This is a genomic window from Acidiphilium iwatense (assembly GCF_021556475.1).
Taxonomy (GTDB): Bacteria; Pseudomonadota; Alphaproteobacteria; order Acetobacterales; family Acetobacteraceae; genus Acidiphilium; species Acidiphilium iwatense.
The window spans coordinates 1-56,609 of record NZ_JAKGBZ010000019.1; the positions used below are offsets into that span (position 1 = coordinate 1).

A 56,609-nucleotide genomic window follows, 5' to 3' on the forward strand; every position below is an offset into this window, starting at 1 on the left:
CGTCTCGGGGCATCACCAAACCCCCCGCCACGTCCTGACATTATGTTGCGTGGAAGCCGTCGATCGCCTGCGGCACAAAGCCCAACCGCAGATCCGCAACATAACTTTCGCCGCAACATGTTCGGTCTTATGTTGAATGCAACATAAGACCGACGCGGCCACCGGCGAACATGGCGACCTGCTCGACGTCATCCGCGAAAGCTGCGGCCTGATCGACTTCAAGGACGTCGCCGATGAGGCGCGTTCGTTTCTCAGCCTGCCGCATCCCGAACCGGAGCCGGATCGTCCGCGCGCGCACAAGCCCAGTTCTCCGAACGGATCGCCGGAAGCGGCGCGGCGACTGTTCGCAATGTCGCTGCCGATGTCTCGTACCCTCGTGGAAACGTATCTCCGCAATCGCGGCATTACGGCTTTGCACGGAACCGGAAGCCTGCGCTTCCACCCGCGCTGCTACTATCGGCCTGACGACCATAGTCCGACCGAGACCTGGCCGGCGATGATCGCCTCCGTCACCGACCTCGCGGGCCATCTGACCGGCGCGCACCGCACCTGGCTCGATCCCGACGGCTTCTCCGAGGTGACGCTCGGCAAGGCGCCGATTGATACGCCGAGGCGAGCGATGGGTGACCTCCTCGGTCACGCCGTTCGCTTTGGCGTGGCGGGCGAAGTCATGGCGGCCGGCGAGGGCATCGAGACGATGCTGTCGCTCAGGTGCGTGCTGCCCGCCATGCCGATGGTCGCAGCCCTCTCGGCAGCTCATCTCTCCGCTATCCTGTTCCCGGACACATTGCGCCGGCTCTACATCGCCCCCGACGACGATCCCGCCGGTGACGGCGCGTTGGCGACGTTGATCGAACGCGCGCAGGAGGCCGGGATCGAGGCGATCGTGATTTCGCCACGGCTCGGCGACTTCAACGAGGATCTTCGGCTGCTCGGGATCGACGCGCTTCGGGCCGCAAGCCGGGTGCAGATCGCGGCGCAGGATGTCGCCCGCTTCATGGATCTGGCGGCATAGCCGGAACGGGGATGCGTGCGGCTGCGTCGTCGCCACAGGGTCGGCGGTCATGCTTTCCCTCAGCGTCAGAGAGGACCACGCCCACGGCCTTCTGAGAGGGCGATCGGGCAGCAAGCGGCCCGGACCGGCAACCTCGTGGGCCGACTATTTTCCGTCGGCGGCAGAGCCGCCTTTACATCGCGAGACAAAATAGTCGGCCCCCTTCGGTCCTCCGCCGAGGCTCCGGCCCGCAGCTCACGCTGCGGGTGCAGGTCCGGTCCGCCCGCCGCCTTCGTCGCCATGAAGGCCGCGATGGGCGCGGCCGATCCGACGAGGAAATCCGCGATGACCACCGACAACGGCGACGATTTCGAGCCACACCACAGCGCATCCCCGACCGACCAGGTCCTCCACGAACTCCAGCTCTATGGCTACCGTCCCTTTCACGACGAGCCCGATCCCAGACCGCTTCCCGAAGCGAACATTCTCGCGGGCAGCATCTCCGACATCTTCGACGCCCTCGTGGTGGCGCTGGCCGACACGCGCCTCGAATCCGACCTCGAGGACCTGCTCTGGTCGACGGTGAACGTCTTCCACCGCGCCATCGACCGGATCGAGCGCGAACTCGACGACAACGAGCTGGCGCAGCAGCGCTCGCAACGGGAACAGGATGGCAGTGAGGTCAAGTCCGTCGAGCTGGAGCGCCTGACTGCGGAAGGGCAGACGCTGATCGAACGCCGCAACGCCTTCGAGCTGATGCGCGACCAAGCCGCCGACCAATTCGAGCACCACACCCATTCGGCCTGGCGGCCCCGCAACGGGTCGAAGGTCAACCATCGCAACCTCACCGCGGCGATGATCGACAGCCGCGACTTCCTGGCCGCGAAGAGGCGCGCCGACAACCAGGTGCTTCTGCCCGCGGGGCCGAAGGTGGCTCTGACCGGCGGGCTCGATTTCAACGATTACCGGCTGGTCTGGGCCAAGCTCGATCAGGTCCACGCAAAGCACCCGGACATGGTGCTGCTGCACGGCGGCTCGCCCAAGGGCGCCGAGCTGATCGCCGCCAAATGGGCCGACAACCGCAAAGTCCCGCAGATCGCCTTCAAACCTGACTGGACGAAACACGCCAAGGCCGCGCCGTTCAAGCGCAACGACGCCTTGCTGGAGGTCCTGCCGATCGGTGTGATGCACTTCCCCGGCACCGGCATCCAGGACAACCTCGCCGACAAGGCGAAGAAGCTCGGCATCCCGGTCTGGAAATTCGGCGGCGCGTGAGCGCCGCCTTGCCCTTTCTGCACAGTGACGTGAATCCGCTGAGGCGGATTATCGGCTTTCCGTAAAACCGCCTTTCAATCCGGTTCACCCGTGACGGCGATCCGGGCCGCACGAGCATAGTGCGCCAACTCCGTATCGTTCTCGATCAGGCCATCGAGGAGCGCCTTCATGTCGCTCTGATCGGACGCCGATTGAAAAGGCCCTGGCTGCCGCTCGATCGCCAACACCGCAATGGCGAGCGCCTTCTTCACCAGGTGCAGTTCGCGTCCCGTGAACTCCGCCATGCCGCGCACCTCGACCGCCACTTCGTCTCGAGAGCACACCTTAGCTGATCGGCCTGCCCACCGTGAGTGACGAGGTTCCAGCCGCTGGCGGCGGGCTTTTAGACGCGGCTCCCGCCGGCGGTCGCCATCCCTGCGTCTATCAGCGCTGATCCTTGGTCCGTCCGCGGGCCTGACGCCATCAACCCGCAAGGGGTCGGCTTACGCTGGAGCGTGCCGCCGCTCTGTCTTCGCCTTCGCGGTGATTGCGGCCCTCGGCCGGACACATCGGGCGCCTGTCGCGCGGGGATGGCCCCCGCCTCAGCACAGGAGCCGGATCAATGTCTCAAGCCCTCGCATTCGCCAACGGCTGGAACCTCGCCACCACCCTTATGGTCTGCGTCGTCGTCTTTCATGCTGACACTGGCAACTACGGCGTCATGCTGGCCGCCGAATATGACGGCGATCCCGCTGCCGTCATCCACGAATTCGACCCCTTCCAACCATGAAGGGGCGAACCACCACGAAAGCTGAACCTCAGAGCGCCAGCGGGATTTCTGCTCCCGCTGGCGCCTGTTTGCGGCTATATTCGTGGTCGCGCCGTGGTGGTGGTGGAAGGCGCGACCGTCAGACCTTTATCTCACGGAGCGCACCGCCATGATCATCTTCGGACCACTGCTCGTCATTGTCGGCATCGGCTTCTTCTGCTGGCTGCTGTTCAACCTCGCCGTCTTCGCACTGCCCTTCTTCGCTGGCCTGACGATCGGCATCTGGGCCTTCCACACCGGAGCCGGCGTGCTCGGCGGCATAGCGGTAGGTGTCGTGGCCGGCGGCATAACCTTTGGCCTTGGCCAGATCGCGCTCGCCTTTGTGCCCTGGACGTGGCTTCGGCTCCTGATCATCCTCCTTTACGTCGCGCCCGCCGCCGTCGCCGGTTACAGCGCCACGCATGGAATCGCCCAGATGGCGATGCCTTCGCCTACGTGGCAGACGATCTTCGCCGTCATCGGCGCGATCGCCGTCAGCGTCACGGCGTTCGTTCGCTTCACCGGAACGGCCACGCCCGGACCGGCCGGACAGGGCTTGGCGCGGGGCTGACACCGTCGCGTCGGTGGGGCGGGGTCAGATCAGGCATCTGGGACGCCCGCAGTCCCCGTCATCGAAGCTGACCAGAGAGCGGCTTCGGCGGTGAAGTTCCGCCCGCCATCGCAGAGTGGCCGGAGTCATGGCGGTCGTCTGAGCGCTTGGACCAGATGGTGACGGCGGCGAGACCCGGCCCACGAGTCGTGTGAAATGGAGCGTGCAGCTGGAGCTTGGGCTTCGAAACGGGAAATCCGTCGGTGGCCAGGACAGGGCCCGGATCGCCGTCGCTTTCACCGCCCGGACTTGCGGCGACTCGAAAATCGCCATGTTCCCCTTGATGTCGGCTCTGTCAGGCCGAGCGCACCCAACGGCCTCTTCGATGGACTGATCTGGCCGAAGGCCGGCTAAAGCCTCGACCGCCTATGGCGCAACAGCGGCGTCACAACTTTCTTCCCCTGCCGGCTACGCCGCCATTCCTCGCGAAACAAGAAAGTTCCTCCTTTGCTGTCGAGCCCCTTCGGGGTGCGCCGTCGATCGCCTCCGGCCCGTCGATCACCATCGAGGCCGCAATGGTGCGGGCTCGGAAACAGAGATCAAGGAGAACTACCATGGCGACCATCGGCACCTTCAAGAAGACCGGCTCGAACGAATTCACCGGCGAAATCGTCACCCTCTCGGTCCAGGCCAAGAACGTCCGGATCGTTCCCGAAGCCACCCGCTCCGGCGACAACAGCCCCAGCCACCGCGTCTATGTCGGCCGGGTCGAGATCGGCGCCGCCTGGGCCAAGCGCTCCAACGAAGGCCGCGACTATCTGGGCCTCAAGCTCGACGATCCGAGCTTCACCGCCCCGATCTTCGCCAACCTGTTCGACGACGAGGACGGCGAGGGCTACAGCCTGATCTGGTCCCGCCCCAACGGCCGCCGGAGCGACTGACCCCGCCTACAATGCCCCGTCCGGCCGGTCCGGGCGGGGCATCGACTTTTTCGAGAGTTCCTGGGCCGCCATCGGCCCCGGTCGAGCCCAGCGGCGCACGGGGCGAAGGCGCTATTCTTGAGGCTCGGCCGAAGTCGCCGAGTCGCCATTGCGATGAGGAGCTCGCACCAGCTCGGTAGCCTCCACATCAAGCGCTTCGGCCACCTGACCCAGGACGGTGACGCTCGCCGACACGTCGGCGCGCTCGATCGCCCCGATATACCGGGCGCTCAACCCGGCCCGCTCGGCCAACTCCTCTTGCGTCATCCCTTTCGCATGACGCAACCGACGCAGATTGATCGCCATGACCTCCTTGAGATCCATGGCGATGATGGAGCCGACGCCGGAACCATCGTTCCAGGAACGATCATTCCGATTCGTCCGCGGGTTATGCTATCCATCCCTGGTCTCGACTGCCTCTGCACCGTCAATTTGAGCAACGTGATGCGCCATAAGCATCACGACACCGGCTTAATCAGGCGCGAAGTCTGTCAAAATTTGCGGTAAATGAATCCCTACTCCATTGCTTTGATCTCGACGGGGGAAAGATCGCAATGACCGAGGCGCCCTTCTGTGACCGGCCGCCGCTTACCGACCGCGTGAACACCTATGATGAGGAACATCTGGCGATATACCTACGGTTGCTGATGGCCGAGGAAGAAGGAGCCGACTGGCGAGAGGTCGTGCTGGTGCTCTTCGGCCTCGATCCGGCGCAAGAGCCCTGCCGTGCCAAAATCGTCCATGAAAGCCACTTGGCCCGCGCCCGCTGGATGACTGAAACCGGCTATCGGCACCTGCTTCAGCCACGAGCGCAGTAAGCCGCCGCACATCCGTTGTACGGGTTGTCGTCGCGCGCGATGCAATCATAGGGTCTAGCGCAAAGCCTGCGTTTCCGGATGGTTTGAAGCTCCCCGAATAGGGGAGCAAGACGAGAGGAAACGCCATGCCCACACAGTATTGGCGCTCGCCGGAGACGATCGATCACTTGAATCGCCTCGAACGCCCCGGCTTCGCCGTCGAATTCCTGCGCCGCAACGCCGAATACCGGCGTGACTACGCCCAAATTCAGCGCCAGATCACGCGCGATCACGTCGATGCGGAGTCCGCTCGCGCGGATTTTGCCCGACGATGGGGGTTGCGGTTTCGCCCACGACCCGAGCATTCCGGTCGGCGACGAACCCGCTACCTGGCTGCCGGAACTGTCGCCCGGCACGCTGCTGCTCGATGCAGCGCCGAGCGGATTCGCGCCTGTTGCCCTCGACCCATCCCAACTCGGCTCGATTGTCGCTGACCGGACCGATGATGAGGGTCGCGAGGTCGTAATCGTCGATGGGTCCGGCGAGCTTCACATCCGGCTCAACAGCGATCTGGCTGTTCGGCGCCCCATGATTCTCCTGCCGCTCGGCGCTGCATCGGTCGATCTCCGACTCGATGTCGCGTCGCGTTTCATCCGCAAGGTAGGCGGCCAAACCATCGGCCTTCTCCCACGGGCGTTGCGACTGACCACGCAGCGCAAGCGCCGTCTCGTTCAGCTTCTTCACGCCTTCGACGTTCACGACATGGGCGGCGGTCCTCGCGACGTCGCGGAGATCATCCTGCGTTCGGACCAGGCCCAACTTCCATCTGTCGAGTGGAAAGACTCCCACGCGCGACGCGCGGCCAATCGTCTGATCCACGACTCGATCGCGCTCGTCGAACGCGGCTATCTCAAATTTCTGCGCGGCGGCTAATCAGCCACATAGCCTGATTTCAGAGCGTACCGCTCTTCCATCCATCTCCGTCTCGGCAGTGACGAATTGGACCAACGTCCGCTCATTGTCGCGCGAAGGGGGACGCGCCCTTCCGAAAATCTTCGTCCACCCCCAACGCCTGAGCTCTCCGCCACCGTGACCCCGACATGCCGCGACTTGGCCGCGGCGCTTCGAGGCAAGACGGAGGCTTCCCATGCTCGACAGGTCCGCGCAGCTCGCCACCCGCTACGTCCGAACCCATGAGGCGGCGCGCATCCTCGGCATCTCGCCGCGCACCCTGGAAAAGTATCGCTGTCACGGCAGCGGCCCGACCTTTCGCAAGCTCGGCGGTCGCGTCGTGTACGCGGTGGGCGATCTCGAAGCTTGGGCTGACCAGGCCGCCTGCCGCTCGACCTCGGACCCCCGCTACGTCGAGGCCCGCGCCGCTGGCCACGCGCATCGCTGAGGCGCTCGCCGATGTCGTCGCGCCGCCTCATCTCCACCAGCGAACGGAGCAAGCTCGAACCGTTCATCGTCGCCACCGGCGACGCCAGTCCGCGCGACCAGCGCGACCTGATGGAGCGGCCGTTCTTTTCGCTGGCCAAAGCCAGGCGCACGACCCCCATTCTCTATGAAGCCGGCGACATCCGCGTCGAGGTCTACGCGGCGCCCGAGTTCGGCATGGCCACCATCTGGGACGCCGACGTCCTGATCTGGGCGGCGAGCCAGATCGTCGAGGCCGAAAACCTTGGCTTCAAGACCTCGCGCTTTCTGCGCTTCACGCCCTATCAGCTCCTCACCGCGATCGGCCGCCAAACCGGCTCCCGCGACTACAAGCTCTTGAAGGGCGCGCTCGCGCGCCTGCAGTCGACCGTCATCCGCACGACGATCCGCAACGGCGAGCACTGGCGGCGACACCAGTTCTCCTGGATCAACGAGTGGGAGGAATGCACGACGCGCGACGGTCGCGTCGAGGGCATGGAGTTCGTCCTTCCCGACTGGTTCTATCGCAGCGTCGTCGACCGCTCGCTCGTTCTCACGATCGACCCGGCCTATTTCCGCCTCACCGGCGGTATCGAGCGGTGGCTCTATCGCGTCGCCCGCAAACACGCCGGCCGCCAGCCCCGAGGCTGGCTGTTCGAGTTCGCGCACCTACATGAAAAATCCGGCAGCCTCGCCAAGCTCGCCGACTTCGCCTTCGATCTCCGCCGGATCTCCGCCCGCCAGCCGCTCCCCGGCTACCGGCTGCGCGTCGAGCGCGATGGCCGGCGCGAGATGCTGCGCATCCTGCCGGCCGGCTTATCCACAGGACCTGTGGATATCGCTGTGAATGCGGTCGGGACTTCGGGCGTTCCCGCTATCGGGACTTCAGGCGTGCGCCTATCGGGACTTCGGGAGTGCAAACCGCAGCTAACTCTCTGGCCTGAAACCACGATTCCGGGCCTTAACTTAGAGTCTAACTCAGAATCTAACTCTTGTTGTTGGCCCGCGCGATCGGCGGACAAACGCGTCTGCGGACCAAATTCCGAGCGCTCACAACGACAGCCATCGCTGCCCTTCAGCCGCAAGCCGGGAGGGAGGCCATGATCGTTGCGCTGCTCAACCAGAAGGGCGGCGTCGGCAAAACGACGCTCGCGCTGCACCTCGCCGGCGAATGGGCGCTGCATGGCAAGCGCGTCACGCTGATCGACGCTGACCCCCAAGGCTCGGCGCTTGATTGGTCGCAGCAGCGGGCGAGGGAGAACGTCTCACGGCTATTCGGCGTCGTCGGCCTCGCGCGCGACACGCTCCACCGCGAGGCGCCCGAGATCGCCCGTACCGTCGACCACATCGTCATCGACGGTCCGCCGCGCGTCGCCGGGTTGATGCGTTCGGCGCTGCTCGCCGCTGATCTGGTGCTGATCCCTGTCCAGCCGTCGCCGCTGGATGGCTGGGCCTCCGCCGAGATGCTCGGCCTGCTGCGCGAGGCGCGCATCTACCGCCCGCAGCTCGCCGCTCGCTTCGTGTTGAATCGTTGCGGCGCCCGCACCGTCATCGCCCGCGAGACGGCCGAGACCTTGGCCGATCACGATCCGCCGGTGCTCGTCAGCACGATCGGCCAGCGCGTCGTCTTCGCCGACGCCGCGCAGTCGGGACGCCTGGTCTTCGAGCTGGCCGATCAGGGCGCTGCAGCGCGCGAGATCGCCGCGATGGCCGCCGAGGTCGCGAGGATCGCGCCATGAGCGAACGGTCCACCAAACGCAGCTTCGCATCCCGCCCCGGCGACACCGAGAGTTGGATCAAGGCTCCCGCAGCGAACGGCAGACGGTCGGAAGACAGCTCGGCCTTCAGCGCACGACTGACGATCGACGTCACGCCGGCGCTGCGCGGCCGCATCAAGGTCGCCGCCTTCCGGCGCGGGATCACCGTCGCCGACATGCTCCGCGAACTCCTCTCACGCGAATTTCCCGCCGATCCCGGAGAGTCCTCATGAACGACAACGAGCAGTCGATGCCGCGCGTCGTGCCGCCGTCGCATCGGCGCACCGTCCCACTGACCCATGTCGAGCTGACCTGGATCGAGAAGACGATCGAGCACTGGCTGCGCTTCGGCCGGCGCGCCGAGGAGAAAATCCTCGATCGCCGCCGCAGCGTCTCCAGCTTCAAGCCGGGCAGCATCTTCGCCTTCGTGCGTTGGGCGTCGAACGACTTCGGCACGATCGTCTCGCGCATGGACATCGTGCGCGCGGTTGAGCACGGCGCTCGCTACCAGACGCTGCCCTTTGTCCGCCCCGGCGGCGAAATCCTGCTGCGCGTCGATGGCTGGCCGAAGGTCGAGCGCGTGCTGCAGGCGATCGATGCGATCGAAGCGCTCGACATCAATCCTGCCGATGCCGCGCCGGAATATTGGCGTCACCTCCACAACCGCCTCGCTGCTGGGCATGAACCGCGCGCCTACACGCGCGAGCAACATTTGGCCTGGCTCAAGCGCCGGAGCGTCGCGCCATGACCCGATTCGGCTACGTCATGTCGACGTACTTCGCGATGCTCGGCATCGGCGCCCTCGCGTTCTTCCACCCGGCGCCACGGTTGATCTGGAACGCCACGGCGAGCACCCCGACCGGGCTCTATGCGCTGCATCCGCTCGGTTCGCTCCACACGCTCGAACTCGTCGTCGTGCGTCCACCCGAGCCGATTGCGAGCTATCTCGCCGAGGGCGGCTTCCTGCCCAAGGGCGTACCGCTGCTCAAGCACGTCATGGCGCTACCCGGACAGATCGTGTGTCGGGCCGGTGACATCGTCACCGTCGATCAGGTCGAGGTCGGCATCGCTCATGACCGCGATCACCTCCGCCGTCCACTGCCGCGCTGGAGCGGCTGCCGCGTGCTGCGGCCGGGCGAGGTCTTCCTCATGAACCCCACCGTCCCGGACAGCCTGGATGGCCGCTATTTCGGCCCGCTCCCCGCCGCTTCGATCGTCGCGCGCGCGGTCCCGTTGTGGACCGACGAGGCCGGCGACGGCCACTTCGTATGGCGCGCCGCCACCGATTGACCCGCTTCCCAACCCGCCAACCCAGGAGGTTCCCATGGCGCAGATCGGTCACTTCACCCGCGATAAATCCGGCTTCACCGGACGCATTCAGACGCTCTTCTTCACCCACGACCTCTCCCTCGTTCCGGCCGAATCTTCCGATGCCGAGAATGCGCCCAACTTTCGGGTCCACCTTGCCGATGCCGACGGCCCGGAAATCGGCGCGGGCTGGAAACGCACCGGCGAGAAAGCAGGCGAATACGTCTCGCTCGTCATCGATGACCCGGCGCTGCATCAGCCGATCCGCGCCAATCTCTTTCAGTCCGGCGACGACAAGTCTGCGTGGGTGCTGAACTGGAACCGCCCGCCCAAGCGCGGCCAGCGGGATTGAGCGCATGCGGGCCGCTCTCATCATGCTCGTCGGGGCGACGGCGGTCGGCACGCCCGCTGTCGTCGCTCACGCCCAGACCGCTCGGATCGAGCTGCACGCGCCGAGCGATACCTATGCCGGGCTCATCGCGGAGGCAGCCCAGCGCTTCGGCATTCCGGCGGCGTGGATACGGGCGATCATGCGAGTCGAGAGCCGCGGCGATCGGCGCGCAATCTCGCCCAAGGGGGCGATCGGGTTGATGCAGCTCATGCCCGACACCTGGGCGGCGCTGCGCGCTCGGTACGGCCTTGGTCGCGATCCGTTCAATGCCCACGACAACATCCTGGCGGGCGCTGCCTTCCTGCGCGAAATGCACGACCGCTACGGATCGCCGGGCTTCCTCGCGGCATACAATGCGGGGCCTCGTCGATACGAAGACTATCGTGATCGGCATCGGCCCCTACCGCCCGAGACCGTCGCTTACGTCGCCGCGCTCATCCCTTTTGTCGGGGACGGCGCGATCGATGGGCCTGTCCTCGTGGCGGCCTCCGATCCGTCGTCCTGGACGCAAGCGCCGCTGTTCATAACGCGGCCGGCAAGCGCTGAACCCGCTGATCGCACGTCGGCCAAGCAGCCGCCGAGCGACACGCCGGCCGTCCTCGCGGTGCGCGATCTCTCCGCCATCGCGCCGCAATCCACGGGTCTGTTCGTCTCAGTTGCAGCAGCGGGACCGAAGCCATGACGGTGCTGCTCCCCTGCAATCACGCCGCGCTCTTGCTTCGGCCCGCATGCGCCTTCCTTGGCGGCGCGACGGTGTTCGGGGTCTCGATAAGCTTCTTCGAGGCTCTCGGATGCGATTTCGCAGGCTGGCGCGGCGCAGCGTCCTTCCGGGAAGGAGGAAGGGCGGACAGGGGTGGCGTGCAGGAAGCGACCGACAGAGGGCCAGATAAAAGGCCGCAAGGTGCGGCTCTGTCGGTCGGTTGTTTTTGCTTGTGTTTTTCGTCGATCGCGCAACGTGCGGCCCCGGCGCGCAAGGTGCGCGGCGCCGTCAACGCATTGCCCATCCTCTGTTTTTCGCACATTGCCGGGGCCGGCGATGGCTGAGGAGAACGACTTCCAGCCCCGGCCAGGCCGTATCCGCTCTTCGCGCAGTCAGCGGGCTAAGCCCTTCATCGCCCAGGCGCTCGCCGCCGCCCAGCGCGCCGGCGGCGGCGTAACGCGGCAAGGTCTGCTCAGAAGCTCCAGCCGCTCGACCTTCGGCCGTGGCCGTGTCGCCGCCGTCCGGGCGAACCATCTGCTCACCGGCCGCTCGCGCCTGGTGACGGTCAAGGCGCGCGTCGTCCGCCACACCGCGCGCTCCGCGCCGCTCGGCGCTCATCTCGGCTACCTCCGGCGCGAGGGCGTCACCCGGGACGTGGAGAAGGCGCGGCTGTTCGGCCCCGAAGCCGAGGACGCCGACCCCCAGGCCTTCGCCGGGCGGTGCGAGAAGGATCGCCATCACTTCCGCTTCATCGTCTCACCCGAGGACGCGCCGGAGATGGCCGACCTCAAGGGTTATGCCCGCGAGCTGGTCGGCCAGATGGAGAAGGACCTCGGCACCAAGCTCGATTGGGTCGCCGTCGATCACTGGAACACGCAGCACCCGCACGTCCACATCATCGTGCGCGGCGTCGCCGAGGACGGCCAGGACCTCGTCATCTCCCGCGACTACATCAAGGAAGGGATGCGCGCCCGTGCCCAGGACCTGGTCACGCGGGAGCTGGGGCTGCGTAGCGACCTCGATATCCACCAGGCGCTCGAGCGTCAGGTCGAGGCCGAGCGCTGGACCCAGCTCGACCGGCAGCTCATCCGTGACGGCGGCCGACATGGCGTCATCGACGTTGCGCCCTCTTTGGGCCAGGAGCCGGACCCGTTCCATTCACTGAAGGTCGGCCGCCTGCGGCATCTGGAGAGCCTCGGTCTCGCCCATCAGATCGGAGCCGGCCAGTGGACGATGGACGAGGCGGCCGAGACCACGCTCCGCGAACTCGGCGAGCGCGGCGACATCATCAAGCGGATTCATCGGGGCTTGCGAGAGCACGGTATCGAGCGCGCGGCCGGGAGCTATGTGCTCGCCGGCGAGAGCCTCGACGTGCCCGTCATCGGCCGGCTGGTCGATCGAGGCCTCGACGACGAGTTGAAAGGCACCGCCTATGCCGTCATCGACGGCGTCGACGGCCGCACCCACCACATCAAATTCCCCGACCTCGACGCCACCGGCGACAGCACGCCCGGTTCGATCGTCGAGCTGAGGAAGTTCGACGACGCGCAAGGGCGTCGCCGCGTCGCGCTCGCCGTGCGGTCGGACCTCGCCATCGAGGATCAGGTGACGGCCAGCGGCGCGACTTGGCTCGACCGCCAAGCGGTCTCGCGTGATCCGGTCGACCTTAGCCAGACGGGCTTCGGCGCCGAGGTCCGCGATGCGATGGAGCGGCGGGCCGACCAGCTCATCGAGCAGGGGCTGGCCGAGCGACAGGCGCGGGGCATCACCTTCTCCCAGGGCCTGATCGGCACGCTCCGCCGTCGGGAAGTCGAAGCCTTGGGCGAGCGGCTTGCGGCCGAGACGGGCCAGACCTTCAACCAGGCCGCCTCCGGCGAGTACGTCGCCGGATCATACCGTCAGCGCTTCGCGCTCGCCTCCGGCCGGTTCGCCATGATCGACGACGGCCTCGGCTTTCAGCTCGTGCCCTTGACCCCATCGCTTGAGAAACAGCTCGGCCGCCACGTCTCCGGCGTCGCCCGCGATGATGGCGGCGTCGACTGGGGCTTCGGCCGCAATCGGGGGCTCGGCCTGTGAGCGAACACTCTCATCACAGGTCTCAGGAAAGGACGGCCGGCATGTCGGCGACGAAGATTCTATGGGGCCAGGTCATCACCGTCTTCGGGATCGTACTCTTGACGATCTGGACCGCGACGGAATGGACCGCCTGGCGGCTCGGCTTTCAGCCCGAACTCGGCCGTCCCTGGTTCGAGATTCTGCATTTCCCGTTCTATCTGCCACCGGCCTTCTTCTGGTGGTGGTACGCCTACGACGCCTACGCTCCCTCGATCTTCATCGAGGGCGCCTATATCGCGGCGTCTGGCGGGATCATCGCCGCGGCCGTCGCCATCGGCATGTCGGTTTGGCGGGCTCGCGAAGCGAAGAATGCCGAGACCTATGGCTCCGCACGATGGGCGCAACCGAAGGAGATCGAGGAGGCCGGCCTGCTCGGTGCCGACGGCGTCGTTTTGGGCCGCTATCAGCGCAGCTATCTCCGCCACGACGGCCCCGAGCATGTGCTGTGCTTCGCGCCAACCCGGAGCGGCAAGGGCGTGGGCCTCGTCATCCCGTCGCTGCTGACCTGGCCAGGTTCGGCGATCGTCCACGACATCAAGGGCGAGAACTGGCAGCTCACCGCCGGCTTCCGCGCCCAGCACGGTCGGGTGCTGCTGTTCAATCCGACCAACGCGAAGTCTTCGGCCTACAATCCGCTGCTCGAGGTCAGGCGCGGTGAGTGGGAGGTGCGCGACGTCCAGAACATCGCCGACATCCTGGTCGACCCTGAAGGCAGCCTCGAGAAGCGGAACCACTGGGAGAAGACCAGCCACGCGCTACTGGTCGGCGCGATCCTTCACGTCCTTTATGCCGAGGAGGACAAGACACTCGCCGGCGTTGCGTCGTTTCTGTCGGATCCCAAACGACCGATCGAGTCGACGCTCGCCGCCATGATGCGCACACCGCATCTCGGCGAGGCCGGCGTCCACCCCGTCGTCGCGTCGGCCGCACGTGAGCTGCTGAACAAGTCCGGCAACGAGCGGTCCGGCGTCTTGAGCACGGCGATGTCGTTCCTCGGTCTCTACCGCGATCCCGTGGTCGCCGAGGTCACGCGCCGCTGCGACTGGCGGATCGGCGACATCGTCGCCGGCGAGCGGCCGACGACGCTTTACCTCGTCGTGCCGCCGTCCGACATCAACCGGACGAAACCATTGATCCGTTTGATCCTCAATCAGGTTGGGCGGCGGCTGACCGAGGACCTGCAGGCCAAGGCCGGGCGACGCCGGCTGCTCTTGATGCTGGACGAGTTCCCGGCGCTGGGGCGCCTCGACTTCTTCGAGTCGGCGCTCGCCTTCATGGCGGGCTACGGGATCAAGAGCTTTCTGATCGCCCAGTCACTGAACCAGATCGAGAAGGCCTACGGCCCCAACAACTCGATCCTCGACAACTGCCACGTCCGGGTGAGCTTCGCCACCAATGACGAGCGGACCGCGAAGCGCGTCAGCGATGCGCTTGGCACCGCCACCGAGATGAAGGCGATGAAGAACTACGCCGGCAGCCGGTTGTCGCCCTGGCTCGGCCATCTCATGGTATCGCGCTCGGAGACCGCCCGCCCGCTGCTGACGCCGGGCGAGGTCATGCAACTCCCGCCGACCGACGAGATCGTCATGGTGTCTGGTGTCCATCCGATCCGGGCGAAGAAGGCGCGCTACTATGAGGACGGACGGTTTCAGGAGCGCATCGGGGCGCCGCCCGTGCCGGCGCGGCCGAAAGAGGGACGCCCCGACGATTGGAGCTCGCGTCCGTTGCCGCCCCGGCCACCGGCGCCAGCGGCGGCCGATGGCGAGGACGCGGACGACGAGGATCCGAAGAATGCCGATCGCCGGAAGCAGCCGGAACTCAGTCAAGGAACCGTCGAGACGCAGGCGCCGATCGAGAATGAATTTGCGCTCGACCAAGTTGACGACATGGAGGAGGAGGCGCCTCGCATCGGCCGCATGAACGACCTCATGCAAGGCCTCGCGCGGCAAGCCTCTCTCGATCCGGGCGACGATCTCGGCATGTGAGGCGCACCTGGCCATGTCGAAGAAAAAGGCTCAGCTCTCCGTCTATCTCGATCCGGATGTCATGCAGGCCTTGTCAGCCTATGCCGCACGCCGGGAGCAATCGATGTCGTTGATCGCTGAGGCGGCGATCGCGTCGTTCCTGTCGCCCGATGCGGACGAGCGGAAGGAGGCAGCGATCGCCAAGCGGCTCGACCAGCAGGATCGCCGCCTGGCGCGGCTCGAGCGCGATGTCGGAATCGGCGTCGAAACCCTGGCGCTGTTCATCCGCTTCTGGCTCAACACGACGCCGCCGCTTCCCGAACCGGCGGCCAAGGCAGCACGCGCACAGGCCGGTGCGCGCTACGATAATTTCGTGGCCACGCTGGGCCGGCGGCTCAACGAAGGGCCGAAGTTGAGACAGGAAATCCCGGAAGATTCCGTCGAGCGGAACGTCGGCGGCTAGGCAGGTAGCTTGCTTGCCAGCTGTCAACTCACCACCTTGGCCAGGACAAGGGCCACGGCTGACCCATGCAACCGATTTGCGCAATTTGCGGGCACAGGATCGCCCCTGCCGACGACTCCGAGGAGCACATTCTCCCCGGCGCGATCGGCGGGCGCCGGACCGTGCGCGGATTCCTGCACGACGGCTGCAATCACCGCTCGGGCCATACCTGGGACGCGGCGCTCGAAAAGCAGCTACGACCGCTGGCCCTCCACCTCGGCGTGAAGCGCCAAAGCGGACGGACCCTGCGCATGGCGATCACCACCACCGCAGGCGAGAACTTTCTGCTGAACGCCGGCGGCCAGCTGGAAATGTCCCGACCGGAGATCAAGCGCACGCCGATCCCGAACGGAGAGACCATCCAGGTCAAGGCCGGGTCGATCGCCATGGCGCGCGACGTGCTGGAAGGTATGAAGCGCAAATATCCAAAGGTGGACGTGGATTCAGTCTTGGCCGGTGCCGAGGTCCAACGTACCTACGCCCAGGGCGTTGTGCGGATTGACCTCGAATTCGGGGGTCCAGTGTCCGGTCGGTCCCTCGTGAAAAGCGCCTTGGCGCTGGCGCACGATGCCGGCCTTCCCATCGACCGATGCGGCGACTCCCTGGCCTACCTGCGTGAAGCCGATGCCGAGCCCTGCTTCGGCTACCACTATGCCGATGACCTGGTCGATGGCCGGCCGCCGGCGACGCCACTGCATTGCGTCGCCATCGACGCGAACCCCAGCACCGGCTTGATCCTAGGCTACGTCGAATACTTCGGCATCCACCGCGCCGTGGTCTGCCTTGGCCGTGGCTATGCCGACGAACGCCTGAAGGCAATCTACGCCTTCGACCCCCGCACCGGCGAGACCTTGGATGTCGCGGTGCGCCTCGACTTCGGCGTCGCGGATGTCCGGGCGATCTATGACTACGAGCTCGACGACGCCGAGAAGCGACAAGAGGCGTTCGGTGCGGTGTTCGGTCCGGCCTTGAGCGATCACCAAGGCGCCGAGCGTGACCGGGTACTCCGCGACAGCCTGAACTTCGCCTGGGCCAACTGCGGCGGCGTGCCGGATCAACCGCTTACCACCGAGCACCTCGCAAGGCTGAAAGAGTTGTTCGCCGACCAGGCGACGCCGTGGTGGAAGCACGTCACCGGCCTCGACGAGCCGGCTGCGCGCCAGTTGGCCCTGGCCTACATCAGCCAGGTGCTGGCCGCGGCCCAATCGACGCCGGCTTAAGCCGGCACAGGTGCCGCGCCGATATATTCGAGATAGTGCCCGACCACCATTGCGTTCCGGGATTGGAGCAGGTCGCGACCGATGTGGTGGCTGGCGCTGGCGCGCGAGTTACGGGCAGGGCTTGGCGAGACAGCGCCTGATGATGGTCCCGAGCGAGACCGGCGACGCCCTGACACATTGGACATGGCCTTTGACAGAATGTTTGCGATCTAGTCCAGAATCGTATATGTATGTGACATGATGTCCAAAGAAGAGTTCGCCGAGCACCTGTCCTATCTTCGCCTGTCGCTGGCCGAGGCGGCGGTGTTGCTTGGCTCATCGGAGCGCAGTGTCCGACGTTGGACCGAGGAAAGTGTCCCCGGTCCGGTCGCGGCGGCGGTGCGCGCCTGGCGCGAGCTTGAGTCTCGGCGTCTGCCTTGGAAGCCCGACACCATCTCGGTGTTGGAGCGGGACCAGGACCAGCTGGACCGCATCCGCGCCCATGACGAAGCCCTGGCCCAGGTCATCAGGGAAGTGGAAGCGCGAGGAGGGCCGGCCGAGCCGTGGGCGGTCGACCTGGAGCGTGGCCGGGCCACCTTCAGCCATGCAGAGGTCGGCTTCCACCGCCTCGCCAACGGCGGCTTCAACGTGAGCACCTATAGGCGGTTCGATCGCGCGCCTTCGGACGCCGACCGCCTCGAAATCGCGGACGCCGCCTATTGCATCGCCCAGGCCTTCTCCCGCGCAGCGGCGTCCGCCGAAGCTCTTCGGGCGCTGGCTCGATACACCCGCGAACACGGCCATCTGTTCGTGCGTGAGGGGCCCGCGATGCTTTCGCCCTCCGACGCCGAACAACGGTGCCAGGCGATCAAGAAGCAGGCCGGCGCCATCGACACGCTGGCGGTGGAAGTCGAATCCGGCCGAGCGAGCTATGCGCAGTTTGAGGAGATCCTGCGAGAGCTCCATCGGCTCGGATTCTTTCCTGAGACCTCCCTGGTGTCGGCGGTGGCGCGCAACATGCTGGCCGCTCCCGCCCTGCGGAGCCCGCCGCCGTGACCGGTGCTGACCTTCTCAGCAAGCGAACGCGCAACGCGTTCCGCGAAGAGTTGGTGGGGTGGACGCTTGCGGAGATTGCGACCGAGTTCGACAACGAGGGCTTCAAGCCCGATTATACGCATGACCCGCAGGTCGGCGGGCAACGCCGAGGGCTGGTCGAGCAGCTGTATCACGGGATCGATTTCGCCGACCCTCGCCAGGCCGCTCGCGTCCTTGAGGTCTATCAGACCGTCGTTGCCCGTGCTCGGGGCGGCGAGGCCGGGCGGGCGGAGGACCTATTGGCCCACCTTCACCGCGACGGCGTCGACACTTCCGGGAACTCCTTCAAGCTTCCGCCGCGCGGCCGTTCGCCTCTCCAGCCACTTGCGGCCGTCGCCAGCAGCCTGACAGCGGATCAGCTGCACACCCAGATCGAACGTATCCACGCATCGATCGAGTCCGACCCGGCTTTGGCGATTGGAACAGCCAAGGAGTTGGTGGAGACCACCTGCAAGACCATCCTAGCTGACCTGGGCCAAGAGCACGCGACGCTCGACCTTGGCGACCTCGTGAAGGCGGCGAGCAAGGCGCTGAAGCTGCTACCGGACGGAGTCCCTAACGAGGCTAAGGGCGCCGACGCGGTGAAGAAGACACTTCGAAGCCTGGGAGTGACGGTCGCCGGCCTGGGAGAGATGCGAAACTTCTACGGCTCCGGTCACGGCCAGGACGGCCGCGCTCGAGGCCTTACCCCGCGCCACGCCCGCCTTGCGGTCGGCGCCGCGAGCACGCTGGCCGTGTTCCTGTTCGAGACCCACGACGCCAGGCGCCATTGAGCCATGCCCCACCACATCTTCTTCTCATGGCAGAGCGACACCGCGAACCGGATGGGTCGGAGTTTTATCGAGGCCTGCCTTGGGCGCGCAATTGGCGAGCTTCAGGCCGACGCCGACGTCGATCCGGCCGACCGTGAGATGGCCGTTGACCGTGACACCCTGGATGTCCCGGGCATGCCGCCGATCATGGAAACGATTTTCGGCAAGATCGACCGTGCGGCCGTGTTCCTGTCCGACCTGACCTATGTGGCAGAGCGTGCTGGCGGCACTCGGACGCCGAACCCCAACGTCTGCATCGAACACGGCTACGCCCTAAAGGCCCTCAGCTGGCGACGAGTGATCGCCGTGATGAATACGGCCATGGGCCATCCCGACCAGCATGATCTGCCTTTCGATGTCCGGCATACGCGCCGTCCGATATCGTTCGACCTACCCGAGGGCACCGACGCCGCCACGCGCAAAGCGGCGGCAGATGGCCTGGTCCGCCAACTGAAGGCTGCGCTCAAGGCCGTGTTCGGTGACGTTGAGGCGCGTTCGGCCATGGCTGGGGCCGCGCCGGCCGAGCCGCACCCCCACGATGTGGATTTGCTGGGGCGGGTTCATCGGCAGCTGCCGCAAGGCCTGCGGCAGTTCCTGCACCAACACAGCTTCGGGACGCCGTACAGGCTGGCGACGCTCGATCCGATCCACGAGATGAACCAGGATTGGGTCGGAGCCGCCTTTGAGTTCAACGACCCCGCGGTACAGGCCGCGTTTGCCGAGGTCCGTCATGTGGCTCGCCAGTTCGGTGAACTGGTGCTGGAGCGGATTTATGCTACCCGCCGCAACATCGAGATTGGATCGCCTAAGACGGACGAAGACCTGGAAAAGGGCGTCCAGCCTAGAACGCTGAAGGCCATCAAGGCCATGGATGAATTGGCGACCGAGCTCAGCGCAGCGATCGACAACTTCGACCGAACCGCCCGGGAACGCATCCGGGTCGCTTCAGGAGCGCATGCGGCTGCAGCGGAGGACCACCGCGCCGCCGAGCAGGTGCGTAAGGACGCGGCGGAGACCGCTTTGAATGAACTCGCCATGGACGCACACCGCGGCGGGTTGCCCGAGATCGTGACGAGGCCCCGTGTGGCCCTAAGGCTGGCACCGCTCGCTGCGGGCGATGGGAAACGCCTAGATCCCGGTCGCGTCGCCGAGCTGCAGCGCCGGTTTCCGCCCAACACCGAGGATCGAGTGGCGATCGATAGCGACGGGCGGCAGTGGTGGAGCTGCCGAATTCCACGCCGCGCGGAGGCGAACCGAAATCCGGAGACGGACTGGCGGATGCGTCTCGTGAGGCCGGGGTATCTGGAGTACGAGGCCAAGATCGGCGCCCGAATCGATGACGATCCTCAAATTCTGGTCGATGGGAGGCGACTGGAAGCGGTCATCATTCGGAACCTCGAACGAATGGGCGGCATCGCCGCCGACCTCGATCTTGCCGGCCCTGCGCTGATCGCCGTGTCCTTCGACGGGATGGAGGACGTGGAATTGACCCGAGCGCGCCCCGGCGGCCGACGCATCCGGCGCCCCGACATCTACCTGCCCATCGCGCAGGTCGAAGACCTCACCGCTCCGCTAGCCGACGTGCTTCGGGAACAACTCGACATCCTGTGGCAGACGGCCGGCTGGCCGGACGGCTCCCCGTCCTACGGCACAGGCGAATGGGCCGGCTATCGAGACGATCGCAACTACAGCCTCTAGCGATCCAGGCGCGACAAGCGGCGGTGTTGAAAAAGGGGGAAGGCGGCATGGCCCTGAAGGACGAAATCGAGGCGATGGCCCAGTTCTGCGTCCATCTGCGGTCCGTCTGGCGCCACTACGAAATCCTGTTCGAGGAGGGTGAGCTCAGGCGCACGCTGCTGCACCGGATCGCTCCGGTGTTCTTCGGCGATCTCAATCAGCTTCTCATTGAGCAGTTGGTGCTCCAAATCTGCCGGCTGACCGATCCCCCCGTCACGATGGGACGGACCAATCTGACGATCGACTACGTCATCGGGGAAGCTGACTTCTCAGGCGCTCCGGAGGACCAAGCTCGGATCAAGACGCTGCGCGATAGCATTCATCATTTCCGATCCAAGATCATTCCGGCACGCAATCGCCTGATCGGCCACCTCGACCGCGACGCCGTGATGGCCGGGGAGCCGCTAGGTCCGGCCAGCGAGGCGGAGTGGAAGCAGTTCTGGGACGACCTGGAGCAGTTTCTCCACTTGGTCCACACCCGCTATGTCAACCCTAGCGGCCACTTCATGCTGAACGACGTCGGAATGATCTCCGACGCGGACTCGCTGGTGAAGGCGCTGAAGGAGAGCACCTACTTCCACCGTGCGCTGGACGACCACACCCTCACCCAGCGAGTGGCGGACATCGGCTTCAATAGCGAGTTCACCAACGCCTAGCGCTCTGTCTGCAGGGCCGAAACCGGACATTGCCGGGTTCGCTTCATATTCAAAAGCTCCAGTGAGGTTGACGCTCCGCACCCAGCAAGTATTTTTTCTCTGCTCTACGCTCCGCTCCTACGCCAGCTAAATACTTGTTGAATCACCCCATTTAGTGCCTTTTCTAATCATCCCCGTCGCCAATCGCGTGTCGCGATTGGCCAGTGACGGGGACGATCGTGGCGGTTGCTCCACTCCATTCCGAGGCCTTCTCACGCGGTGCGCGTATGCTGCGCACCGCCCTAGGGCCCGCGATTGCCGCCTTCCTCGAAGACCCCTCGATCGTCGAGGTGATGCTCAACCCCGATGGCCGGCTCTGGATCGACCGGCTGTCAGGTGGACTGGAGGACACGGGCCGCACCCTGTCCGCCGCCGATGGCGAGCGGATCGTGCGCCTGGTCGCGCACCATGTCGGCGCGGAAGTCCACGCCGACAGGCCGCGCGTCTCGGCCGAGCTGCCCGAAACGGGGGAGCGGTTCGAGGGGCTGCTGCCGCCTGTCGTCACCGCGCCGGCCTTTGCGATCCGTAAGCCCGCCGTCGCGGTCTTCACACTCGACGACTACGTCGCCGCTGGCACCATGACCGCCGGCCAGGCGGTGGCGCTACGCGCCGCCGTGGCATCCCGCAAGAACATCCTGGTCGCCGGCGGCACCGGCACGGGCAAGACAACACTCACCAATGCGCTCCTGGCCGAGATCGCCGGCACGAGCGACCGCGTGGTGCTGATCGAGGACACCCGCGAGCTGCAATGCCGCGCGCCGAACCTCGTCGCGATGCGTACCAAGGACGGTGTCGCCTCGCTGTCGGATCTGGTCCGCTCCTCGTTGCGTCTTCGACCCGACCGCATCCCAATCGGCGAGGTTCGTGGCGCCGAGGCGCTCGACCTCCTGAAGGCCTGGGGCACCGGCCATCCCGGCGGGATCGGCACCATCCACGCCGGCACCGCGCTCGGCGCGATCCGGCGCCTCGAGCAACTCATCCAGGAAGCCGTCGTCACCGTCCCCAAGGCGCTGATCTCCGAGACCATAGATCTCGTCGCGGTGCTGCGCGGCCGCGGCAGCGAACGCCGCCTCTCCGAACTCGCCTTCATCGCCGGCCTCGATCCCGCCACCGGCGACTACCGCCTCCAGTCCGCCGGGGCGGGCGGCGACCCCTTGCCCCTCGGAGACCCATCATGATCCGCGTTCTCGCCGTCGCTCGCCATTCCCGCCGCCGCCTCGTCGAGCTGGTCACGCTGACCACGCTCACACTGGCTTTCGCGCCCGCCGCCTATGCCTCCGGCTCTTCGATGCCGTGGGAGACACCGCTCAACTCGATCCTGGAGTCGGTGCAGGGCCCGGTCGCCAAGATTATCTCGGTCATCATCATCACCGTGACCGGACTGACGCTCGCCTTCGGCGACACCTCGGGCGGCTTCCGCCGGCTGATCCAGATTGTGTTCGGCCTCTCGATCGCCTTCGCCGCGTCGAGCTTCTTTCTCTCGTTCTTCAGCTTCTCCGGCGGAGCGCTGATCTGATGGCCGCGATCGTCGATCCCGACGTGCCCGGCTTCTTCGCACCGGTCCATCGCGCGCTCACCGACCCGATCCTGATGGGCGGTGCGCCGCGGACCGTCGCGATCGCCAACGGCACGCTCGCGGCGGCGATCGCGCTTGGCCTCCGTCTCTGGATCCCCGGCGCGCTGATTTGGGCAGTCGGCCATGCCGCCGCCGTCTGGGCGGCGAAACGCGACCCGCAGTTCGTCGACGTGGTGCGCCGGCACCTTCGCTACCCCGCACATCTGGGGGTGTGAGGCCGCCATGCTGAACCTCGCAGAATACCGCCATCGCCCTGCAGGCCTCGCCGACTTCCTGCCCTGGGCCGCTCTCGTCAGTGAGGGTGTCGTCCTCAACAAGGACGGCTCGTTCCAGCGCACCGCCCGTTTTCGTGGACCGGACCTCGACAGCGCGACGCCGGCCGAGCTGGTAGGTGTCACCGCACGGCTGAACAACGCGCTACGGCGGCTCGGCTCCGGCTGGGCGATCTTCGTCGAGGCGCAGCGGATCGCTGCCCAGACCTATCCGCATTCGACGTTTTCTGATCCGGCGTCGGCCCTGGTCGATCTCGAACGGCAGGACGCCTTCGAGGAGGCAGGCGCCCACTTCGAGAGCCGCTATTTCCTGACCTTCGTCTGGCTCCCACCGGCCGAGGACGCTTCGCGCATCGAAGGCTGGCTCTATGAGGGCCGGTCGCAGTCGGGCATCGATCCGTGGGAGCTACTGCACGGTTTCGTCGATCGAACCAACCGCGTCCTGCAACTGGTCGAAGGGTTCATGCCCGAGGTCGCCTGGCTCGATGACGGCGACACGCTGACTTATCTGCATTCGACTATCTCGACGCGGGCGCAGCGGGTGCGTGCCTCTGAGACGCCGATGCACCTTGATGCGCTTTTGGCCGACGAACCGCTCGCTGGCGGCCTTGAGCCGCGGCTCGGCTCCCATCACTTGCGGACCCTGACCGTGGTCGGATTTCCGACCGCGACGCATCCCGGCATCCTCGACGAACTGAACCGGCTGGCCTTTCCGTATCGCTGGTCCACCCGCGCGATCCTGCTCGACAAGACCGAGGCGGTGAAGCTGCTGACCAAGATCCGGCGGCAATGGTTCGCCAAGCGCAAGTCGATCGCCGCCATCGTCAAAGAGGTGATGACCAACGAGGCCTCGACGCTGGTCGATAGCGATGCGGCCAACAAGGCGGCCGACGCGGACCTCGCGCTTCAGGAGCTGGGCTCCGACGATGTGGGCCAAGCCTATGTCACCGCCACTGTCACCGTCTGGGATGAAGACGCCGGCATCGCGGCGGAGAAGCTGCGCCTCATCGAAAAGGTGATCCAGGGCCGCGACTTCACCTGCATGCCGGAAGGGGTGAACGCGCTCGAGGCCTGGCTCGGTTCGATCCCCGGCCACGCCTACGCCAACGTCCGCCAGCCCCCGGTATCGACGCTCAACCTTGCGCACATGATCCCGCTCTCGGCGGTCTGGGCCGGGCCGGCACGCGACGAGCATTTCCAGGCGCCGCCGCTGCTGTTCGGCAAGACCGAGGGGTCCACGCCGTTCCGGCTGAGCCTCCATGTCGGCGACGTTGGCCATACGCTGATCGTCGGGCCGACCGGCGCGGGCAAGTCCGTACTCCTGGCCCTGATGGCGATGCAGTTCCGCCGCTATCGAAACAACCAGATCTTCGCCTTCGATTTCGGCGGCTCGATCCGTACCGCAGCGCTCGCGATGGGCGGCGACTGGCACGACCTCGGCGGTAGCTTGTCGGCCGGGTCGGAGCATTCCGTGTCGTTGCAGCCGCTGGCCCGGATCGACGATCCGTCTGAGCGCGCCTGGGCGGCCGAATGGGTGGCGGCGATCCTTGCGAAGGAAGGTGTGGCGATCGATCCGACCGCGAAGGAGCATGTCTGGTCGGCGCTGACATCGCTGGCCTCGTCGCCGGTGGGCGAGCGAACTATCACCGGCCTCGCGGTTCTGCTGCAATCCACCGCGCTGAAGCAGGCGTTGCAACCCTATTGCGTCGGCGGACCATCGGGGCGGCTGCTCGATGCCGAGTCCGAGCACCTTGGTTCCAGTTCGGTTCAGGCCTTCGAGACCGAGGGCCTGATCGGCGCCGGCGCGGCGCCTGCCGTGCTGACCTATCTGTTCCATCGCATCGAAGGCCGCCTCGACGGCCGGCCGACCTTACTGATCATCGACGAGGGCTGGCTGGTCCTCGACGATCCGGCCTTCGCGCAACAGCTTCGCGAATGGCTGAAGACGTTGCGTAAGAAGAACGCCTCCGTCGTCTTCGCCACGCAATCGCTCTCGGACATCGACGGCAGCAACATCGCGCCCGCCATCGTCGAGAGCTGCCCGACACGCATCTTCCTGCCGAACGAACGCGCGATCGAGCCGCAGATCACGGCGATCTACCGGCGCTTCGGCCTCAACGATCGCCAGATCGAGATTCTCGCGCGGGCGACGCCGAAGCGCGACTACTACTGCCAATCCCGCCGCGGCAACCGGCTGTTCGAGCTGGGGCTCGGGCCGGTCGCGCTCGCCTTCTGCGCCGCATCCTCCAAGCAGGACCACGCCGCGATCGAGCGCGTGCTCGCCGAGAGCGGCCGTGAGGCATTCACGCCCACCTGGCTCGCCGATCGCGAGCTTCTCTGGGCCGCCGATCTCATCCCCGAGCTGACCAACCTGGAGACGTCATCATGATCAAGCTGCGCCATCTGGCGGCGGCAAGCGCCGTCGTGCTGTCCCTGGCCGTCGCCGCCCCGCCGGCTTCGGCGCAATGGATCGTCTACGACCCGACCAACTTCAGCCAGAACGTGCTGACGGCGGCGCGTGAGCTGCAGCAGATCAACAACCAGATTCAGATGTTGACCAATCAGGCGACGAGCCTGGTCAACCAGGCGCGCAATCTCGCCAACCTGCCGATGTCAACGCTGACCCAGCTTCAGTCGTCGATCGCACAGACCCAGTCGCTGCTCGGCCAAGCGCAAAACATCGCCTTCAACGTCCAGCGGATCGAGCAGGCTTATTCGACCAGCTATGGCAGCGCAGCGGGCACGGGCTCGACCACAACGATGGTCGCCAATGCTCAGCAGCGCTGGCAAAATTCGGTCGCGGCTTTCGAGGACAGCCTGAAGGTTCAGGCGGGGGTGGTCGGCAATATCCCGACCAATTCCAGCGCCATGACCTCGCTCGTGTCGGCCAGCCAGAATGCGACCGGCGCGCTCCAAGCGGCGCAAGCCGGCAACCAGCTTTTGGCCCTGCAATCCCAGCAGCTCTCCGACGTCGTCGCAGTGCTGTCGGCGAAAAGCCGTGCCGACGCGCTGGAGCAGGCGCGCGTCGCCGCTGCCGAGGCGCAAGGCCAGCAGAACTACAAGACCTTCTCGACGCGCAGCGGCTACCAGCCCGGCAACGTCACCATGTTCAGCGGCAACTGAGGCGCGTTAATGCTGGGCCGGTCGGACATCTTCCGCGCCGCCGCGATCGTCGCTCTGATCGCGTGCTTCGCCGCGACCCTTTTCGCGATCAACCGGCGTCCCTCGGCGCCCGTTGTCGAGCCTCTTCCGACCGTCGCCGCTCCAGCCACCAATGACCTTACGGCCGAGCTGCGCCGATGCAGCGCGCTCGGTCCCAAGGATGCCGTGGATGCGCGTTGCGAGGCGGTCTGGGAGGAGAACCGCCGGCGCTTCTTCGGCAGGCCGGCGCGGCCGCTGCCGTCATCGCCCCCGGACGCCGTCGCGCCGGCCACCACCACTTCGGGAGATGCGCGATGAACAACGTCGGCGTCATCGACACCTTCCTCAACACGTTCACAACCTACATCGACTCCGGCTTCGGCCTGATCAAGGGCGAGGTCGCCTATCTTTCCTCGACGTTGATCGTCATCGACATCACATTGGCGGGCCTGTTCTGGGCATGGGGCGCCGACGAGGACATTCTCCAGCGCCTGGTGAAGAAGACCCTCTACATCGGCTTCTTCGCCTTCATCATCACCAACTTCAACAACCTGTCGGCCATCGTCTTCAACAGTTTCGCCGGGCTGGGCCTGAAGGCTGGCGGCTCGACGATCTTGACCGCCACATTTCTGCAGCCCGGCCATCTCGCGCAAGTCGGCCTCGACGCGGGCGAGCCGCTGCTCGACGCCGCGAGCCAGATGATGGGCTTCACCAGCTTCTTCGCGAACTTCGTCCAGATCGCGGTGCTGATGGTGTCGTGGCTGCTGGTGCTGATCGCCTTCTTCATCCTGGCGGTGCAGCTTTTCGTCACGCTGATCGAGTTCAAGCTGACGACGCTCGCCGGCTTCATCCTCATTCCCTTCGCCCTCTTCAACAAGACCGCCTTCCTCGCCGAGAAGGTGCTCGGCAACATCGTCGCTTCCGGCGTGAAGGTCATGGTGCTCGCCGTCATCGTCGGCATCGGCACCGGCCTCTTCTCGCAGTTCACCCAGACCTATGCCGGCGGCCAGCCGACCATCGAGCAGGCGCTGTCCGTCGTGCTCGCGGCGCTGGCCATGCTGGGCCTCGGCATCTTCGGCCCCGGCATCGCCACGGGTCTCGTCTCCGGCGCGCCGCAGCTCGGGGCCGGGGCCGCTGTGGGCACCGGCCTTGCGGTCGCCGGAACGGCCATGGCCGGCGCGGGCGCGCTGGGCCTGGCCGGAAGGGGAGCGATGGCGGCGGCCTCCGGCACGGCGGCTGCCGCCCGTGGTGGTGCGGCGATGGCCGGTGGCGCCTCTTCCGCCTACAGCCTGGCCTCCGCCGGCCGGTCCGGCGCTTCGGGCATGGCCGCTGGTCTTGGCGGTGTCGGTCGAGCCGCGGCGGCCGCGGCCTCGGCGCCAATGCGGCGCGCGGCGGCTCAGGCCGCAGGCTCGATGCGCGACAGCTTTACTGCCGGCGCGAGGTCCAGTTTCGCGGCCACGGGCGGCTCCTCGACGAGAGGAACGGTCGGCGGCGGCGAGGCGGCCGCCCCTGCGCCGAGTTCGAGCGGATCCAGTCCTCCCGCTTGGGCGCAGCGGATGCGACGCAATCAATCGATTCACCAAGGCGCGACCACTGCGGCGCACGTCCTCAGGTCCGGTGACAGCCACGGCGGCGGCCATTCGGTCGATCTTTCGGGAGAATAGACAATGGCGCTCTTTCGCCGATCCACGGTCCGCTACGGCCGTACCCCCGAACCCGAGACCCCCTACCAGCGCGCCGCCCAAGCTTGGGATGAGCGAATTGGTTCGGCTCGGGTGCAGGCGAAGAACTGGCGGCTGATGGCCTTCGGCTCACTCGCGCTTTCGATGGGTCTGGCCGGGGGCCTGGTCTGGCAGTCCACCCACGGCAGTATCGTCCCCTGGGTGGTGCAGGTCGACAAGCTCGGCCAAGCGCAGGCTGTCGCGCCGGCCACGGCCGACTACGCCCCGAGTGATCCGGAGATCGCCTGGTATCTCGCCCACTTCATCGAGATGGTCCGCTCGCTACCAGCCGATCCGATCATCGTGCGGCAGAACTGGCTGCAGGCCTACGACTTCACCACCACCTCGGGTTCGCAGGCGCTCAACGACTACGCCCGCGCCAACGATCCCTTCGCCAAGCTCGGCCACCAGCAGATCGCCATCGACGTCTCGAGCGTGATCCGCGCATCGCCGTCCAGCTTCCGAGTCGAGTGGGTCGAGCACCGCTATCAGGACGGCGCGCTCGCCGAGACCTCACGCTGGACCGCGATCCTCACCGTCGCGATCCAGCCGCCAACCTCCGCCGACGTGCTCCGCAAGAACCCGCTCGGCATCTACGTCACCGCCATCAACTGGTCGAAGGAGCTGGGACAATGACCCCGCCGATTTCTATGGAAGCCGGCGGTCCGGCTTCACGTCTTTCAGTCTCTCAACCAAGCCAGAAGGGCGGCTTTGCGCCTTTCCGTAAATCCGGCTTCGCGGCTCTGCTGCTGTCCGTGACGGCGCTCGGCGGCTGCGCCCACAAGTTCATTCCGCCCGACATCAACTACGATACCGCCGTGCCCGCCAAGCTCTCCGTCGATCCCCCGGCGCCGGTCAAGATCGTCGAGCTGCCGAAGCCCTTGCCGCTGCCCGGGCAGTTGAAGCCCCTTGCTGGCGGGAAGGAGCCGCCGCAATCGCCCGATCCAGAGGTGCGCGTCAATCTCGCGAATGCTGCCGCCCGCGTGCAGCCCGTGCGCGATGGCTTCATCAACGCCGTGCAGGTCTATCCCTACTCGGCGGGCGCGCTCTATCAGGCCTATACGGCGCCAGGCGAGATTACCGACATCGCCCTGCAGGAAGGCGAACAGCTCGTCGGCACGGGGCCGGTCGCCGCCGGCGACACCGTCCGCTGGATCATCGGCGACACGGAAAGCGGCGCGGGTCCGACCAAGAAGGTCCACATCCTGGTGAAGCCGACCCGGCCGGACCTGATGACGAACCTCATCATCAACACCGATCGGCGGACCTATCTCCTGGAGCTGCGCTCGACCGAGAAGACCTATATGGCGTCGGTCTCCTGGCAATATCCCGAAGACCAGCTCATCGCGTTGCGCCAGCAAAATGCGGCGGCCGAAACAGCCGCGCCGATCGCCACCGGCGTCGATCTCGCCGCGATCAACTTCCGCTATGCGATCGAGGGCGACAATCCCGCTTGGCGGCCGCTGCGCGCCTTCGACGACGGCCAGAAGGTCTACATCGAGTTCCCGTCCGGCATCCGCCAGGGCGAAATGCCTCCGCTCTTTGTCATCGGTCCGGCCGGCGGCTCCGAGCTGGTGAACTATCGCGTTCGCGCCAACTACTACATCGTCGATCGCCTGTTCGCCGCGGCCGAGCTTCGTCTCGGCGACAAAGACAGTGAGCGTCGCGTCCGCATCGTGCGCACCGATGGAAGGCCGCGGTCATGACGGACGAACCGGAAGAACAAGCGCCGGCGCCAGCGCCTGTCGTGCCGCCCGATTTGCGGCTCCGGGGCGAGCGACCGCGCGTCACGCGCCTCTCGCGCAAGGTGCTGATCACGCTCGGCGCCGTGTCGGCCCTCGCGATCGCGGGCGCTCTCGGCTACGCCCTTCAGACCCGGAACAGGTCGCAGACGGGGCAGGAGTTGCTCAGCACCCAAAGCCGCCCCTCGGCCGAGGGGCTTGCCGGGCTGCCGAAAGACTATACCGGCCTTCCGCGCCAGGCGCCCCCACTTGGGCCGCCGTTGCCCGGAGATCTCGGCAAACCCATCCTGAATGCCGGCGCCGCGCCAAATACCGGCGTTTCGGCAACCACGCCCGATCCCGCGGCGCAGCGGCTGGCTCAGGAGACCGAGGCAGCGCGCGTAAGCCGCCTGTTCGCCCAGACCAATCAGCAGCCGCAGCCGGTCGGCCTCGTTGCTCCGCCGGCGACGGGGACACAGGGCGGTCCGACACCCACGCCACCCGTCGATGCTGGGTCCGCGCAGAACATGCAGGATCGCAAGACTGCGTTTCTCAACGCCGCGACGGACAAGCGAACGGTCAGCCCCGACCGTCTCGAAGCCAAGGCTTCGCCCTATGTCGTGCAGGCGGGAACCGTGATCCCTGCGGCGCTCATCACCGGCATCCGCTCCGATCTTCCGGGCCAGATCACTGCCCAGGTGACCGAGGCCGTCTACGACAGCCCGACCGGGCAATACCTGTTGATCCCGCAGGGCGCGAAGCTGATCGGTCAATACGACAGCTCGGTCGCCTTCGGTCAGAGCCGCATCCTTCTCGTCTGGACGCGCATCATCATGCCGGACGGCAATTCCATCGTGCTGGAACGACAGCCGGGGGCCGATACGCAAGGCTATGCGGGGCTCGAAGACGAGGTCGATAACCATTGGGGCATGCTGTTCAAGGCCGCCGTCCTCTCGACCCTCCTCAGCGTCGGCGCCGAAGCCGGTACGAGCCAGAACGAGAACAATCTCGTCCAGGCGATCCGCTCGGGCGCTTCGAACTCGATCAGCCAGACCGGCCAGCAGATCGTGCAGCGCCAGCTCAACATCCAGCCGACGCTCACTATCCGACCGGGCTTCCCGGTTCGTGTCATCGTCACGCGCGACCTGGTGCTGGCGCCCTACGGCCACGGAGGGACTCCATGACGAAGCTCAAACTCGGGCCGCTGGCCGACGACAAGCCGGTCAAGATGAGCGTCGAACTGCCCGCCGCCGTGCATCGCGATCTCGTCGCCTATGCTCAGGTGCTCGGCCGGACGAGCGGCCAAACGGCGCCCGAGCCTTCGAAGCTCATCGTGCCCATGATCGAGCGATTCATGGCGACCGATCGCGCCTTCGCCAAGGCGCGTCGCGATCGAGCCGCTCAGGTCGCAGGCGGTTCGGCCGAGAAGTCGGGATAGTGTTCGCGCAACATCGCCAGGAACGATCCCAGCGCGGGATTGCTGTTCGCATCTCGCCAACAGGCCATGAATTTGACTTGGGTCGGACCGTCGTCGTCCCAGACTTCCCGGTAGACGACCCCTTCGTAGCGGCCCCCCGTCGCGCCCTCGAACATCAGGAGCGTTCCATAATTCGCACTGACCAGGCTCAGCAGCCTGTCCAGTGAAGCGTCCTGATGGACGATGTGCTGGGAGCCCACCGCATGATGAAGCTTCGCTGTGAGCAGCCCTTCCAATTCCGGTCCAGGGCCTTGCTGCGGGACGAGGAACTTTTCATTCGCAAGATCCGCCCAGCGAATCCTTGGATTTTGGCCAAGCGCATGATGCTCGGGGAAAGCCACGATCACCCGCTCGCTCCAGAGTGGAAGCACGCGGCCGTCCCACGCCGTCGCTTGGCCGGTCATGATAGCGACATCGACGGCGTTGCCCGCGAGGGCGCAAAGCAGCCGCTCATGGCTTCCATCGACCGTGCGCACATCCACATCCGGAAAGCGCCGATGGTATTCGACCAGCGTCGTGTGCATGTTCCCTGCCGAAGGAGAGGCATGAACGCCGATCGCCAGCAGGCCAAGTTCGCCACGGCTCCTGCTCCTGAGCCGCTGGAGTTCCGTATCCACGTCATCGAGTATCCGCTTGGCGCTCGCGACGAACTCCAGCCCCACCGTGGTGAGGCGGGTGCCGCCATTCGTCCTTTCGAACAACACCACGCCGAGCTGGCGCTCGATCTCGTGCAGCCGGCGGCTCAGGGTCGATTGGCGTATGTTCAGAGCTTCCGCCGCCTGTCGCAGGCTGCGGTGCTGTGACGTTACGAGCGCCAAACGCAAATCACGAAGCTCTATGTCCACGCCGTTCACATCGTCGGCCCGCATACGCGCCGACGCCTCCTACAAACTTTGCCGCCCCTCCCTGTTCGCCTCCATCTCGATATACGTTGCGCTTGGTTTCGATCTTCCCCTACGCGTCAGGCCGGCAGAGGGTCGGTGCCGCGATCGAGCAAGGCCAGATAGTCCGAATAGGCGTAAATCCGGCCGCGTTGCCGTCCCGTGGTCTCGCGCACGACGTTGGTCTTGGCGAGGTTTTCCAGCGCCGTGCTGGCGGTCGGGAAAGAGACGGCGAGTTTCTCGGAGACAGTCTGGATGGTGACGATCGGGCTGGCTTGCATCAATTCGTGGACGCGGAGCGCGGATGGGGCCGCGCGGCCGAGGCCGGCAATCTGCTGTCGGTGAGCATCGAACATGGCGATCAGATCGCGCGCCGTCGCGGCGGCTTGTTCCGCCGTCTCCGCGACGCCGGTCAGGAAGAACTCCATCCAGGTCTCCCAGGTCCCAGCCTGGCGGACCTCCTGCAGGAGCCGATAATAGTCGTCGCGCCGGGATTTCAGGAACAGACTGAGATAGAGGATCGGCTCGCGCAGCACCCCCGCCTCGCACAGGATCAGGGTGATAAGCAGCCGACCCAGGCGCCCGTTGCCGTCGAGAAAAGGGTGAATCGTCTCGAACTGGACGTGGGCTAGGCCCGCCCGGATGAGCGGGGGCAGCGCCGCATCCTCGATGTGCAGGAAGCGCTCGAGCGCATCGAGGCATTCGTCCAGCCGGTTCGGCGGTGGCGGCACGAACAGCGCGTTGCCGGGCCGGGTTCCGCCGATCCAGTTCTGCGAGCGGCGAAACTCGCCCGGTTGCTTCGCGGCGCCCCGTCCTGACTTGAGCAGGATGGCGTGCATTTCGCGGATCAACCGGAGCGACAGGGGAAATCCGCCGCGCATCCGGGCGACGCCATGCTCGATCGCCGCGACGTAGTTCGAGACCTCGGTTACGTCGTCGAGTTCAACCGTCGGCGCTTCATGGTTTTCGAACAGCAGCAGATCGGAAAGCGAGGATTGCGTTCCCTCGATCTGAGAGGACAGCAAGGCTTCCTTGCGGACATACATGTAGAGGAACAAAGGCGTTGAGGGCAGGATCGTCGTCACGCCGTCGAGGCGCCCGACTGCGGCAATGGCGCGTTCGTAGATCTGCATGAACCGTCCGAGTTCGAGCGGCGGATTTGGCGGCAACGGGGCAGGCACATAGGCGCGCACGCGCTCGCCTCCCGCGCTCGTTTCGACATAGGCCCCGAGCCTTTGGTTCTCTCCGTTCGGCACGCGCGATCCTTTAATTAGCCTGGGCCGCTATTAAAGCATACCGCTCTATATCTTAATAGCGGGCGGAGCTAATTCAAGGCTTCCAGCGCCAGGGAAACGGGCCTACGCAATCAGCCACCGAGCGGGAACCAAACTTGCTCTCAGAAGGCTTGGCGTCGGCTTTGCAACTTCGGCTGCGCATCCACTCAGAGGCTCGCCGCAGCCGATTTTGCTCCAGTTGAATAGATTCTGCTTGGAGCGGCACGAAAATTGACCGCTCTAAGCAAAAACGGCCCCGAAGGGCCGTCTTTATCGCTCTGATTTTCCTATGGAAAATTTGGAGCGGGCGAAGGGATTCGAACCCTCGACCCCAACCTTGGCAAGGTTACATTTATCCTACGCCACAGTATCCGAAACCACGAAAACACCCTATAACATCAATATGTTATCTTGACAGCACCGCCGTGTCAACGCTACGATAATCCGAGAATTTCCGCTCTCCGTGGTATCTCGGTGGTATCCGGAAAGCGCAGGCGGAGGCAAATGTAATGGCCAAGCGGACGGGCGTGGCGTTGACCAAAAAGGTCGTCGATGCCGCCGAAAAACGGGCGAAGCGCTACCATATCTGGGACAGCGAACTGGCGGGTTTCGCCCTGCGCGTCGAGCCCTCCGGGGTTAGGACCTTCATGATCAAGTACCGGGCTAACGGCGGCGGCCGCTCGGCGAAGCAGCACTGGCTGGTCATCGGGCGGTTCGGGACGCTTACCGCTGACCAAGCCCGCAAGCTCGCCAAGGCCAAGCTCGGCGGCGTCGCCGCCGGCGCCGATCCTGCCAGCGAGCTTCAGGCCAAGCGGCGCGAAATGACCATGAGCGCGCTCGTCGACCTCTACGAAAAGGAGGGGTGCGTCATCCAGCGCGGCAAGCGCCAGGGCGAGCCGATGAAGCCCAAGACCAAAGCCTACACCCTGGCGCGGCTCCGCAACCACGTCGTCCCGCTGCTCGGGACGACCCGGGCGCCGGAGATCAACCCCGGCGACATCGAGCGCTTCGTCGCCGACGTGACAGCCGGGAAGACTGCCAGGGACGAGAAGGTCGGTCCCCGCAAGCGGATCATCGTCCGCGGGGGCGCCGGAGCCGCCCGCAAGGTGGTGAGAGACCTGTCAGCAGTTTTCAGCTTCGCGCAGCGCAGCGAAATCGTGAAGCGCAACCCCTGTGAAACAGCGGCGGTGCGGAAGACCGACAATCGGAACGAGCGCTACCTGACGCTTGAGGAAGTCACCCGCCTGGGCGCTGCCTTGGACGAACTCGAAGCCGAGGGCGTGAACCCCAAATCCGTCAACATCGCCCGCCTCTGGGCGCTCACCGGCTGCCGCCGCGACGAAATCGCCGGATTGCGCTGGTCCGAGGTCCATGCGGACGAGGGCTTGCTGCTCCTTGGCGACAGCAAGACTGGCAAGTCGCTGCGCCCGCTCGGCGCTGCCGCTGTCGCCCTGCTCAAGAGCATCGATAAGACCGCCGGCTCGGATTTCGTCTTCCCGGCCGAACGCGGCGACGGGCATTATCAGGGCATCAAGACGATGTGGAGCAAAGCGATCGCCAAGGCGAAGCTGCCCGGCGTCACGCCCCACACGCTCCGGCACACGATGGGGTCGACCGCCACCTCGACGGGCGAGGCGTTGGCGCTGACCGCAGCGATCCTCGGTCATGCGAATCCGCGCTCCACGGCGATCTATGCCCATGTGCAGACAGATCCGTCGCGCCAGGCCGCGGAGCGCGTGAGCGCCAAGATCGCGAGCGCACTCGCCGGGAAGACCGCGCCTCAGCAATCTCCGGACGAAATCGAGGCGCTGGTGCTCTCGCTCTCACACCGTCTAGCCCAACAGGGCATCGATGCGAGTGAAATTGGCGCGTTCGTAAGCCAATTGGTGGCGAATCACCCGCCCGTAACGGGCGATCCGACGTCAGCAGGAAGTTGTCAATCAGGGATTCCGTAAAGCCGTCAGGGCTGCTACGCTGCTCGGGCTTCTCGAATCGCTTCGGTCCATTTTGGGCTGTGGCAGCCGAAAGTGCGACAGGTCGGGTAGCTATATCGCCACACTGGTCGAAAATGGACAAGCTCTGTGGTGCGAGGTCGGGGGTGAGTAAAGGTTACTATTATGGCGCGTAGCGATCTTCTTGTGTCTTTAATTCGCGCCGGTGCCAGCGGCGATCGGGAAATGCTGCGCTCTACTGCCGAGGCCATAGTTGCCGACGAACGCGCCAAGAAGCATTTCATCGTAGCCGATCGGATGCAACGGGCCTTGTCGGCCGTCCCGATCACGCCGCCATCTCTCACCGCGACCTCTCCGCATCTGGCTACCACCAATGGCCGCGAAGCCATTCTGGAAGTCACGCCCCGACTCCAGTTGGATGACCTGCTCCTTCCTCTTCCGGCGCAAGAAAGTGGCCGCCAGCTCGTCGAGGAGCATCGGCGGGCGGACGTTCTGCGAGCAAGTGGCTACGAGCCTCGTCACCGCGTTCTCCTGTCCGGTCCGCCGGGCAATGGTAAGACCTCCTTCGCCGAAGGAGTCGCCGAGGGTCTGGGCCTTCCCTTCTACGTGGTTCGATACGACGCCCTGATCGGAAGTTATCTTGGGGAGACCAACGCTCGCCTACGCAAGCTGTTCGATTACGTAAGAACAACGCCGAGCGTGCTGTTTTTCGATGAATTCGACGCCATCGGCAAAGAACGCGGTGATACGCACGAGACAGGTGAGATCAAGCGCGTGGTTTCGTTCCTGCTGATGCAGCTCGACCAGCTCCCGAGCTATGTCATCGTGGTGGCTGCAACCAATCACGGCGAACTGTTGGATCGGGCGGTCTGGCGACGTTTCCAGATGCGGCTTGCGATACCAGCTCCCAAGAAAAATGAGATTTCCGTCTTTTTGGACCGAATCGTATCAGGCTGGCCAAATGCGCCGAAGATGCCCCTCAATCGTATTGCCAGCCGTCTCGGGGCCGTCAGCTACGCTGAGGCACTTGATTTCTGCCAGAACGTGAGGCGGCGTCAGATATTGGGTTTGGGGGAGGTGTCGATTGATGACGCACTGCGCGTGGAGCTTGACTTGTGGACCTCCCGCGTTACGCCAGAGATCATAAATGCCGAGCGATCCGACGAAGCCTCTCCTGCGGCTGACACCAAAAGCTGACCAGCCCCGCCCTGTAGGGCGTCCCCGACCTGTTCCTCCGCCAGAAGCGTTTTCAAGAGAACGCCAAGCTGTTGCAATCGGGCCGAAGTTCACGCGCTTGGCGGAAGTCCTCGCGCGAGGAGAAAATGCGCTCGAATTGCGCGCGGACCCAGCAGGCCTCGCTCCTGAGCGTCTGCTCGTTTTTGAGGTGCGCGGGTCCATCAATTCGTTTGCCGCCGCCATCCAGCAGGTTGCGGGCCTCGAACTCGTAGATGAGGAAGAGCTTGAGGGTGACGAAGAGGATGAGCATCCCTTCGTCTATCTGCTTGTGCCAGACATGGTGGCACTGCGAAATCTTGAATCGCTTTGGCGGCGCTGGCAGGCGGGACAACTGGTCTGGGGTGAAACGACCTGGGCAAATGTGTTCGAGCACCTCAGAGATTTGCGGCCATGGGGATCAAATGATCGAGTCCATCCATCCGATCGGACCTTTCTCGCCACGATTGTCTATGGTCTCGATGACGAAGACCTTGTCCGTGTCGAAATCGAACTGGTCTTCAGGTCGAATGACGCTGTGGCACGGGAAAGCGAGGCTGAAGTATCAGGTGCCATAACTGCGCGTCGCGGCTTGATCATATCGAGGGCGCGTCTGCCGGACATATCCTACCACGCGCTGCTTGCCGACGTTCCGGTTTGGGCGATTCGTGAAATTATCGAGCAACGGATCGAAGGCATCGCCGGCCTGGAATCGGTTATGCACATCCGCCCTCAATCGGAAGCCACAACCGTGGAGATCGGCGATCCTGCCGAAGCCCCACAGGCCGACGGCACGGAACGAGCATTGGGTGAACCGATCCTCGCGCTCCTTGATGGCGTGCCGGTAAGCGCTCATCGGCGCCTGGCTGCCCATATGGACCTCGACGATCCGTTCGATCTTGAGCCCGGCGCTCTGGTGGAGTCTCGTGCACACGGCACGGCGATGGCATCGCTCATCATCCACGGCGACCTCAATCGCAATGAGGACCGGCTGCCGAGGCAGATCCATGTGACCCCGGTGATGGGCAACGGAGACGGGTTTCCTCGCGATAGACTGGTGGTGGACCTGATCCATCTTGCGGTTACGCGCCTGCGTGAACAGCGCCCAGGAATCGTGATCGTCAATCTCTCGCTCGGCAATCGCTATAGGCCGTTCCACAATCAGCTTTCGCCCTGGGCGCGTCTTCTTGACCGGCTCGCCTATCGTCTCGGTCTGCTGTTCGTCGTGAGCGCCGGCAATCAGGTAAACGATTTTGGTATCGCCGCTTATGCGACGGGCCGAGACTATGAGGATGCAGACGGACAAAGCCGCGCGACGTCGATGATCACGGCGCTGCACGGCCTGATGGGCGAGCGACGGCTGCTATCGCCAGCGGAAACCCTGAACGGCATCACCGTGGGGGGCTGCAACGTCGATGCTGTGCCAGTCGTCGATCGCGCGCTCGCGCGAATGCTGATCGATCCCTTCCCGGACCACGTAATGGCGAATCCGTCGAGCAGCCTTGGGCCTGGATTTGCTCGATCCGTGAAGCCAGACATCTTGATGCCCGGAGCACGCGAGTATATGCGTTTCGTGCGCAACCATGCCCATATTGACGTTGTGCCAGCCACCGCGTCGCGCGGTGCCGGGCTCAAGGTCGCGGCCCCACCAAGGGCAGGACGCGAAAATCTTGACGGCTATACGAATGGAACGAGTGCGGCCGCAGCGCTCGCCTCTCGCACCTGTCATCGCATTCATGATGCACTGGAAGCGACCTATGGTGAGGAGTTTTTACGACTTTCACCTTTGCAACGTGCGGTGCTTCTGAAGGCGTTGTTGGTGCATCCAGCTCAATGGCCGCACGACACTGCGGATCTCATCAAGGCGACAATCGGTCCCTGGGGGCGTGGTCAGGCCGGCAAGCAGAAAGACAATATCCGACGCTTCATTGGCTATGGCTATGTTGATGCCGAAGACGCTGTGGCTTGTGCCGAGGATCGGGCAACTTTCTTTGCTACCGGATTGTTGGGAGCGGATCGTATTGTAACAATCGACGTTCCGATTCCCCTCGCAATCGGAGGTCAAGCTAGGCCGCACAGTCTCTCGGTCACTGTGGCCTGGTTCTCGCCCGTTTCGCCGGGTCGCAAGAGCTACCGCAGTTGCCGCTTGAAGATCCTCAAACCTGCCGAATTGGACGTACTCGCTATCTCCGGCCATAGTTGGCAACCGGATGAGAACCAGACCAATCGGGGAACCGTCTATTCGCGCTGCTGGAGCGGCGAAAACGCGCCGGCCGTTACCCCGAACATGACCATCCCCCTCGTCGTTCAGCGCGATCCCGACCAAGGGGCGCCAGTTGACGAAGCCATACCTTTCGGTTTGGCCGTGACGATTTCCATGCCAGGAGAAATCCATCTTTATGACGAAGTGCGCGCACGCGCCGCCCCGCACATTCGTCCGCCTGCGGTTCCGGGCATTTAGCACTGCCCCGAATTTCTCGATGTGCTCGAACGACAAAGGCTGCTCGCGGTTTCTGACGGCCTCCGGGCAACAGGTAGCGCATTTACTTTGATTAAACAGATTCTCGCGGCCTGAGCGCGCCCTCTTCCTGAGAGTCCATTTCGAATCGGGTCAGCAACGTGCGACCCTTCGCAGCAGGATGACGGCGGAGGCGGCGTAGAGGAAGGCTTCGGCGGATGATATGAGTTTTTCGACGTCGCGGGAGAGGCGGCGATTTCGGCCGAGCCAGGCGAAAAATCGTTCAACCACCCAGCGTCGCTTATGGACCTGAAAGCCGACCTGGCCGTCGATCTTGCGGACGATCTCGATCGTGATCCTGGTTGCGTTGGCGACCCGCTCGCCCGCGTAAGCGCTGTCGGCAAACACGTGTTCGACAAACGGAAAGAGCGCACGCGACGCTTGCAGCAGCGGCACGGCGCCGTCGCGATCCTGAAGATCGGCCGGTCCCACGATAAGTTTGAGAGTCCGTCTCGAATCGGCTTGTCAACGAGCCAGCCGTCTGAGCAGTAGGATGGTTGAGGCTGCATAGAGGAAGGCTTCAGCCGAGGCGATGGTTGCCTCGACGTCCTTTGCTAGGCGCCTGTTGCGGTTGATCCAGGCGAAGAATCGCTCGACGACCCAGCGCTTGGCATGCACGGTGAAACCGACCTGTCCTTCCGGCTTGCGCACGATCTCGACGCGGATCGAGCTGGCTGATGCAACCCGCGGCCCTTGGTATCCCGCATCGGCGAACGCGCGTTGCACGAACGGCCAACTTGCGCGTGATGCACGCAGCAACGGGCCGGCGCCGTCGCGATCCTGAATGTTGGCTGCATGGGCCTGTAGCTTGAGCGCCCGGCCATCGGTATCAACCATCGCATGCCGTTTGCGTCCCTTGATTTTCTTGCCGCCATCATACCCCCGTACACCACCGCTCTCGGTCGTCTTGACGCTTTGACTGTCGATGACGGCGGCACTGGGGCTCGCTTCGCGTCCCGCCCGTTCGCGGTCCCGCATGACAAGATGATGGTTGATGGTTTCCCACGTGCCGTCGTCGCGTAACCGGGCAAACCAGCGATACACGGTGCGCCACGGCGGGAAGTTTTTCGGCATCAACCGCCAGGCAATGCCGCCGCGCAGCACGTAGCAGATGCCGTTGACGATCTCGCGCATCGGGTGTGCCCGCCTTCGGCCGCAACCGACCTCAGGCGGCAGGAAGGGGAACAGGATTGCCCATTACGCGTCGGTCAGGTCGCTTCCATAACGCAGCTCATCGCGGCTATGATGCCGGCGGGTGGTCGGGGTCCACATCGAGGTCTCGTCCAAAGTGTTGCAACCTTGACGAATCACGATTTGACCCGGCTGCCCAGCCCCTCGGAGATCGTGTTGAATTCGTTTCGACACAGCCTCTGAGCGCTCGTCCGTCCGTATCCACGAGGGCGTTGCGCTTACGGCCGTTGATCTTCTTGCCGGCATCAAAGCCGCGCGGACCGCCAGCTTCCGCCGTCTTGACGCTCTGACTGTCGAGTATGCCAGCCGATGGACTCGCCTCGCGTCCGGCTTTCTCACGATCGTGCATGACAAGGTGATGGTTGATCGTTTCCCAGATGCCATCGTCGCGAAACTTGGCAAACCAGCGATAGACGGTTGAGTGCGGCGGGAAATCCTTGGGCAGCATCTCCCAGCCGACCCCACCGCGCAAAACATAGAAAATCGCCTCAACGATCCGGCGCATAGGCCATTTTCGCCTGCGCCCACAACGGCAAGGGGGCGGCAGGAACGGTTCAAGGATCGACCACTCGGCATCCGTCAGGTCGCTTCCATAACGCAGGCCTCTACGGCTATGCTGCGCGCGGCTGGTCGGCGTCCACATGAGGTTTTTCTCCAACTCGGTCTCGACAACCCGTTGGAATCACATCTCGCCCGGCCAGCCAACCCGCCATCTCTCCTCATTTTGACTTCATTCCGAAAGGACCTCTGAGAAGCACACTCACCGCCCCTGTAAAATTGTTCGTGTCGATATCGCCGTTTGCGATCATTATACGAGCCACATGCCCGCGCACCCATCCCTTACCGCATCTCCGGTCAAAGGCGACTTGATCACGCCTCTCGAAACGATGGGGCGCAACGAGCCGTGCTGGTGCAGGTCCGGCCTGAAATACAAGAAGTGTCATCTGGACCGAGAAAAGCAGGCCCCGGTCAATATCTTCGAGGTGGAGACAAGGCTGATCGCCCAGCTTCGGGAGGGCTATTGCTCCCACCCCGATCCTTCCAGCGACCCTTGCAGCCCGAAAATCACCAAGGCCCATACGGTCCAGAAGAAAGGCGGCATCACGGCGATAGCGGAAGCCGGGCACGTCCTGACTGTGAAGCCGACCATGAAGGACATGATCGAATCCGAGGGGCATCCTTCGCCTCGCAAGATCGGTATCAACAAGGCTTCGGTTTTCCCCGGCTTCTGCAACAAGCACGACACGGCGTTGTTCAAACCGATCGAGGGCAAGGCCCTGTCATTGAACAAAGATACGGCCTTCCTCTTCTCTTACCGAGCCATTGCCTATGAGCGGTTCGCGAAGGAGGCGCAGTTCAAGGCTATCGCCGCTCAGCGCGAGATGGATCGCGGGCAGTCCTTCTTCCACCAAGGCTTGATCCAGACTCACCTGAATGTCTTCGCGGCGGGAGTTCAGGTTGGCCGACGCGACATGGATCGCTGGAAAGCGCAATTTGACGCTAGGCTTCTCTCCGGCTGCCGCGACGATTTCCATTTTCTCGCGGTCAGGTTCGACACCGTGCTTCCGATTGTGGCTTCCAGCGCCTTCCACCCAGAATTCGACGTCCAGGGCAACCCACTTCAGCGCCTCGGTCGTGATGGCGCTGACCTCGACCACATTGCGCTCAACGTGACCGCCTTTGATGGCCAAACGATTATGGTGTTGGGCTGGATTGGGAACGCCGATGGGCCGGCACAAGCGTTCGCAGATTCATTTATGAAGGTTGCCCAAGACCGCAAGGCGGATGTCCTCGTCCGACTGTTGTTCCTTCAGACTGACAATCTGTTTCTCCGGCCGAGGTGGTGGGACGCACTCCCATCAACTCAACGGCATGTCTTTAAGAATATGATCCTGAGCGGCTCGACGATGCAAGCGCGTTCCGCGGGCGAGTATGTGGATGAAGGGACATCCGTGGTCGCTGCCGCTGCTATCGAAACTGTAAGCGGCTAATCAGTCGCGCGGTGGAAAGACCTGCCGCATCGAAACATCGTCCATCACCATTCGATCGAGTGCCGAGGACGGGCTCACATACTCGGAAATTGCCGACAGTTCCTCACACAACTCGCTTTCCTGCTCCATGTCCTCCGGTTGCATATCCTCGCCGAGATCCATCGTGGTGAACTCGATGAAGAGATCGATGTCCGCGACCTCATCCGCGCCGCGCTCCAGGCTGCCGTACAAATGGATCGCCTTCACCTTCACCCTGGTATCGGCGACGGCGTTCGTCCTGTCGGCCCACTCAAGCACCTGATCGAGAATAGCCTCCGCCTCCGCTCGCGGCAGCGTCGGACGGTCGACATGGTGGGCCAGGGCCATACCTTTGCGCGTCGGCGTGAATTTTCCCTGCTCGATCCACCCCTCGTCGATCAACTCCGCCTGTATGCGCTGAGCCTCGCGGGATGAGATCCCTAACTGTCGCTCGATGAAATCCGGCGTCATTCGTCGGACTTTCACGACGGGCTTGCCGTCGTTCCAATCCATCTCGGATTCCTGTGCGATGAAGTTCTTGAACATCCCCCGCATTTGGCGCGCGTCGAGGCCTACAATCTTTCGGGCAATTCCATACCGATCTTCCTTTTCTACTCCACTCGACACGGGCTGCATCAGCAGCTCATTCATTGACTGTAGCATTGTCCACAATCGGTGTGTCACGCCGCCTCAATGAGCCGCTTTTAACGGAAGAAGAAAGCCTTCCCCTGCGGCGGAGCCTTGTGTCTTGGCCGACCCCTTCTGCGGGGAGCCCCCCCGCAATGCCCCCTTGAGAGGGAGAGGAGGGCCGGTTTCCCGTGACGGGTTGAGGGCTGGAGAAGAGGTCTCCGGCGCCCGTCATGGAGTTTCGTTCCATGAATATGCAGGTTCTCGATGCCCGCCGTGACGCGAGCGGCGGCTACAAGGTGGATGTCAGCCGCGGCGAGCATATCGGCCGCGTGTCGTCGGAATGGTTCTCGCGCCCCGACGACGAACGCTTCCTGTCGCTCTCCGATCTGGGCCGCACCGTGCGCGAACGCTCCGAGCGAAGCCGGACCCGCACGGTGGAAAGCGCGCTGGTCCATGTCGAGGCGAACCGCAGCGATCCCGAGCGCTTGGCGCTGATCCTGCCGGGTGCCGAGGCTCCGATCGCGCCAACCCATTGGAGCTTCGGGCAACTCGCCAGCCTGGTCGGCGCTCCGGCCGCCTATCTGCGCCAGCTTCCCGCCGCATTGGCCGGCATCAATCTCCAATATGGCCTGACCTCGCACCGCGCCGAGCAGATCAAGACCTTCGAGATCGAGGACGGCCGCGTCGAGCTGCGCGCCGTCACCGGGCCGGACTATGGCCGCATCCACGATTTCGAGCTGATCGAGGCGATCCAGCGTATCGCCGGGAATGGCACCGGCGATACCCGCTGGAAGGTGCCGGGCGTGCTCAATTGGTCGACCGGGATCTACAATCCCCGTGTCGATGTCTCCAAAGACACGACGACGCTCTATGCGTCCGACCGCGATGTGTTCGTCTTCCTTGTTGACGATCTCAACCCCATTGAGGCGGGGCGCCTGCCGGACGGCTCGCCCGACCTGTTCTTCCGCGGCTTCTATGCCTGGAACAGCGAGGTTGGCGCGAAGACGCTCGGCATCGCCTCCTTCTATCTCCGGGCAGTCTGCCAGAACCGGATGCTGTGGGGCGTCGAGGATTTCGAGGAGATCACCATCCGCCACTCCAAATATGCCGCCTCCCGCTTCGCCCACGAGGCTGCGCCGGCGCTCCTGAACTTCGCGGATTCCTCGCCCATGCCCTTCGTCAACGGCATCCGGGCCGCCCGCGAACGGATCGTGGCGCGCAACGACGAAGATCGCTCCGAGTTCCTGCGCCGTCGTGGCTTCTCGAAGGCGGAGACCGGCAAGATCATCGACACCGTGCTGGCCGAGGAAGGTCGCCCGCCCGAGAGCGTCTTCGACTTCGTGCAGGGCATCACCGCCGTTGCGCGGGACAAGCCTCATCAGGACGCCCGCCTCGACCTTGAGGCCAAGGCCAAGAAGCTCATGGACCGGGCCGCCTGACTTCCGCAAAGCCGGGGCGCAGTTTTCCGCGTTTCCGGCTTTGCGCTTTTACGTCTCTCCGATTCCGATCTTCCACGGCGCGGTCCTCTCCGAGTGCGAGGGCCGCGCCTCGCTTCGTGATGGGTTGCAAGCCGAGGGACAGGCTCCCGGCGGCCCATCGCGGAGTAATCCCGATGATAGCTTTTCAGCCGCCCGCAGGCATCCGTCTGCGCGTCCTCAGCCTAGGTGCCGGTGTCCAGTCCACCACGCTCGCCCTGATGGCCGCCCATGGCGAGATCGGCCCGATGCCGGATTGCGCGATTTTCGCCGACACCGGCTGGGAGACCCAGGCCGTTTACGATCATCTGGCCTGGCTCAGATCGCCGAACGTCCTGCCATTCCCCGTCCATATCGTGTCGGCCGGCGACCTGCGCGCCGATCTTCTCGCCGGCGCCGAGGGCCATCGCTGGGCCTCGATCCCGGCCTTCACGCGCAATGTCACGCCCGCCGGCGCAGAGCTGCCCGTGTATGACGAGGACGAAAATGGCGATCTCGTTATTGTTGGCTCCCGCATCCTCAAGACCGAGCGCATTGGGGTCGGCATGATCCGCCGCCAATGCACCGGCGATTACAAGATCGTGCCGATCCGCCGAAAGGTACGCGAGCTGCTCGGCATCGCCGGCCGACGCTCGCCCACGGTGCCGGTCGCCGAGCAATGGATCGGCATCTCGCTTGACGAGGTTCTTCGGATGAAGCCGTCCTTCGAGGACTGGCAGGTCAACCGCTGGCCGCTGATCGAACAGCACATGACCCGGCAGGACTGCCTTCTCTGGCTGGAGCGGCACGGCTATCCATTGCCGCCCAAGAGCGCCTGCATCGGCTGCCCCTTCCATTCCGACGATCATTGGCGCGAGATGCGCGATCACCATCCCGATGCCTGGGCGGACGCCGGATGGGTCGATCACGCCATACGCACCGGGTTCCGGGGCATCCGCGGCGAGGTCTATCTACACCGCTCCGCCGTGCCACTCGACCAGGCCGATCTCACGACCGCCGCCGATCGCGGCCAGCTCGATCTCTGGCCGAACGAATGCGAAGGCATGTGCGAGGTATGATCTGCTCCATCACGCGGCGCGCCGTGCCCGCGGCCGGCGCCCCAAAGAGGGAGAGAAGGGCCGGATTTCCGTAACGGGTTGGAGGTCGAGAGAGAGTCTCCCGGCCGCCCGTCGCGGAGTAAATCCCGATGGCTACTGCCGTTCAGAAGATCACCCTGTCGTCCTCGCGCGACATTCCCTTCAACAAGCTCATGCTCAGCCAATCGAACGTCCGGCGCGTGAAGGCCGGCGTCTCGATCGACAGCCTGGCGGCGTCGATCGCGCGGCGCGGCCTGATCCAGAGCCTCAGCGTCCTGCCGGTTATCGATGCCGAAGGCAACGAGACCGGCATGTTCGAGGTGCCGGCCGGCGGCCGCCGCTTTCGGGCGCTGGAACTGCTGGTCAAGCAGAAGCGCCTCACTAAGACCGCGCCGGTTCCCTGCATCGTCCGTGATCGCGACGATGCGATTCTTGCCGAGGAAATCTCCTATGCCGAGAACGCCGATCGCGAGGCACTCCATCCCCTGGATCAGTTCCGGGCCTTTCAGGATATGCGGGCCAAGGGGATGCCCGAGGAGGACATCGCCGCCGCCCATTTCGTGCCGGTGCAGATCGTCAAGCAGCGCCTGAAGCTGGCGTCGGTCTCGCCGGCGCTGCTCGACGTCTATGCCGAGGACGGCATGACGCTGGAGCAGCTCATGGCCTTCACCGTGTCGGACAGCCATGACCGTCAGGAAAAGGTGTGGGAAGCCGCCCGCACGCTCGGACGGATGCAATCCTGGCAGATCAAGGGCCTCTTGACCGAGGGCGCGGTGCGCGCCGCCGACAAGCGGGCGGTGTTCGTCGGCATCGACGACTATGAGCAGGCAGGCGGTTACGTCATGCGCGACCTGTTCGAGCATGACGATGGCGGCTGGCTGCAAGATCCGGCGCTGCTCGACACCCTGGTCGCCAGCAAGCTGAAGGCGGTGGCCGAGGAGGTCGCGGCGGAAGGCTGGAAATGGGTCGAGGTAGCGCTGACGCTGCCCTATGGCGCCACCCGTGGCCTGCGCGAACTGACCGGCGTCGCGCTCGACATGATCGACGAGGAGCAGGTCAGGGCCGAGGCGCTCCAGGCCGAATATGCCAGGCTCGAAGCCGAATATGAGGACGCGGACGAGTTGCCCGACGAGATCGACCAGCGACTCGGCGAGATCAAACAGGCGCTGGAAGCCTTCGACGATCGACCCGTCCGCTATGATCCCGCCGACATCGCCATCGCCGGGGTCTTCGTCAGCATTGATGCTGGCGGCGGCCTCGTCGTGGATCGCGGTTATGTCCGTCCCGACGATGAGCTTCCGGTCGAGCCCGAAGCCAGCGAGGGGTCGGGGGCTGACGGCATCACCACCGAGGAGCCGGAAGCGCCCGACGTCCAACGCGCCGTCATCACCATCGGCAGCCAACCCGTCGAAGCCGACGACGAGGAAGACGACGCCATCAAGCCGCTGCCCGAGCGTCTGGTCATCGAACTGACCGCGTATCGTACCCTCGCGCTGCGCGATGCGGTGGCGCAGCATCCCCATGTCGCCATGACGATGCTGCTGCACAAGCTCGTGACCGACACCTTCCTGCACGGCGGGACGACCGGCTGCCTGCACGCCAATGTCCGCGAGACCTTCTTCCCCATCCAGGCCGAGGATCTGAAGGACAGCGTGCCTGCGAAGACCGTCACCGGACGACAGGAGGCGTGGAAGCAGGACATTCCGGCCGATGACGATGCGTTGTGGAGCTGGCTCGACTGGCTCGATGACACCAGCCGCATGGCGCTGCTCGCGCATTGCGTCAGCTATGGAGTGAACGCGCTCTACGAGCGGCCCAATCCGTACAGCGGCAGCGGCGTCAGCGAGCATGGGCTGCAGGTTCGTTTCGCGCAGACCGACCGGCTCGCGCGGGCGACCGGGCTCGATATGGTCGCGGCGGGCTGGCGTCCGACCTTCGGCAACTACCTCAATCGCGTCACTAAGCCCCGCATCCTCGAGGCCGTCCGCGAGGGTGCCGGTGAGCGGGCCGCCCAACTCATCGAGCACCTGAAAAAGGGCGACATGGCGCGGGAAGCCGAGCGGCTCCTCACCGACACCGGCTGGCTGCCCGAGCCGCTCCGTCTCGCGGATCTCGACGCCGAACAGACCGGGGAGACGTCGACAGAGGCCGACGCCGGCGACGATGCCGCGCTGCCGGATTTCCTCACCGGCGATGACGAGGACGCCGCTGCCGACGAGGGCGACGCCCAAACAGCGATCGCGGTTGAATAGCGAAATACGCGCGGGACGGCTCTGCCGTCCCGCGCTTCTTTCCCGTTCCACAATCACCGGCGCTCGGCCCCTGCGCCGAGACCTCGTTTGAGGAGATTCCCATGACCGACACGGCTGACAAAACGCCCGAAAGCAAAGGACACAGCACACGGCATGTTGTGCATGTCGCCACCCACGAACATCCCCACGGCAACGACGCCTAGGATTGGCGCATGCGCATCGCCCAGGAACGGTGAAGTCATGCGTTCGATGACGAACCACCATCCGAAGACGTGATCGGCGCCGAATACTCCCCGGTGGTGCCGCGCGCGACCGAAATCGGCGATCCCGATCCCGCCAACCCCATGAACGCCGACGGTGGCTGCGGCAAACATCCCGATCATCCTATTCGTCATGGATGTATGAGGTCGCCGACGACGACACCCGCCATCACCATTATCTTTCCTGATTTTCTCCGATCTTCTATACATTTCCCCAAGCGCGTGTCACGGTGGGCGCATGACCGATGAAATCCTGACGATTCGGGAGGTGGCGGAACTTCTCAAGATCAATGAGAAGACCGCCTACAAGCTTGCCTCGGCAGGCAAGATTCCTGGCTTCAAGGTCGGCGGATCGTGGCGGTTCGAGCGGCAGGAAATCGCAAACTGGATAAAGCGCAAGGTAGAAGAGCAGCAGGGGGGCAACGGGGAGTGACAAGCCAGTACCACGCGAAATCACTCGCCCATACGGTGAGCGGAAGGCACCCGATCCTCACCCCCGCCACTGCGAGTAATAGGCGCGCGCAACCATGACGACCCCGGCGAGCCCGTTCTTCGAGCAACCCATTCTTAATTCTCCTTATGAGGAACCGACACGGCACCATCCGCTGGATGCGGAAGGCCAGCCGCTCAATGAGCCGCCACGCGACGGACGGCGAAAGTCCGAACTCATCACGCCCGTCCCGAAGCCGCGCAAGAAGAAGCGCAAGAACGCAGCCAAGGATCAGGGCAGCCTCAATCTGCAAAACGACGACGGGCTTTCGACCGAGGAACAGGAATATAACCCGACCCCGATCATTAACGAGATTCGCAGCCATGTCGGCGAATGGCGGCGCTCGAACCCAGCCGTATGGGGCGTAACGCCCGCCACGGCACGCCTCCTTAAGTATTGGCGCAGCTATCAATTCCAGGGCGTGCGCCCATTTTTCTGTCAGGTGGAAGCCGTCGAGACCGTCATCTGGCTGACGGAAGTTGCGCGAAACAAAAAGCAATACGCCCACATCTGGGAACACATCCTCGGGGCCAACGAACAGGCCAACCCTGAATTGCTCCGCCTCGCCATGAAGATGGCGACCGGCGCGGGCAAGACCACCGTGATGGCGATGCTGATCGCGTGGCAGGCGGTGAATGCCGTGCGCGCGCCGACAAGCAACAATTTCTCGCGGGGCTTTCTCATCATCGCGCCGGGCATCACGATCAAGGACCGTCTGCGTGTCCTGCTGCCCAGTGACATCGAAAGCTATTACCGCGCCCGCGAGCTGGTTCCCAGCGACATGCTGGACGACATCAACAAAGCCAAAATTGTCATCACCAACTACCACGCCCTCGCGCTCAAGGAGCTTCTGGAGGTCAACAAGGTCGGACGGTCGCTTCTGCAAGGCCGTCACGCGCCTATCGTGACCAAGGAAACCGAAGGCCAAATGGTTCGCCGCGTGGCCGAAGAACTCATGGGCCTCAAGAACATCGTCGTCATCAACGATGAAGCCCACCATTGCTACAGGGAAAAGCCGAACAACGAGGACATCGACGACCTGACTGGCGACGACAGGGCCATCGCCAAGGAAGAGAACGAGGCCGCTCGGCTCTGGATCAGCGGCATCGAAATGTTCAAGCGCAAGCTGGGTGTTCGCGCCGTTTACGATCTGTCTGCCACGCCGTTTTTCCTGCGCGGCTCCGGCTATGCTGAAGGCACACTCTTTCCCTGGACGATCAGCGACTTTTCGCTGATGGACGCCATCGAGTGCGGTATCGTCAAACTGCCGCGCGTTCCCACCGCCGACAACATTCCCGAGGCGGATGTCCCGGTGTTCCGCGACCTGTGGGAGCACATCCGCGACGAAATGCCGAAGAAGGGACGCGGCAAGGGCCAGGGCGACCTTGATCCCAATTCGCTTCCCGCCAAGCTCCAAACCGCCCTTGTCGCCCTTTGCAACCACTATCAGGAAACATTCGAGAAGTGGGGCAAGTCCGGCATCGACACGCCGCCGGTGTTCATCGTCGTCTGCAACAACACGTCTACGTCGAAGCTGGTCTATGAATGGATTTCCGGCTGGCAGCGGCCCGTTGCGGAGGACAGCGAGGAACTTCGCACCGTCCATCATGGCCATCTTTCGCTGTTCAGCAATTTCGACGAGCACGGCAACCGCCTCGCTCGTCCCAACACGCTGCTGATCGACAGCAAGCAACTTGAATCGGGCGAGGCGCTTGACGACGATTTCCGCCGCGCCGCTGCCCTTGAGATCGAGCAATACAAGCGCGAGATCGCGCAGCGCTCGGGTGCGGGCGAAGTCGGGGAACTCTCCGACTCCGATCTGCTGCGCGAAGTCATGAACACGGTCGGCAAGAAAGGGCGGCTTGGCGAACAGGTACGTTGCGTCGTGTCGGTCGCTATGCTGACCGAGGGCTGGGACACCAATACCGTCACCCATATTCTCGGCGTTCGCGCCTTCGGTACGCAGCTTTTGTGTGAGCAGGTCGTCGGGCGCGGCCTGCGTCGCTATTCCTACGATCTGAACGCCGAAGAGCTGTTCAACGTCGAATATGCCGACATCATGGGCATCCCGTTCGACTTCACGGCGAAGCCCCAGGTCGCGCCGGTCAAGCCGCCCAAGAAGATGACGCGCGTGGCGGCGGTGCGCGAGCGCGCCGCGCTGGAAATGATCTTCCCCTGCGTGGTCGGCTACCGGATCGACCTGCCCGAAGAGAAGCTGCAAGCCAACTTGACTCCAAATTCGAAGCTGGTTCTCACCCCCGATATGGTCGGGCCGGGTCAGACCTTGCTTGAGGGCATTGTCGGTGAAGGCGTCACCCTCACTGTCGCCGAAATGAAGGACAAGCGCCCCAGCACCGTGTCCTATGAGCTGGCGAAGTATCTTCTCTATTCGTACTTCAAGGATGCCGATGGTGAGCCGAAGCTGCACCTGTTCTATCAAATCCAGCGCATCGTCCGGCACTGGATCGACGAAGGTTATCTTGAGTGCAAGGGCGGCACCGGCCCGTGGATGCTCCAAATCCTGAGCATCGCCGCGCAGGCCGCCGAGCGCATTTATAACGGCATCGCCGCCGCCATCGGCGATGAAGAACGCATCCGCGCCGTTCTCGATCCTTACAATCCCAAGGGCTCGACCCGCCATGTCGGGTTCATGACGAGCAAAGACCTTTACACGACCGATCTGGCTAAGAGTCATATCAACTACGTCGTCTGCGATAGCGATTGGGAAGCGGAGTTCGCCCGCGCCGCCGAGGATCATCCGCGCGTGCTCTCCTACGTCAAGAATCAGGGCCTTGGACTCGAAGTCCCGTACCAGGATGGATCGACGGCGCGCTTCTACTTGCCCGACTTCATCGTCAATGTAGACGACGGACGCGGCCCGGACGATCCCCTGCACCTGATCGTCGAGGTCAAGGGCTATCGTCGGGAGAACGTGAAGCTGAAATCCGAAACCATGCGGCAGAAATGGATCAGGGGCGTGAACAACCTTGGCGCCTATGGACGCTGGGCGTTCGAGGAATTCAACGACGTGTTCGAGATGCAAAAGGAATTCGCCGCGCTGATCGCCAAAGCACTTGAGAAAAGTGCGGTTGAGGCGAATGGCGTCAACGAACTGAAAGAAGCGAGTGGGGCATGAGCAAGGGGAGAAGAAAAACGGCGGGCGCGCCCAAGCAGGTCGAAACGCTGACGCACGCCGGGGCCAAGCGGAAGAACATCCCGACCGCCGAGCTTCAATCCGCCGCGCAGCGGGCGGAGGAAATCGCGCCCTTCGCGCCCGTCGTCTATCCGCGCCGGTATCCTCTTGCCCATGGTGAAACCCGTCCCCGCGATGCCGACCTCGATCCGCAGCTTGTCTGGAAAGGCGCGCGCGTCCGCCTGACGGCCGAGCAGATCAGGAAGGCGGCGGAGACCGGCTATATCGACATATCCGAGTCCCAACTCACATGGCGTGGCAAGGATCAGCAGGACTGGTCGGACCTCGTTGTCAACGCGCCGCCGCTTTACATTCAGGAGAAGATTCACCCCAAGGCGATCATTGACGACCTGACGCGCCGCACCAAGGCAAAGCGTGAGGCCGAAAGTGACATTGCCGACCTGTTCCACAACTTCAACGGTATCGACCCGGAAGCCAGGACCGAATTCTACCAGCACGACCAGAACTGGTCGAACCGCTTCATCCTCGGCGACAGCTTGCAGGTGATGGCGAGCCTTGCCGAGCGCGAGTCCTTACGCGGACAGGTGCAGTGCATCTATTTCGACCCGCCCTATGGCATCAAATTCAACTCGAATTGGCAGGTCTCAACGCGCTCGCGCGACGTAAAGGATGGGAAAATCGAGGAGATTTCCCGCGAGCCGGAACAGGTGCGCGCCTTCCGTGACACGTGGAGAGACGGCATCCATTCGTATCTGACCTATCTGCGCGACCGCCTTACTGCGATGCGTGATTTGCTGACTGATAGTGGAAGCATCTTCGTTCAGATCGGCGATGAAAATGTACACCGCCTGCGGGCCTTGATGGATGAGGTATTCGGGCAAGAGAATCTTATTTGTGCAATCTCGGCACAAAAGACTGGAAGTCAGTCGGGCAACTTTTTGCAAGCTACAAGCGATGACGTATTATGGTACGCGAGACAAAAAGGGGGATCGACAAAATTTCGGCCACTCTTTCTCGCTCGTGATGGAGAGGGCAGCGGCCTTTCTACTATTGAAAGAGAGGATTTCGGTGCCTATCCGCTAACGTCGGATGGCGTTCGATCTACGAGCACGTGTGATTTTGAATTTGAAGGCAGAACTTTTCATCCGGGTACCTTGGCGCATTGGAAAGTCGTTCCGAACGATCTTAACAGAGTAGCCCGTGCTGGAAGAATTGTGGCCCAGAAGAATCAAATTCGTTTGAAATACTTTCATGACGACTATCCTGTCACAAGGCTCGGAGACTACTGGAATGATGTTGGGGGAGCGACTGGAAAGGTCTATGTTGTTCAGACCTCCCCGAGGATAGTCGAACGCTGTATCCTGATGACCACCGATCCCGGTGATCTCGTGTTCGATCCCACGTGCGGCTCCGGTACGACCGCGACAGTCGCCGAGCAATGGGGGCGCCGCTGGATCACAATCGACACTTCGCGCGTGGCGCTGGCGCTCGCCCGCGCGCGGGTGATGGGCGCGAAATATCCGTATTACCTTTTGGCCGATAGCAAGGAAGGCCGCCAGAAGGAAGGCGAGCTAACCGGCAAGCCGCCTATTGATGGCGCGACGCATGGCGACATTCGCCAAGGCTTCGTCTACGACCGCGTGCCGCACATTACGTTGGGGTCAATCTCTCGAAACACCGAGATCGATGTAATCTGGGAGGAGTTTCAGGCGAAGCTTGAACCGCTGCGTCGCGACTTGAACGCCGCGCTCGGCAAGAAGTGGGAAGAATGGGAAATCCCCCGCGAGGCCGCGCCCGGCTGGTCCGACAATATCAAGGGCCTGCAAAAAGCCTGGTGGGATCAGCGTATCGCGCGGCAGAAGAAGATCGACGAGTCGATTGCCAAGAAGGCCGATGTCGAACTTCTCTACGACCGCCCTTATGAGGATAAATCCCGCATTCGCGTCGCCGGGCCGTTCACGGTCGAAAGCCTCTCGCCGCATCGTGTCGTCCCGTCCAGAGAAATCGACCTGATCGAGGAACTGGATGCCGCCGACGGCAAGCGCAAACGCAAGCTGCCCAAGGGCACCCAAGAACTCAACGACTTCACGACGATGATTCTGGACCACCTTGAAACCTCGGGTGTCCAGCAGGCGAAGAAAGCGGACCGCATCGCCTTCACGTCCATTACCGGCTGGCCCGGAACATGGATCGCCGCCGATGGCCGGTTCATGGAAGGCGAGACGGAGAAGCGCGCCGCGATCTTCATCGGCCCGGAATTCGGCACAGTCAGCCGCGCCGACCTTACCGCCGCTGCGCGCGAGGCGCTGGACGCGCGTTTCGACGCGCTGATCGCCTGTGGCTTCAACTTCGAAGCCCATACCTCTGAACTCAACAAGCTGGGACCTTTGCCGATCCTCAAGGCCAAGATGAATCCCGAACTGCATATGTCCGACGAACTGAAGAACACGGGCGCGGGCAATCTGTTCGTCGTGTTCGGCGAGCCGGACATCAAGTGGGAGTTCGACACAGACGGCGAGATCGTTGTCGAGGTCTTGGGTGTCGATGTGTTCGACCCCAAGACCGGCGAAGTCCGCGCCAGCGGCAAGGACGACATCGCCGCGTGGTTCATCGACACGGACTATAACGAGGAGAGCTTCTTCGTCCGCCACGCCTATTTTATGGGCGCGAACGATCCCTACAAGTCGCTCAAGACCGCATTGAAGGCCGAGATCGACGAGGACGCCTGGGCGACCCTCTACCGGGACAAGTCCCGCCCGTTCCCGCGCCCTGACACGGGCCGCTTCGCGATCAAGGTCATCAATCACTTCGGCGACGAGGTGATGAAGGTCTTTGCGGTGTAGGGGGGGCGAGTGATGCTGCGGCTTGAGATAGACGGAAAATGGGAGCCGGAGGACTTCATTGAAGTCCTTACCGGCGTTGAATCGCTTTACTATAAAGCGGCTCTAATCCGCAGATTCCCCTACGAGCCACCGTTCTATTCGTTTGAGCGCTCGTATCTGTCGGCAAGCTTTGACGAGCAGTTGGACCAGACCAACAACTGGCTTCTTGCGCGGGCGCGCGCGACGGCTCGCGTTGACTATCGAATGAAGGTCGCCCGGATTTCGTATGCCTCTCCCGGAGGGATTGATCTCGCGGGCCTCGGGCAAGCCTGCAACGCGCTTAAGGGAATAATCGACAGCCTCATTAAGTTTTTCACCGAAGGTGAACTTCGGCGCCAGGCCGATGAGCAAGCGAAAATCGAAACGTCCGTTAAGGAAACGGAACTCGAAAGGGATCGGGAGTCCCTACGTACTCTGAAGATCAAAAACGCCCGCGCCATTCTGAATTTGCGGCGCGATTTCCACGACGTTCCCGAAGATGTCCTTGTGGCGCTGATCGGCAACGATCAAGATCGGCTTGTCCCGCGCATTGCCGAAAGGAAGCTCATCGGCATTCAGAGAATTGACGGCGATTCTCACGAGGACGATGGGGACGAACGGTGATCTTCTGCATCGCGGACAGTTTTCAAACTGCTTTGCGCCGCCTTTCCGCGCAGGAACAGAAGGCGGTGAAGGAGACTGTTTTCGATTTGCAGATGAACCCCGCCGCGCCGGGGCTTCAATTTCACCGCATCGACAAGTCCAAAGACCCCAATTTCTGGTCGATGCGCGTCAACCGCGACATTCGCCTGATCGTCCACAAGACGGAAGGCAGCTTTCTGATCTGCTACGTTGCCCATCACGACGATGCTTACACCTGGGCCGAGCGCCGCCGCATCGAAACCCATCCCACGACCGGCGCGGCGCAGATCGTGGAAGTCCGCGAGCGTGTTCAGGAGATTGTGGTTCACAAGCCGGTCGAGGCAGAGCAGCCGGCCGCGCCGATCCGCGTTGTTCTGCCGCCACTGTTTCCCGGCATCACGGACGAGGAACTTCTCACCTACGGCGTCCCGGTCGATTGGCTTGCCGACGTAAAAGCCGCCACGGAAGATACGATCTTCGATCTTGCCGAGCACCTGCCGCGCGAAGCGGCGGAAGCGCTGCTGGACCTTGCCACTGGGGCAAAGCCGCAGATACCGGCCGTCACCGCGCCGGAGGCGGTCAGCCCCTTCGAGCATCCCGATGCCCAGCGCCGCTTCCGCGTCATGGAGGATGTCGAAGAACTCAAGCGCGCGCTTGATTTCCCGTGGGATCAATGGACGGTGTTCCTGCATCCGTCGCAGCGGCAGGTGGTGGAGCAATCGTTCAGCGGCCCCGCGCGGGTGTCTGGTTCCGCCGGAACGGGAAAGACCGTCGTGGCCCTGCATCGCGCCGCGAATATCCTGCGCCAGCATCCGCAGGCGCGGCTCTTGCTCACGACGTTTTCCCTGCCTCTTGCCAACGCGCTGGAAGGCAAGCTTCGCATTCTGACGGGCGCAGACAACAGCATTGTTCCCCGCGTGACCGTCCTGCCGTTCAGGGGCGTCGCGCACGAACTGTTTACGCTGGCCTTCGGGCACCACCCGAGGGCGGCGACCGAGGACCAGATTCGCGGAGCGCTCAAGACGGCGGCGGGCGAAGCGTCCCTGACCAGCTTCACCCCGCGCTTCCTGGCATCGGAATGGCTCAATGTCGTCGATGCGTGGCAGTTGGACAGCCTTCAAGCCTATCAGGACGTTCCCCGCCTTGGCCGCAAGAACCGCCTTGGGGTCAAGCAGCGCGAAAAACTCTGGCCTGTCTTCGTGAAGGCGCGGCATATCATCGAGGCGCAGGGGCTTCTCACCTGGCCGTCCATCTTCGGGAAAGTCACCGCGCATTTTGCGGGCCGGGCCGACGAGCCCTTCACCCATGCGGTGATCGACGAGGCCCAGGACCTTGGCGTGCCGGAACTGCGGATGCTCGCCGCCATTACGCCGGGCGGCCCCGATGCGCTGTTCTTCGCCGGCGATCTCGGCCAGCGCATCTTTCAGGAGCCGTTTTCGTGGAAAGCGCTGGGTGTCGATATTCGCGGGCGCTCGCGCACCCTCAAGGTCAATTACAGGACCTCGCATCAGATCAGGCAGGCGGCCGACCGCCTTCTGCCCAAGATCGTACAGGACGTTGACGGGAACGAGCAAGACCGGCGCGGCACCGTGTCCGTGTTCAACGGCCCCGATCCCGAAATCCAGATCTTCGCGGACGCCGACCGCGAGATCCACGGCGTGGCCGACTGGATCAAACAGTCCGTGGCAGACGGAATCGCCCCTGCTGAGATCGGCCTGTTCGTGAGGTCCAACGACCAGCTCGCCAGGGC

At 64.1% G+C, this 56,609-nt stretch carries 54 protein-coding genes and 3 pseudogenes (1 of these 57 running past the window's edge); 48 read left to right on the forward strand and 9 right to left on the reverse strand.

Going from position 1 to position 56,609, the window contains the following annotated elements:
• The first annotated feature begins 136 nt into the window (after positions 1-136).
• Complete coding sequence (locus tag L2A60_RS10890) at positions 137-1,015, forward strand: DUF7146 domain-containing protein (protein WP_235704410.1); 879 nt, start codon at positions 137-139, stop codon at positions 1,013-1,015.
• Between the two features lie 324 nt (positions 1,016-1,339).
• Positions 1,340-2,269, forward strand: a complete 930-nt coding sequence (locus tag L2A60_RS10895; protein WP_235704461.1) for a DUF2493 domain-containing protein — start codon at positions 1,340-1,342, stop codon at positions 2,267-2,269.
• A gap of 74 nt (positions 2,270-2,343) precedes the next feature.
• Here the strand turns inward: L2A60_RS10895 and L2A60_RS10900 are convergent, their stop codons facing one another.
• On the reverse strand, positions 2,344-2,553 hold the full coding sequence (locus L2A60_RS10900; protein ID WP_235704411.1) for a hypothetical protein: 210 nt from the start codon (positions 2,551-2,553) through the stop codon (positions 2,344-2,346).
• Positions 2,554-2,870: 317 nt separating this feature from the next.
• On the opposite strand from L2A60_RS10900, the gene L2A60_RS10905 reads away from it, so the two are divergent.
• The 3 genes from L2A60_RS10905 (at position 2,871) to L2A60_RS10915 (ending at position 4,547) form a co-directional block, all read left to right on the forward strand.
• Positions 2,871-3,038 carry a hypothetical protein gene (locus L2A60_RS10905; RefSeq protein ID WP_235704412.1) on the forward strand — a complete coding sequence of 56 codons (168 nt, stop codon included), beginning with the start codon at positions 2,871-2,873 and terminating at the stop codon, positions 3,036-3,038.
• A 148-nt stretch (positions 3,039-3,186) separates the two neighbouring features.
• The gene (locus L2A60_RS10910) at positions 3,187-3,627 is read left to right on the forward strand and encodes a hypothetical protein (protein WP_235704413.1); all 441 of its coding nucleotides are present in this window, start codon (positions 3,187-3,189) and stop codon (positions 3,625-3,627) included.
• A 593-nt stretch (positions 3,628-4,220) separates the two neighbouring features.
• Complete coding sequence (locus L2A60_RS10915; protein ID WP_188582855.1) at positions 4,221-4,547, forward strand: DUF736 domain-containing protein; 327 nt, start codon at positions 4,221-4,223, stop codon at positions 4,545-4,547.
• Between the two features lie 111 nt (positions 4,548-4,658).
• On the opposite strand, the gene L2A60_RS10920 is transcribed toward L2A60_RS10915, so the two are convergent.
• Positions 4,659-4,910: a helix-turn-helix domain-containing protein gene (locus L2A60_RS10920; RefSeq protein WP_235704414.1), complete on the reverse strand. Its 252-nt coding sequence runs from the start codon at positions 4,908-4,910 to the stop codon at positions 4,659-4,661.
• Positions 4,911-5,140: 230 nt separating this feature from the next.
• Between L2A60_RS10920 and L2A60_RS10925 the strand changes: the two genes are divergently transcribed.
• From L2A60_RS10925 to L2A60_RS11075, 31 genes are all read left to right on the forward strand, one after another.
• Entirely contained in the window at positions 5,141-5,404 is a 264-nt protein-coding gene (locus L2A60_RS10925) for a DNA -binding domain-containing protein (protein WP_235704415.1), read from the forward strand.
• A gap of 125 nt (positions 5,405-5,529) precedes the next feature.
• The gene (locus tag L2A60_RS10930) at positions 5,530-5,877 is read left to right on the forward strand and encodes a transcriptional regulator domain-containing protein (RefSeq protein WP_235704416.1); all 348 of its coding nucleotides are present in this window, start codon (positions 5,530-5,532) and stop codon (positions 5,875-5,877) included.
• Positions 5,804-6,316, forward strand: a complete 513-nt coding sequence (locus L2A60_RS10935; protein WP_235704462.1) for a DUF2285 domain-containing protein — start codon at positions 5,804-5,806, stop codon at positions 6,314-6,316. Before L2A60_RS10930 ends, L2A60_RS10935 begins: the two co-directional genes overlap by 74 nt.
• A gap of 214 nt (positions 6,317-6,530) precedes the next feature.
• Complete coding sequence (locus L2A60_RS10940) at positions 6,531-6,782, forward strand: helix-turn-helix transcriptional regulator (RefSeq protein ID WP_188582766.1); 252 nt, start codon at positions 6,531-6,533, stop codon at positions 6,780-6,782.
• 11 nt (positions 6,783-6,793) lie between these two features.
• On the forward strand, positions 6,794-7,903 hold the full coding sequence (locus L2A60_RS10945; RefSeq protein ID WP_235704417.1) for a replication initiator protein A: 1,110 nt from the start codon (positions 6,794-6,796) through the stop codon (positions 7,901-7,903).
• Positions 7,900-8,538, forward strand: a complete 639-nt coding sequence (gene parA / locus L2A60_RS10950) for a ParA family partition ATPase (RefSeq protein WP_235704418.1) — start codon at positions 7,900-7,902, stop codon at positions 8,536-8,538. The genes L2A60_RS10945 and parA overlap by 4 nt, the downstream gene beginning before the upstream one ends.
• Complete coding sequence (locus L2A60_RS10955) at positions 8,535-8,789, forward strand: hypothetical protein (RefSeq protein ID WP_235704419.1); 255 nt, start codon at positions 8,535-8,537, stop codon at positions 8,787-8,789. Before parA ends, L2A60_RS10955 begins: the two co-directional genes overlap by 4 nt.
• A 17-nt stretch (positions 8,790-8,806) precedes the next feature.
• On the forward strand, positions 8,807-9,304 hold the full coding sequence (locus L2A60_RS10960; protein WP_235704420.1) for a DUF2840 domain-containing protein: 498 nt from the start codon (positions 8,807-8,809) through the stop codon (positions 9,302-9,304).
• Positions 9,301-9,846 (forward strand): S26 family signal peptidase, encoded by a 546-nt coding sequence (locus L2A60_RS10965; RefSeq protein ID WP_235704421.1) that lies wholly within the window; start codon positions 9,301-9,303, stop codon positions 9,844-9,846. The genes L2A60_RS10960 and L2A60_RS10965 overlap by 4 nt, the downstream gene beginning before the upstream one ends.
• A 34-nt stretch (positions 9,847-9,880) precedes the next feature.
• Entirely contained in the window at positions 9,881-10,216 is a 336-nt protein-coding gene (locus L2A60_RS10970) for a DUF736 domain-containing protein (RefSeq protein WP_235704422.1), read from the forward strand.
• Between the two features lie 4 nt (positions 10,217-10,220).
• Positions 10,221-10,937 carry a lytic transglycosylase domain-containing protein gene (locus tag L2A60_RS10975; protein ID WP_235704423.1) on the forward strand — a complete coding sequence of 239 codons (717 nt, stop codon included), beginning with the start codon at positions 10,221-10,223 and terminating at the stop codon, positions 10,935-10,937.
• Complete coding sequence (locus L2A60_RS10980; protein ID WP_235704424.1) at positions 10,934-11,299, forward strand: hypothetical protein; 366 nt, start codon at positions 10,934-10,936, stop codon at positions 11,297-11,299. The genes L2A60_RS10975 and L2A60_RS10980 overlap by 4 nt, the downstream gene beginning before the upstream one ends.
• Positions 11,292-13,031 carry a relaxase/mobilization nuclease domain-containing protein gene (locus L2A60_RS10985; RefSeq protein ID WP_235704425.1) on the forward strand — a complete coding sequence of 580 codons (1,740 nt, stop codon included), beginning with the start codon at positions 11,292-11,294 and terminating at the stop codon, positions 13,029-13,031. Before L2A60_RS10980 ends, L2A60_RS10985 begins: the two co-directional genes overlap by 8 nt.
• 41 nt (positions 13,032-13,072) lie before the next feature.
• Entirely contained in the window at positions 13,073-15,055 is a 1,983-nt protein-coding gene (locus L2A60_RS10990; RefSeq protein ID WP_235704426.1) for a conjugal transfer protein TraG, read from the forward strand.
• A gap of 13 nt (positions 15,056-15,068) precedes the next feature.
• Positions 15,069-15,497, forward strand: a complete 429-nt coding sequence (locus L2A60_RS10995) for a CopG family transcriptional regulator (RefSeq protein WP_235704427.1) — start codon at positions 15,069-15,071, stop codon at positions 15,495-15,497.
• A 65-nt stretch (positions 15,498-15,562) separates the two neighbouring features.
• Positions 15,563-16,756 (forward strand): HNH endonuclease, encoded by a 1,194-nt coding sequence (locus tag L2A60_RS11000; protein WP_235704428.1) that lies wholly within the window; start codon positions 15,563-15,565, stop codon positions 16,754-16,756.
• Between the two features lie 240 nt (positions 16,757-16,996).
• Entirely contained in the window at positions 16,997-17,791 is a 795-nt protein-coding gene (locus L2A60_RS11005) for a hypothetical protein (protein ID WP_235704429.1), read from the forward strand.
• A complete protein-coding gene (locus tag L2A60_RS20750) occupies positions 17,788-18,603 on the forward strand; it encodes an abortive infection family protein (protein WP_235704430.1) in 816 nt (271 codons plus the stop codon). The genes L2A60_RS11005 and L2A60_RS20750 overlap by 4 nt, the downstream gene beginning before the upstream one ends.
• Before the next feature lie 3 nt (positions 18,604-18,606).
• Complete coding sequence (locus L2A60_RS11015) at positions 18,607-20,340, forward strand: hypothetical protein (RefSeq protein WP_235704431.1); 1,734 nt, start codon at positions 18,607-18,609, stop codon at positions 20,338-20,340.
• 47 nt (positions 20,341-20,387) lie between these two features.
• Entirely contained in the window at positions 20,388-21,035 is a 648-nt protein-coding gene (locus L2A60_RS11020; RefSeq protein WP_235704432.1) for an AbiU2 domain-containing protein, read from the forward strand.
• Positions 21,036-21,253: 218 nt separating this feature from the next.
• Positions 21,254-22,252 carry a P-type conjugative transfer ATPase TrbB gene (gene trbB / locus L2A60_RS11025; protein ID WP_456237167.1) on the forward strand — a complete coding sequence of 333 codons (999 nt, stop codon included), beginning with the start codon at positions 21,254-21,256 and terminating at the stop codon, positions 22,250-22,252.
• Positions 22,249-22,590 carry a TrbC/VirB2 family protein gene (locus L2A60_RS11030; RefSeq protein WP_235704434.1) on the forward strand — a complete coding sequence of 114 codons (342 nt, stop codon included), beginning with the start codon at positions 22,249-22,251 and terminating at the stop codon, positions 22,588-22,590. The genes trbB and L2A60_RS11030 overlap by 4 nt, the downstream gene beginning before the upstream one ends.
• On the forward strand, positions 22,590-22,865 hold the full coding sequence (locus L2A60_RS11035) for a VirB3 family type IV secretion system protein (protein WP_012554597.1): 276 nt from the start codon (positions 22,590-22,592) through the stop codon (positions 22,863-22,865). Before L2A60_RS11030 ends, L2A60_RS11035 begins: the two co-directional genes overlap by 1 nt.
• Positions 22,866-22,872: 7 nt before the next feature.
• Positions 22,873-25,311: a conjugal transfer protein TrbE gene (trbE, locus tag L2A60_RS11040; protein WP_235704435.1), complete on the forward strand. Its 2,439-nt coding sequence runs from the start codon at positions 22,873-22,875 to the stop codon at positions 25,309-25,311.
• On the forward strand, positions 25,308-26,045 hold the full coding sequence (gene trbJ / locus L2A60_RS11045; RefSeq protein WP_235704436.1) for a P-type conjugative transfer protein TrbJ: 738 nt from the start codon (positions 25,308-25,310) through the stop codon (positions 26,043-26,045). The genes trbE and trbJ overlap by 4 nt, the downstream gene beginning before the upstream one ends.
• A gap of 9 nt (positions 26,046-26,054) precedes the next feature.
• Positions 26,055-26,381 (forward strand): putative entry exclusion protein TrbK-alt, encoded by a 327-nt coding sequence (gene trbK-alt, locus L2A60_RS11050; protein ID WP_235704437.1) that lies wholly within the window; start codon positions 26,055-26,057, stop codon positions 26,379-26,381.
• Positions 26,378-27,727, forward strand: a complete 1,350-nt coding sequence (gene trbL, locus L2A60_RS11055; RefSeq protein ID WP_235704438.1) for a P-type conjugative transfer protein TrbL — start codon at positions 26,378-26,380, stop codon at positions 27,725-27,727. Before trbK-alt ends, trbL begins: the two co-directional genes overlap by 4 nt.
• 3 nt (positions 27,728-27,730) lie before the next feature.
• Positions 27,731-28,420 (forward strand): conjugal transfer protein TrbF, encoded by a 690-nt coding sequence (gene trbF / locus L2A60_RS11060; RefSeq protein ID WP_235704439.1) that lies wholly within the window; start codon positions 27,731-27,733, stop codon positions 28,418-28,420.
• Positions 28,417-29,490 (forward strand): P-type conjugative transfer protein TrbG, encoded by a 1,074-nt coding sequence (gene trbG / locus L2A60_RS11065; protein ID WP_235704440.1) that lies wholly within the window; start codon positions 28,417-28,419, stop codon positions 29,488-29,490. Before trbF ends, trbG begins: the two co-directional genes overlap by 4 nt.
• Entirely contained in the window at positions 29,487-30,689 is a 1,203-nt protein-coding gene (locus L2A60_RS11070; protein WP_235704441.1) for a TrbI/VirB10 family protein, read from the forward strand. The genes trbG and L2A60_RS11070 overlap by 4 nt, the downstream gene beginning before the upstream one ends.
• Positions 30,686-30,943 (forward strand): DUF2274 domain-containing protein, encoded by a 258-nt coding sequence (locus tag L2A60_RS11075; protein ID WP_190260857.1) that lies wholly within the window; start codon positions 30,686-30,688, stop codon positions 30,941-30,943. Before L2A60_RS11070 ends, L2A60_RS11075 begins: the two co-directional genes overlap by 4 nt.
• Here the strand turns inward: L2A60_RS11075 and L2A60_RS11080 are convergent.
• Entirely contained in the window at positions 30,907-31,851 is a 945-nt protein-coding gene (locus L2A60_RS11080; protein ID WP_235704442.1) for a LysR family transcriptional regulator, read from the reverse strand. The genes L2A60_RS11075 and L2A60_RS11080 overlap by 37 nt on opposite strands.
• Before the next feature lie 92 nt (positions 31,852-31,943).
• Positions 31,944-33,119: a Fic family protein gene (locus tag L2A60_RS11085; RefSeq protein WP_235704443.1), complete on the reverse strand. Its 1,176-nt coding sequence runs from the start codon at positions 33,117-33,119 to the stop codon at positions 31,944-31,946.
• 527 nt (positions 33,120-33,646) lie between these two features.
• Here L2A60_RS11085 and L2A60_RS11090 point away from each other — a divergent pair.
• The 3 genes from L2A60_RS11090 (at position 33,647) to L2A60_RS11100 (ending at position 38,762) form a co-directional block, all read left to right on the forward strand.
• Positions 33,647-35,092 (forward strand): site-specific integrase, encoded by a 1,446-nt coding sequence (locus L2A60_RS11090; protein WP_235704444.1) that lies wholly within the window; start codon positions 33,647-33,649, stop codon positions 35,090-35,092.
• Positions 35,093-35,254: 162 nt separating this feature from the next.
• A complete protein-coding gene (locus L2A60_RS11095) occupies positions 35,255-36,286 on the forward strand; it encodes an AAA family ATPase (protein WP_235704445.1) in 1,032 nt (343 codons plus the stop codon).
• A gap of 97 nt (positions 36,287-36,383) precedes the next feature.
• Complete coding sequence (locus L2A60_RS11100) at positions 36,384-38,762, forward strand: S8 family peptidase (RefSeq protein ID WP_235704446.1); 2,379 nt, start codon at positions 36,384-36,386, stop codon at positions 38,760-38,762.
• Positions 38,763-38,912: 150 nt separating this feature from the next.
• Here the strand turns inward: L2A60_RS11100 and L2A60_RS11105 are convergent.
• The 3 pseudogenes from L2A60_RS11105 to L2A60_RS11115 all read right to left on the reverse strand — a co-directional run.
• A pseudogene (locus L2A60_RS11105) lies at positions 38,913-39,269 on the reverse strand (transposase); the annotation flags it as partial.
• Between the two features lie 15 nt (positions 39,270-39,284).
• Positions 39,285-40,091: pseudogene (locus L2A60_RS11110) on the reverse strand (IS5 family transposase).
• A gap of 88 nt (positions 40,092-40,179) precedes the next feature.
• Positions 40,180-40,653 (reverse strand): annotated as a pseudogene (locus L2A60_RS11115) (IS5 family transposase); the annotation flags it as partial.
• A gap of 178 nt (positions 40,654-40,831) precedes the next feature.
• Between L2A60_RS11115 and L2A60_RS11120 the strand changes: the two are divergent.
• Entirely contained in the window at positions 40,832-42,001 is a 1,170-nt protein-coding gene (locus L2A60_RS11120) for an SEC-C metal-binding domain-containing protein (protein ID WP_235704447.1), read from the forward strand.
• Here L2A60_RS11120 and L2A60_RS11125 read toward each other — a convergent pair whose 3' ends face one another.
• Positions 42,002-42,670, reverse strand: a complete 669-nt coding sequence (locus tag L2A60_RS11125; RefSeq protein WP_235704448.1) for a hypothetical protein — start codon at positions 42,668-42,670, stop codon at positions 42,002-42,004.
• 224 nt (positions 42,671-42,894) lie between these two features.
• On the opposite strand from L2A60_RS11125, the gene L2A60_RS11130 reads away from it, so the two are divergent.
• The 3 genes from L2A60_RS11130 (at position 42,895) to L2A60_RS11140 (ending at position 47,452) form a co-directional block, all read left to right on the forward strand.
• Entirely contained in the window at positions 42,895-44,088 is a 1,194-nt protein-coding gene (locus L2A60_RS11130; protein ID WP_235704449.1) for a DUF932 domain-containing protein, read from the forward strand.
• 173 nt (positions 44,089-44,261) lie between these two features.
• Positions 44,262-45,182, forward strand: a complete 921-nt coding sequence (locus L2A60_RS11135; RefSeq protein WP_235704450.1) for a hypothetical protein — start codon at positions 44,262-44,264, stop codon at positions 45,180-45,182.
• Positions 45,183-45,310: 128 nt separating this feature from the next.
• Positions 45,311-47,452 carry a ParB/RepB/Spo0J family partition protein gene (locus tag L2A60_RS11140; RefSeq protein ID WP_235704451.1) on the forward strand — a complete coding sequence of 714 codons (2,142 nt, stop codon included), beginning with the start codon at positions 45,311-45,313 and terminating at the stop codon, positions 47,450-47,452.
• A gap of 53 nt (positions 47,453-47,505) precedes the next feature.
• Here L2A60_RS11140 and L2A60_RS11145 read toward each other — a convergent pair whose 3' ends face one another.
• Positions 47,506-47,835: a hypothetical protein gene (locus tag L2A60_RS11145; protein WP_235704452.1), complete on the reverse strand. Its 330-nt coding sequence runs from the start codon at positions 47,833-47,835 to the stop codon at positions 47,506-47,508.
• A gap of 115 nt (positions 47,836-47,950) precedes the next feature.
• Between L2A60_RS11145 and L2A60_RS11150 the strand changes: the two genes are divergently transcribed.
• The 5 genes from L2A60_RS11150 to L2A60_RS11170 all read left to right on the forward strand — a co-directional run.
• Positions 47,951-48,145, forward strand: a complete 195-nt coding sequence (locus L2A60_RS11150; RefSeq protein WP_235704453.1) for a helix-turn-helix domain-containing protein — start codon at positions 47,951-47,953, stop codon at positions 48,143-48,145.
• Positions 48,146-48,239: 94 nt separating this feature from the next.
• Positions 48,240-51,338, forward strand: a complete 3,099-nt coding sequence (locus tag L2A60_RS11155) for a BPTD_3080 family restriction endonuclease (protein WP_235704454.1) — start codon at positions 48,240-48,242, stop codon at positions 51,336-51,338.
• On the forward strand, positions 51,335-54,199 hold the full coding sequence (locus L2A60_RS11160) for a site-specific DNA-methyltransferase (protein ID WP_235704455.1): 2,865 nt from the start codon (positions 51,335-51,337) through the stop codon (positions 54,197-54,199). Before L2A60_RS11155 ends, L2A60_RS11160 begins: the two co-directional genes overlap by 4 nt.
• Before the next feature lie 12 nt (positions 54,200-54,211).
• Entirely contained in the window at positions 54,212-54,841 is a 630-nt protein-coding gene (locus tag L2A60_RS11165; RefSeq protein ID WP_235704456.1) for a hypothetical protein, read from the forward strand.
• Positions 54,838-56,609, forward strand: the 5' portion of a protein-coding gene (locus L2A60_RS11170) for a 3'-5' exonuclease (RefSeq protein ID WP_235704457.1). 322 nt of this gene lie beyond the right edge of the window; only the first 1,772 of its 2,094 coding nucleotides appear in the window; its start codon is at positions 54,838-54,840; its stop codon lies beyond the right edge, outside the window. The genes L2A60_RS11165 and L2A60_RS11170 overlap by 4 nt, the downstream gene beginning before the upstream one ends.

Bases quoted from the DNA above. Each gene is read 5' to 3' on its own strand.
- L2A60_RS10890 (WP_235704410.1), top strand. From the start codon at position 137: ATGCAACATAAGACCGACGCGGCCACCGGCGAACATGGCGACCTGCTC.
- L2A60_RS10895 (WP_235704461.1), top strand. From the start codon at position 1,340: ATGACCACCGACAACGGCGACGATTTCGAGCCACACCACAGCGCATCC.
- L2A60_RS10900 (WP_235704411.1), bottom strand. From the start codon at position 2,553: ATGGCGGAGTTCACGGGACGCGAACTGCACCTGGTGAAGAAGGCGCTC.
- L2A60_RS10905 (WP_235704412.1), top strand. From the start codon at position 2,871: ATGTCTCAAGCCCTCGCATTCGCCAACGGCTGGAACCTCGCCACCACC.
- L2A60_RS10910 (WP_235704413.1), top strand. From the start codon at position 3,187: ATGATCATCTTCGGACCACTGCTCGTCATTGTCGGCATCGGCTTCTTC.
- L2A60_RS10915 (WP_188582855.1), top strand. From the start codon at position 4,221: ATGGCGACCATCGGCACCTTCAAGAAGACCGGCTCGAACGAATTCACC.
- L2A60_RS10920 (WP_235704414.1), bottom strand. From the start codon at position 4,910: ATGGATCTCAAGGAGGTCATGGCGATCAATCTGCGTCGGTTGCGTCAT.
- L2A60_RS10925 (WP_235704415.1), top strand. From the start codon at position 5,141: ATGACCGAGGCGCCCTTCTGTGACCGGCCGCCGCTTACCGACCGCGTG.
- L2A60_RS10930 (WP_235704416.1), top strand. From the start codon at position 5,530: ATGCCCACACAGTATTGGCGCTCGCCGGAGACGATCGATCACTTGAAT.
- L2A60_RS10940 (WP_188582766.1), top strand. From the start codon at position 6,531: ATGCTCGACAGGTCCGCGCAGCTCGCCACCCGCTACGTCCGAACCCAT.
- L2A60_RS10945 (WP_235704417.1), top strand. From the start codon at position 6,794: ATGTCGTCGCGCCGCCTCATCTCCACCAGCGAACGGAGCAAGCTCGAA.
- parA (WP_235704418.1), top strand. From the start codon at position 7,900: ATGATCGTTGCGCTGCTCAACCAGAAGGGCGGCGTCGGCAAAACGACG.
- L2A60_RS10955 (WP_235704419.1), top strand. From the start codon at position 8,535: ATGAGCGAACGGTCCACCAAACGCAGCTTCGCATCCCGCCCCGGCGAC.
- L2A60_RS10960 (WP_235704420.1), top strand. From the start codon at position 8,807: ATGCCGCGCGTCGTGCCGCCGTCGCATCGGCGCACCGTCCCACTGACC.
- L2A60_RS10965 (WP_235704421.1), top strand. From the start codon at position 9,301: ATGACCCGATTCGGCTACGTCATGTCGACGTACTTCGCGATGCTCGGC.
- L2A60_RS10970 (WP_235704422.1), top strand. From the start codon at position 9,881: ATGGCGCAGATCGGTCACTTCACCCGCGATAAATCCGGCTTCACCGGA.
- L2A60_RS10975 (WP_235704423.1), top strand. From the start codon at position 10,221: ATGCGGGCCGCTCTCATCATGCTCGTCGGGGCGACGGCGGTCGGCACG.
- L2A60_RS10980 (WP_235704424.1), top strand. From the start codon at position 10,934: ATGACGGTGCTGCTCCCCTGCAATCACGCCGCGCTCTTGCTTCGGCCC.
- L2A60_RS10985 (WP_235704425.1), top strand. From the start codon at position 11,292: ATGGCTGAGGAGAACGACTTCCAGCCCCGGCCAGGCCGTATCCGCTCT.
- L2A60_RS10990 (WP_235704426.1), top strand. From the start codon at position 13,073: ATGTCGGCGACGAAGATTCTATGGGGCCAGGTCATCACCGTCTTCGGG.
- L2A60_RS10995 (WP_235704427.1), top strand. From the start codon at position 15,069: ATGTCGAAGAAAAAGGCTCAGCTCTCCGTCTATCTCGATCCGGATGTC.
- L2A60_RS11000 (WP_235704428.1), top strand. From the start codon at position 15,563: ATGCAACCGATTTGCGCAATTTGCGGGCACAGGATCGCCCCTGCCGAC.
- L2A60_RS11005 (WP_235704429.1), top strand. From the start codon at position 16,997: ATGTCCAAAGAAGAGTTCGCCGAGCACCTGTCCTATCTTCGCCTGTCG.
- L2A60_RS11015 (WP_235704431.1), top strand. From the start codon at position 18,607: ATGCCCCACCACATCTTCTTCTCATGGCAGAGCGACACCGCGAACCGG.
- L2A60_RS11020 (WP_235704432.1), top strand. From the start codon at position 20,388: ATGGCCCTGAAGGACGAAATCGAGGCGATGGCCCAGTTCTGCGTCCAT.
- L2A60_RS11030 (WP_235704434.1), top strand. From the start codon at position 22,249: ATGATCCGCGTTCTCGCCGTCGCTCGCCATTCCCGCCGCCGCCTCGTC.
- L2A60_RS11035 (WP_012554597.1), top strand. From the start codon at position 22,590: ATGGCCGCGATCGTCGATCCCGACGTGCCCGGCTTCTTCGCACCGGTC.
- trbE (WP_235704435.1), top strand. From the start codon at position 22,873: ATGCTGAACCTCGCAGAATACCGCCATCGCCCTGCAGGCCTCGCCGAC.
- trbJ (WP_235704436.1), top strand. From the start codon at position 25,308: ATGATCAAGCTGCGCCATCTGGCGGCGGCAAGCGCCGTCGTGCTGTCC.
- trbK-alt (WP_235704437.1), top strand. From the start codon at position 26,055: ATGCTGGGCCGGTCGGACATCTTCCGCGCCGCCGCGATCGTCGCTCTG.
- trbL (WP_235704438.1), top strand. From the start codon at position 26,378: ATGAACAACGTCGGCGTCATCGACACCTTCCTCAACACGTTCACAACC.
- trbF (WP_235704439.1), top strand. From the start codon at position 27,731: ATGGCGCTCTTTCGCCGATCCACGGTCCGCTACGGCCGTACCCCCGAA.
- trbG (WP_235704440.1), top strand. From the start codon at position 28,417: ATGACCCCGCCGATTTCTATGGAAGCCGGCGGTCCGGCTTCACGTCTT.
- L2A60_RS11070 (WP_235704441.1), top strand. From the start codon at position 29,487: ATGACGGACGAACCGGAAGAACAAGCGCCGGCGCCAGCGCCTGTCGTG.
- L2A60_RS11075 (WP_190260857.1), top strand. From the start codon at position 30,686: ATGACGAAGCTCAAACTCGGGCCGCTGGCCGACGACAAGCCGGTCAAG.
- L2A60_RS11080 (WP_235704442.1), bottom strand. From the start codon at position 31,851: ATGCGGGCCGACGATGTGAACGGCGTGGACATAGAGCTTCGTGATTTG.
- L2A60_RS11090 (WP_235704444.1), top strand. From the start codon at position 33,647: ATGGCCAAGCGGACGGGCGTGGCGTTGACCAAAAAGGTCGTCGATGCC.
- L2A60_RS11095 (WP_235704445.1), top strand. From the start codon at position 35,255: ATGGCGCGTAGCGATCTTCTTGTGTCTTTAATTCGCGCCGGTGCCAGC.
- L2A60_RS11120 (WP_235704447.1), top strand. From the start codon at position 40,832: ATGCCCGCGCACCCATCCCTTACCGCATCTCCGGTCAAAGGCGACTTG.
- L2A60_RS11125 (WP_235704448.1), bottom strand. From the start codon at position 42,670: ATGAATGAGCTGCTGATGCAGCCCGTGTCGAGTGGAGTAGAAAAGGAA.
- L2A60_RS11130 (WP_235704449.1), top strand. From the start codon at position 42,895: ATGAATATGCAGGTTCTCGATGCCCGCCGTGACGCGAGCGGCGGCTAC.
- L2A60_RS11135 (WP_235704450.1), top strand. From the start codon at position 44,262: ATGATAGCTTTTCAGCCGCCCGCAGGCATCCGTCTGCGCGTCCTCAGC.
- L2A60_RS11140 (WP_235704451.1), top strand. From the start codon at position 45,311: ATGGCTACTGCCGTTCAGAAGATCACCCTGTCGTCCTCGCGCGACATT.
- L2A60_RS11145 (WP_235704452.1), bottom strand. From the start codon at position 47,835: ATGATCGGGATGTTTGCCGCAGCCACCGTCGGCGTTCATGGGGTTGGC.
- L2A60_RS11150 (WP_235704453.1), top strand. From the start codon at position 47,951: ATGACCGATGAAATCCTGACGATTCGGGAGGTGGCGGAACTTCTCAAG.
- L2A60_RS11155 (WP_235704454.1), top strand. From the start codon at position 48,240: ATGACGACCCCGGCGAGCCCGTTCTTCGAGCAACCCATTCTTAATTCT.
- L2A60_RS11160 (WP_235704455.1), top strand. From the start codon at position 51,335: ATGAGCAAGGGGAGAAGAAAAACGGCGGGCGCGCCCAAGCAGGTCGAA.
- L2A60_RS11165 (WP_235704456.1), top strand. From the start codon at position 54,212: ATGCTGCGGCTTGAGATAGACGGAAAATGGGAGCCGGAGGACTTCATT.